This window comes from Amphritea japonica ATCC BAA-1530, assembly GCF_016592435.1.
Taxonomy (GTDB): Bacteria; Pseudomonadota; Gammaproteobacteria; order Pseudomonadales; family Balneatricaceae; genus Amphritea; species Amphritea japonica.
Genome location: NZ_AP014545.1, coordinates 1555683 through 1613353, shown reverse-complemented (window position 1 = coordinate 1613353; position 57671 = coordinate 1555683). Strand labels below are relative to the sequence as shown.

Here is a 57671-nt window from a genome sequence, read left to right as displayed (position 1 = left end):
GCCTGCGCATCAATTCTCTCTTTTCAGTTAAACAGCCATCATCAACAAGATGTAGGGCTGATGCTGGATCAGCAAGGCATCGCAGTTCGCACCGGCCATCACTGTGCGATGCCACTGATGGAGCGACTCGAGCTCCCGGGCACAGTGCGGGCCTCATTCTGCTTCTATAACACCTTCGATGATGTTGAGCGCTTTGCCAAAGCACTGCAACAGATCGCTGCGGGAGGGACATTCAGCCGGGCAGAAACCGTTTCTGATCAGGCCGTGTTTGATAATTCACCCTTTGGCCGGGATATTGACGATCAGGAAATTCTTAAACGCCTTACCACCATGGGCAGCTGGAATGATCGATATCGGGAAATCATGTTATTAGGCAAGAAACTGCCGACTTTTACCGCGGCGATGAAGACAGAACAAAGTCGTATTAGCGGTTGCGAAAGTGATGCCTGGCTTCAAGTCACTCGGGATAAACAAGGCGCACTATGGTTTGCGGCTGACTCCGACGCTCGAATCATTCGCGGTTTGATCGCTCTGGTATTGGCTGCCTTCAATGGCCAGCAACCAGCGAACATACTGAGTTATGATGTTGAACGCTATTTTACTCAGCTACAGCTCACCCGACACTTAAGCCCCTCGCGAGGTAACGGCTTAAAAGCGATCATTAATGCCATTAAAGAGATCGCCAGAAAGCAGGCAGGTAACGAAATCTAGGAACCAGAACCATTCTGTTTACTCAACGTTACGATTATCTTCACTGATCAAGATGAGGTTACGGCCTGATTCTTTGGCACGGTACAACGCATCATCAGCACACTTAATCAGCCCATCAAATGTCTGAGAGTGACCCGGATAGCCTGCCAGACCGGCACTGAAGGTATAGCTCAGTTCCCCACCTTCTAATGTAACCGGGTTTTCCTTAATTTCATCTTTAAGCTTGTTGATCCGCTTGATTGCACTTTCAGAATCGGTATTCGGCAATAACAGTAAGAACTCTTCCCCGCCCCAGCGCATAAGCGAATCTGACTTGCGCAGAGTATGGCGCATGAGGCCAACGAAATGCGCTAACACCGCATCACCGACAAGGTGCCCATAGTTATCGTTAACCGATTTGAAATGATCCAGATCGATAAGACAAACCGTCAGTTGCTGCTGATAACGCTGCGCATAACTGAGTTGTTGCTTAAAATGGATATAGCCGGCTCGCCGATTCAGCAAACCGGTCAGATCATCGTGACTGGCCTGTTCACGCAACTGCTCTTCAAGGCCTTTACTGTGAGTTATGTCGTGACACATACCGACAACGCGTACCGCCTCACCCGCTTCATTTCGCTGACACACCCGGCCACGGTCCCGCACCCAGATGTAGTCTCCTGAGCGACTCCGAATCTGATATTCTGCTTTGTAACTATCAGCATGACCATTCAAGTGGCTATCTAGACTGTCCAGTACACGCGTCTTATCTGACTCATGAATGGAATCCGCCCAGGTTTCCAGAGTAGGCGTCATCTCATGGGGCAGATATCCCAGCATCCGTTTAAGCTGAGGTGAGAAAAAAACCTCTCCGGTTGTCACATTCCAGTCCCAAAGACCATCTGCCGCCTCATTCAACGCATAGGTTAATCGGGCATCTTTTGTACGGAACTCCTCTCTCTGAGAGGTGGTCAGATCAAGATTACGTGCAATAGAGATAAAGAGCTGTCGACCTTCAAATTCGACCACACTGGTATAGACTTCAACCGGGAAAAACGTACCGTCCTGATGACAGTGACGCCCAATAAAAGTAAAAGGATCAGCTTTTATAATCTCAGCTGCGATCATTTCCCAGTGTTCTTCATTTTCAACATCATTCTGCAGGGTAACAACGCTATGCTCCAGCAGTTGCTCACGACTCATCCCCAGATCGAGCCACGCCCTGGTATTCGCATCTACAATCTTCGAGCTTTGCGGCTCTATCACGTAGATAGCATCACTGCAGGCGTCAAAAACAGCCTTATAGAATCCATTTGAAAATATAGAAGACATAGAAATTGCAAACTATCCATTTGCGTTGAGATTACAACACAGAATAAACAGCTGCCTGTAAAGATCAACACCTCCGGCAGGATACCCTCCCAGAATAGGTAATCAGTCCTTCTTAGCGGCCTTCTTCTCGCGGGCGGCCCGTTCCAGCATCTTTTGTAGTACTCGAGACACTGCAACAAAGCCAAACGTAGCGGTTACGCAGGTAGAAGCACCAAAGCCACCACTGCAATCAAGACGGGTATTGCCATCCTCTGTCGATTTTAACTGACAGACACTGCCATCTGGCTGGGGATATACCAACTGCTCGGTGGAATAGACGCAGTCCACCGCAAAGCGGCGACCACTTTTACTGAAATTATAGAAGCGACGTAGCAAGGAGCGGGTTTTAGCGGCCAGGGGGTCATGATTCGTTTTACTCAAATCGACGATAGAGATCTGCGTAGGATCTGATTGCCCACCCGCACCACCTACGGTAATCACAGGAATTTTACTGCGCTTACAGTGAGCTATCAGTGCTGCCTTCTCGTTGACACTATCGATACAATCAACAACATAACTGAACTGCTTGCCGATCAGTTCGGGAATATTATCCAGCGTAATAAAATCATCAATCACATTGACCTGACACTCTGGATTTATCTGTCGAATTCGCTCGGCCATCACCTCAACTTTCGGCTCACCCACCGTACCTTCCAGCGCATGAATCTGACGGTTGGTATTAGTGATACAGATGTCGTCAAGATCGATCAATGTAATCTGCCCTATAGCCGACCTCGTCAGAGCTTCCGCTGCCCAGGAACCAACGCCCCCGATGCCGATCACACAGATATTAGACTGACGGAACAGCTCTACAGCTTCCACACCATAAAGCCGTTGAGTGCCCCCAAATCGTTGTTGAAAAGAGTCAGACATACGTAATAACCGATCCTAAAAGTCGTCTTCAGTCAGTTCTGTAAGCACAACATGCCCACAGCGATTACACTCACCCTCAATAAAGATGATGCCTTTAAACAGATATTCATTGGGGTTCGTCATACCCAGATTAACTTCCTGACACTGGTCACACCAGGTCTGCTCCAGAAAAGCCTGTTGTTCCTCTTCACTCCGGGCACTAAAGTCTCGTTCGATTCGTTCGTCCTGCATTACACCACTCATATTAAGGTTTTGGCCAGGGCTGCTCACCTGGCGGTTGCCAGCATAATAGCTGCTGCTTAACTGATGCACGCTGATATAGCTCACCGACATCCGGGTCACAAAGATACTCACAACGCTCACCCTGCCACTCAAAGGCCAGCGACCAGGCATGCAGATAGCCGCGATCCATAGGCTCCGCTGAAACCCCATGGTAGCGGTCATCACCAATAATAGCCGCGCCGATACTTTTTAAAGCAACCCGCAGCTGGTGTGTTTTACCCGTCAGCGGCTTAAGCAGGAAAAGCCTCAACCCTGGCTCTACAGAACAACTAAAAAAACGGGTAATCGCGGGATTATGAGTGGTCGTACTTAACTTCCAACTGCCCCGACGGGTGCGCTCCATATCCCCTTTAATTAGTCCTTGTTTCTTGCGCGGCTTCTGATCGGACAGAGCGAGATAGTATTTATTCACCTGTCGTTCCTGAAACTGCCGGGACAGATAGGAAGCCGCTTCAGCATTACAGGCCAGCAGCAGTATCCCAGACGTCATTTTGTCCAGACGGTGGACCAGATACAGTGGAGCACAACCGAGATCCGCACGGATCTGCTCTAACAGGCCTGTCTCGGACTGATCACGGTGCACAGACACACCCGGAGCTTTGTTAATAATCAAATAATCGTCTTTGCGTACTAACAACTTGTATGCTGACATAGCGGGGCCTCTAAAATAATCCGACGTATGCCCGCAAAGTATGGCCGCGCCAGTATAACCCGGTTAAACGTCGACTCACCCAATGCGCTTCCGCATTGGTTGCATCAATGGTTAACACGGCAACTGTTTGCTCTGGTAAATCGCCCGCTATCAATTCAAGTGTTTCTAATTTCACATAGCGCGATAACAGATTTCTCAGATCATCAGCCGTTGCCTCGGAGGGAAATCCTGCCAGAAAGATATTCATGATGGGGAGCTCATCCGATTACAGATCCAGAACCTGTTTCACAAAAGGAATTGTTACTTTGCGCTTAGCACTTAAAGAGGCTGAATCCAGTTTATCTAACAGATCAAACAGGTCAGCCATACTGCGACTAGAGCGGTGCATTAGAAAACGGGCCACCTCATCACTGATGGCAAAACCCCGCGCCTGTGCACGTATCTGTAGCACCCGCACTTTACCTTCATCATCCAGATTGTGAACCTGAAACACCATACCCCAGCTTAGCCGGGAAGCAAGGTCTGCGAGATTAAGCCCCAGTTGACGTGGCGCCCGATCTGCCGCCACCAAGAGTCGATTATTTTCTGCCCGTATCCGGTTAAAGAAATGGAATACACCCTCTTCCCAGAGCTTGTTGCCGACAATGGTTTGAATGTTGTCCAGGCAGACCAGATCAAGGTGTTCCATACCATCCAGAACACCCGGCCCCATATCAATCAATTCATCCAACGGCAGGTACACCGCTGTGCGGCCCGCAGGGTCGGAGGCATGACAGACCGCCTGTAACAGATGAGAGCAACCACTGTCGTGATTACCCCATATATAGAGGAACTGCTCACCCTCTCCATGGGCCGCCTGGTCCAGAGTATTACACAGTAATTCATTCCCCTGGCTGAGGAAGTTTTCAAAACGGGCATCATCCCGCAGAGTGATACCCAGGGGAATCTGAAAGGGTTTTGGACTACTCATTCAATATCAGTACTTGTTGTGGCCTGAGACGTTAATCTCAGGCTTTTTTAACTCAAATATTTATATAAAAATCTGCATAACTGTCTGCAGCCTGCTCAGCAATCATACAACTTACTGCTTTTATATCCCTGATGCAGGTGACGAAGGAGCACCATAATAACCGCCGCTACGGGAAGTGCAATCAAAATCCCCACAAAACCAAACAGTTGCCCTCCTGCCATTATTGCAAAAATTACAGCAACCGGATGAAGTCCGATACGATCCCCTACCAACAAGGGTGTCAGTACCATCCCTTCCAACGCCTGCCCCACTGCAAATACAGCTCCAACCCAGGCCAGCATTGTCAGATCATTAAACTGCAGCATAGCAGCAACAGCCGCCGCAACAATACCGACAATAAAGCCCATATAAGGCACGATGCTTGCCAACCCTGCCAGCATACCAACCAGCAGCGCCAGATCCAGCCCGACTGACCACAACCCAAGTGAATAAATAATACCCAGCGCTAGCATGACTAAGAGCTGCCCTTTTATAAAGGCACCCAACACCTCATCACACTCTTGCGCCCAAAGCTTAACCTTTTGTTCGATGTTACGGGGAAGCAGGTGGCCGATCCGCTCCATCATCAGGTCCCAGTCTCTCAACAGGTAAAACATAACGACGGGGATCAACACTATATTAGCAACCCAGGCCGCCAGCGCCATGCCTGACTGAGACACGCTGCTAAAAAGATCTTTCACCAGGCCTCCTGTCTGTTGCCAATGACCCGTCATTAATAACTTAATGCTTTCCAGATCAAAGCCTGTCAGCGAAACACCTGTATTAGTTTCAAGCCAGGGAATCCAGACCGTTTGAGCCATAGTGAAAACTGCCGGCACCAGTTTAATCATCACCTGAATCTGATGCCCAAGCTTCGGCAATAACCAAACCACTAATAACAGCATCACTGTGGTCATCACCAAAAAAACAACAACTACAGCCAGGGTGCGGCTTAACCCTTTCAATTCCAGCTTATCCGCCATAGGGTCCGCCAGATAGGCAAGCAAAGCAGCAATCAAAAATGGCGATAGAATCGGTTGTAGCAGGTAGATTAAAAAACCTGAAACCAGTACAAATATTAGAAAAAACCAGCGCTGTGAATCACTCATAAAAACTCCCTGTTCATCCTCAGGATTAAGACCTTCTATTCCTGCCAGCGATAAGCAAGTATCGGATCAGCAGTGCTACCGCCGATACGAGGCATCGGTGACATCCTGGGGTTCAGTCGAACAGCCTGCTCCATCGCCTGCACGCCCCCCTGCAGTTCTACCCGGAAAAGCACCCGGTCCGCATCTACAACACTCACTCTGATCGCTTCAACTGGTGGTAACTGATTCAGGTAATCCAGCAACTGAAGATAGTCATCGACGCCATCAATATTAGTAACCTCAAGTTGCAACCCTGTTTCAACATAGTTAAACCGGGATGAACCTAATGAAGATAAAACAAAATCAGCCGATTCATTGATCACCTGCTGGAACTGATTTGACAAAGCGCCCGTCGGCGAGAATGAGCGGGCCTGACCATCCTTGAGTAACAACCATTCCGTTTGCCAGCCGCCACTCTTACCTTGAATCAGGCGACCTGCCAGAATCGCTTCCGGCTTATATCTGTCCGATGCTTCTTCTATCGGCTCCCTGAAGAACCCCCACAAATCACTGACATTCAACGCGGTCTGGTCATTAAGATCCAACAGTGGTGCATCCAATGGTAAACCGCGCGCCTTAGCCAGCTGGGCCAGTTCGGTATAGAGCTTGCTTTCTGGGGCAACAAAATCCCTTGCAGCATTATCTCGCTGAGCTGCCAGCCAGACCATCATTACTGGGCGGGCATGACCGATAGCTTGCATCCCTGCACTTTGCAGTAGTTGATCAATGAGCACCGGATCGAATTCGAGTAACAACAACTGGCCTAAAACTTCACGACCGTCGCCAGCGGCTACAGGGGTTTGAGTTGATTGATAACGGAACTGACTTAATAGCACTGCCGGACGACGTAGCGCTTCAACAACTGCAGGTTTATTAATCACCTGGCTACGTCCAGACACCTTGACCAGCACTCTTTTTAAGCCCTGTTGCAACTGTGTATCGGCTGGTTGAGCCTGCTGTTCCGGCACCAATAGCTCTGCAATATACAACCCACTCACAGTAGCCGCCTGTGTCAGACTGCATAAGCCTGTTAGAATCAGCACTAACATGCCGTTACAAAGTGTACGCATCATGATTGGTTTATCGTCCTGTTTTGCCGTCGGCATTGTAATCCAGACGGTCTAAAAAAAAGTATCCTTTAAAAACGGCATAAACTTTAACACACAATAGCCGCCTCACCAGCAACCTGATAGAATACGCCTCAAATTTTTCTATCTGTAAATCACCACGAACAGGTCTACACATATTATGTCTGCTACTGACAATAACTCATCTATCAGCTACAAAGACGCCGGCGTCGATATTGACGCAGGAAACGCACTGATTGACCGCATTAAAGGTGTTGCGAAACGCACTGCCCGTCCTGAAGTAATGGGCGGTCTGGGTGGATTTGGAGCCCTGTGCGAGATTCCAGAAGGCTATAAGAAGCCGGTATTGGTTTCGGGCACTGACGGTGTTGGTACTAAACTGCGTCTGGCGATGGACCTGAACAAACATGACACTATAGGCATCGATTTAGTGGCTATGTGCGTAAACGATTTAATTGTAGCAGGCGCAGAGCCGCTCTTTTTCCTCGATTATTATGCAACAGGAAAGCTAAACATCGACGTAGCTGCCGACGTTGTAACCGGTATAGGCACAGGCTGTGAACTGTCTGGCGCCGCATTAGTTGGTGGCGAAACAGCTGAAATGCCTGGCATGTACGAAGGTGAAGATTACGATCTGGCCGGCTTCTGTGTCGGCGTGGTAGAAAAAGACGCTATCATTGACGGCTCAAAAGTAAGCGTCGGCGACAAGCTTATCGGCTTGCCATCGTCCGGCCCTCATTCGAACGGTTACTCTCTGATCCGCAAAATTATAGAAGTACGTGATGCCGACCTCAGTGGTACTGTTGACGGAAAGCCTCTGACCGAAGCGCTCATGGAACCAACCCGCATCTATGTTAAACCGGTTCTGGAGCTGATCAAAAACAGCCAGGTAAATGCACTGTCCCACATCACCGGTGGCGGCCTGTTGGAAAACATTCCTCGTGTACTGCCTCAAAGTGCTAAGGCAGTCGTCGATATTAACAGCTGGAAAATGCCAGAGGTGTTTAGCTGGATTCAAAAGCTGGGCAATGTCGATTCTCGCGAAATGTACCGCACCCTCAACTGTGGCGTTGGCATGATCATCTGCGTACCCGCTGACACCGCTGATCAAGCTTTACAGATCCTCAAAGAGGCGGGTGAAGAACCATTCATCGCGGGCGTAATCGCCGCCGCAGCTGAAGGCGAAGAACAGGTTGAATTAGTAGGCCTGGAGGCCTGAGAATGGCAGAAAAAAGCATTGTAGTCCTGATTTCCGGCAGCGGTTCAAATCTGCAGGCGATCATCGATGCTATCGCGAGCGGCCAGATCAATGGTCGCATCGCTGCGGTACTCAGCAATAAAGAAGGCGTATTTGGTCTGGAACGAGCGCAAAAAGCGGGCATTCCTCAAATAGTCATCAGCCACAAAGACTTTGACGACCGGGAAAGCTTCGATGCAGCGATGATGCAATCAATCGACGCCCACAATCCCGATCTAATTGTTCTTGCCGGGTTTATGCGGATACTGACACCTGAATTCGTGCGCCATTATCAGGGCAGGATGTTTAACATCCATCCCTCCCTGTTACCCAAGTACAAAGGGTTACATACGCATCAGCGCGCACTGGAAGCCGGCGACAAACAGCATGGCTGTACAGTCCACTTTGTTACCGAAGAACTGGATGGCGGACCATTGGCAATACAAGCGCCGATCGATATTCTGGCAACAGATTGCGCCGATAGTTTGCAACAGCGCATCCATCGTTCTGAGCATCAAATTTACCCACTTGCGGTAGAATGGTTTTGTGCTGACCGCTTAACGCTTCCTGTTTCAGGAACGGTTCAGCTCGATGGCGATAATCTGCCCCCTGAAGGATATCAATTTACTCAGGAGTAACCGATGCGATTACCCAGCCTAATTATCTCAACGCTACTGTTTACTCTGGCCCTGCCAGGTCAGGCAGCCGACCTGCTGAAACCTTACAAAGCAGTCTACAAAGCCCAATGGGATATGGGTATATCCTTCGGCGGAAACGCTGTTCGTGAACTCAAACGAAATGGCGATCAGTGGACGCTATCACTGACCGCTGAAGCTTTGATCGCCAAAGTTAACGAGTTCACTGAGTTCTCCATTCAGGATCAAAGCATCCAGCCTAACCATTATGAATATCACCGAAAGCTAATAGGCAGCAATAAGGACGCGGTACTGCAATTTAACTGGAGCACACAGACAGTTCTTAATGATATTGCTAATAAGCCCTGGACTATGGATGTTCCATTAGGGACTCAGGATAGTCTCAGCTATCACATGCAATTAAGACTGGATCTGGCTGCTGGCAAAGAGACTCTGGCCTATAAGGTAGCCGACGGCGGCAAACTGAAAACCTATCCTTTTATCCGCCTTGGCACTGAAACTGTCACTACACCGGTCGGAACATTTGAAGCGATAAAGGTTCAGCGAGACCGCGGTACCAACAGCAAGCGCAACACCTATATCTGGTGCGCACCCGAGCTGGGCTACATGGTGGTCAAACTACAACAAGTTGAGAAAAGCGGCAAAGAGTACAGCCTGCTCCTCGACAAACTCGAATTTACGGATCACTGATGAACCCATATCAGCAACAGGCAGACAGCCTGTATAACCACCTGATCACAATGGAATCAGGCGCCGAACCTGAGCAACTGTTTCTTTGTAGCTATTTACTGGGGCATATCAGCCTGGCCAGCGCCGAACAAGGTGATACAGCAGAACAGTTTGATCAACAGGTGGAACACAGCCTTAACGATGCATTTAAAGTCGACAAACTAAGTGAACAGGATATCAGTGATATCCGCTCGCTATGGCACACGCTGACCGAGACCCACACATGAATTTTGAAAAAGAAGGTATCGTTTCTGTCTGGTACTCTACTGCCGACTACGCAAGCATTCCCGATAGCTACTTCGAAGAAGACGAACAAGGTCTTGACCAGTGGGCCAAAAACTATCAGATTATAAGTTACGATCCTGAAAACATGGAGACCAACGGTTGCGAAACTGGCTGCGCTCCCACCAAAGACATTATCGGGCCCTGCTCATGGTCCGGCTCCTACGGCGAAGCCGTTATCAAAAAAATTGAAAAGATTGGCGATAAAAAAATCAGCTGGTTAATCTTATTATTTGATTTTGAATACAGAGCAAAGAAGACTCATATATTTCAGGATGAATATGTCAATTTTGTTGGCTGCTTCCCCTTTGATATAGACGCCAATCAACTCGACTAACCGGTTTTAAAAAAAGAAGACAATGGTTAAGCGATATATTTACTCTACCGATGAATACAATGTCAGAAATTATGGCACTGTATTTCTCGGCTTTCTGGCTTTCATCCTGCTTTACAGCCTTATTGCCATCCTATCAGTACCACTACTCTGGTTTGAACAACTCCATCCTGGAGCCAACATTCTGACTTACAGCGATGCATTCTGGGCATTGCAGATGAGCGCCAGCACCATTGGCTTCGGTGACTTCTACCCGGTCAGTCAGGGTGGGCGATTAATCGTTGCTTTGATGTTTTACATCGGCGTCGGCATCGTCGGCTTTATCGGCGCACAGATTGCCAGCAAAATGATTGGCTTTGCCGATACCAACGTAAGAAACAGAGAACTGCGCCGACAAAATGAAGAGATACTGCAGCATAATAAACAGCTGGAACACAAACTTGACCTGCTTATTGCACAGATAGAAGACAAAAACCGGCCATAAAATCTAAATCCAATCCCGGTAAGCAGCACTCTTAATTACAGCGCACATCTACCACCTGAATTTTGCCAGACTAATCCGGCCATTCAACACTACAACACCCTCCTCTTGCAGTAATGCACGCTGCTTTTGGTAACCTTCACTATCAACCGGCAACGAGATCTTACCACTGGCATTAATCACCCTGAACCAGGGCAACTGACTGTCACCGGGAAGCTGACTCAGACAACGCCCCACCATTCTTGCCGCCCCCGGAATACCCGCTAACTCAGCAACCTGACCGTAGGTAGCTACCTTCCCGGACGGGATAGCCCCAACCACCTGCCATATCATTTCATACGCCGGATTCTGCGCCATGAGAACACATCTCTTAATTACCCAAAAAGCCTGCTTACAAACGGCAAGAGGCCTGGATAACCAGGCCTCTTAGCGAGTGAAGAACATAACGATAATAAGCTGCCAAGGCAAGGGGAACGCACCAGCAGCCCTTTCACTCGCAGTTATAGACCAGTATTACCTGTCACCTGTAAGCAGATTACCGGGAAGCAACTTACTCACTATGACAGCAGACCAAAACAGAGTTTTGCCAGAAGGGAAAATAGGCGCTAAAACTCTGATACACTGATCCTAAACGTAACATCAGTATAGTTGATTTTTTAGTCTGTAAAGCTTTATATAATATTCAGAGCATCCTTTATGACAACTTTACATCTCGCGACATTCTCGATTCTACTGACATTTTTAACTACAACCCTGCCAGCACAAGCTGTAGCAACCGATATCCCCAAATTTGATCCATCAGGCATTAATCAGTGGCAGAGTGAAAGTTTTTCCGGAAACAGCCAATACGCCATCATCACCGAAGGCGATAACGAAATCCTGGAAGCCAGGTCCGATGGCAGCGCATCCGGACTTTTCTTTAAGAAAAAAATTCCAATTAATGACAATACAACCCTGAACTGGCGTTGGAAAATAAGCAAAGTCTGGCCTACAGCTACAGAAACGACGAAAGCCGGGGACGACTTTCCTGCCCGGGTCTACATCGTGGTTTCGGACGGGCCTTTCTTTTGGCAAAAACGCACACTTGTATACGTATGGTCGAATAATCAACCCGTCAACACCACCTGGCTCAATGCTTACACTGACAGAGCCTACATGTGGGCACTCGATAGTGGCACCACAGATCTTGGCCAGTGGGTGGATCATAATCGTAACATCCAAAACGATCTTAAAGCCGCATTTGGCGAAATCTACACTGAGCTTGAAGCGATCGCCATCATGACCGACAGCGACAATGGCGGTCAAAGCTATCTTAGCTGGTATGACGACATTCAACTGTTCGAATAAAATATCGACTATTAGCAAACGAACGCTATAAAAGACGGGCTTTTATCCCGTAACAGGCGTATAATTTCGCGTTTTACAATTCCATCCTTCCGGTACCTTCAAACATGTCAGACACACCAGTCGCGTTTAGCGATCTTGAACTCCCCTCTACCGTTCTTAAATCCATTACAGAGCTTGGTTACGAAACACCTTCTCCAATCCAGGCTGAATGTATCCCATTGCTGCTGAACGGGCAGGATGTTCTGGGGATGGCACAAACAGGTACCGGTAAGACAGCTGCATTTGCACTGCCCCTGCTAAGCCGTATCGATCTGAAGAACAACAAACCTCAGGTACTGGTACTGGCTCCAACACGCGAGCTTGCGGTTCAGGTAGCAGAAGCCTTTCAAGCATATGCACGTCACATTCCCGGCTTCCATGTTCTACCAATCTACGGCGGCCAGAGCTACACGCTACAGTTAAAACAATTGCGCCGTGGCCCACACGTTGTTGTTGGTACACCAGGCCGTGTCATGGACCACCTGGACCGCGGCACTCTGAAGCTGGACGAGCTTCAGGCAATGGTACTGGACGAAGCCGACGAAATGCTGCGCATGGGCTTTATTGATGATGTCGAAACCATCATGGCTAAAACCCCGGCTACGCGCCAAACAGCGCTATTCTCAGCAACTATGCCTGAGCAGATTCGTCGTATCACAAAACGTTACATGCGCGAGCCTCAGGAAGTTAAAATCGCTTCCAAAACCACCACGATGGAAAATATCGAGCAGAAGTGCTGGATCGTTTCTGGCACTAACAAGCTTGATGCGCTGGTGCGCATCCTGGAAACAGATGAATTTGGCGGTATCATTATCTTCGCCCGCACCAAAACAGCCACCACTGAGCTGGCTGAAAAGCTTGAAGCCCGTGGCTATGCTGCTGCTGCATTGAATGGCGATATGAACCAGCAACTTCGGGAGCGCACCGTACAGCGCCTGAAAGACGCCAAGCTGGACATTCTGGTAGCAACTGACGTTGCTGCCCGAGGCCTCGACGTAGAACGTGTTGGTCTGGTTGTAAACTACGACATTCCTTATGATACCGAAGCTTATGTCCACCGTATTGGTCGTACCGGCCGCGCCGGACGCGATGGCAAAGCAATTCTATTTGTTGCTCCGCGTGAGCGCCGCCTGCTGAAGCAGATTGAGCGCGCTACACGCCAACCGATCAAGCAGATGGATCTTCCATCACGCGATCTGGTTCAAAACAAGCGTCTCGAATCTTTCCGCGAACAAGTAAGCAATATCGTCAGCAAAGAAGATATCGCTCCTTACCGTGAACTGGTTGATCAGCTAGCGGTTGATACTGAACTGGAAACGCTGGATCTGGCCTCAGCCCTGTTATACATGGCACAAAAAGAGAAACCTTTAATTCTGCCGCCTGAGCCGGAACCTCGTCCACGCCGTGAACGTGATGATCGCGATAACGATCGCGGTGAAAAACGTGAACGCATCAACTATGCTGACCTGGATGTTTATCGCCTGGAAGTAGGTCGCAGTGATGGCGTACAGGTTAAGAACATCGTTGGCGCTATCGCCAACGAGGCTGATATCAACAGCCGCCATATTGGTGATATTCGTTTACACGATAGCTACAGCACCGTTCAACTGCCAAAAGGCATGCCGCCTGAGGTTCTGCAGCAGCTTAAAGGTGTATTCATCTGTCGCAAGAAGATCGATATTAGCTTGATGGAAGGCGAAATCGCTCGCCCGGCTCCACGCAAGCCACGTGGCGAGTATAAAGGCAAAGGCCGTGGCGGCAACGACCGTGGCGCACCACGTAAGCCTCGCCCACGTCGTGACGCTTAACAAAGCACTAACCCGCGACGTCGTCGCTTGTTAGACAAAAAAGAGAGCCTTATGGCTCTCTTTTTTTCTCTTCAAAAGCAACGCCTTAACAACGTGACCACACCCTGATTCGCTGAACTTCGTCCACCTCAATTTGTAGCGATTCCAGAAATTCCTGATGAGCTCCTGGCTCCAGCTTTTCAAACTGAATATGCCAGTTATGCATATCATTTTCACTTAAACCCGCTGCGCTCATTATCTCTGTCCAACGCTCTTTAGTCACCATCCTGTCCTCCGCAATATCTGGCTGTTGAATAAATTGAAGAATCGCCACTTGCTGCTGATGCAGCCGTTCTACTTCCTGCTGTAGACGATGGAGTTGACCCTGGAGAATTCGCTTTTGCTCCCCCTCGCCACTACCCTCTAGCAGAATAGCAATATCCGACACAGGCACGCCCATCGCCCGATAATCAACAATTAGCGCCAGCCTTTCCAATTCCTTCTGACCATATAGCCGATAGCCATTACCGTCTCTTACTGCAGGCTTCAATAACCCTTCCCGCTCATAATAGAGAACAGCAGTACGAGACAAATTAGCCTTTTTAGCCAACGCAGAAATAGTCAGCACATCAACACCTCCGTAACAATTCAGAGACAGTGTCAGGGCATCACCCGTAGACAGGTCAAGAGACAGCACTCATCTAATACTGAAAAATAACATATTGTCATCTTCGAACACCTATTCTGAATAAACATCACTTTTGTTCAATACCTGATTAAAGCATCACTACATACTCACCTCTTCCATGAAGGAGCATGTAATGAGTCTATCTATAATTTTATCTATGTCAGCCTTTGCGCTTGCCGCATCCATTTCACCCGGGCCAGTCAACCTGGTCTGCCTGAGCAGCGGCACCCAACACCCGGTTTACAAAGGAATGATATTTGTCACAGGCGCTACTCTCGGCTTTGTAGCCCTGCTTATCGCTATCGGACTCGGCCTTTATACCGCTCTTGAAATGATACCCGCATTACATAGCTTTCTACGCTGGGGAGGGGTTATTTTTTTGTTTTATCTGAGTTTCAAACTGGCTGCCTTTGACGGTCAATTACCAGAAAGACAATCAGAGAAGGCCCCTGGCTTTATGGTCGGCGTGATGATGCAGTGGCTAAACCCCAAAGCCTGGTTAGCTTCAGCATCCGGCATAGCGGCTTACACCAGCGGTAACGAAATTCAGCAGGTGCTTATTTTTGCAGCAATTTACCTGCCTATTTGCTGGCTATCTTTAGGAAGCTGGGTTTATGCAGGCGCATTCTTACGTAGATATATCACCCAGCCATCGATACTTAAAACAGTCAATCGAACGCTTGCGGTATTACTTGTGATCAGCGGCTTTTACCTCATTACTGAGTAACGATTGTCTGTACTGGTTTGGAGTAGCTGCCACAAGCTTTTTAAAAACACGCTGAAAATGCGGCTGATCCGTGAAGCCTTCTGCCAATGCAACATCGGCAATCGGTCTTCCCCTCTTTAATTCCCGCTGTCCACGCTGAATCCGTCGATTTATTTGGTATGCATGGGGCGTTAAGTTGAAATGCTGTTTAAATGTCCGGATAAGATGTCCGGCGCTGTAGCCCGAACGAAGGCACATATCTTCCAGCAAAACCTCTTCTGCAGCGTTCTCATCGAGATAAGCAGCAAGATTTAGCAACACACTGGGTATTTGCTGAGCTGGCTGAATACATCTGCCAGCAAGAGCCTCCATCAGGCTTGATATAAAATCAATGACAGCAGCTTGCTTTTCTTTCAAGTCAATCTGTGAACTCAGCAGGCAGGACGCCATCTGACAATACCCAAGATAAAACTGATGCTCTGAAATGATAGCGGTACCAATATCCTCCCACACAGGCTCATCAAGCACACCCAATTGATACCGCAGCACTGCTAACCACTCAGTATCGATATAAAGCATATAGTAAGACCAGGGCTGATCATCAATAGGGTTGCAAGCATGAACCCAGTCAGGATTAAGCAACACAAGATCACCGGCACCCACCTGACACCGATCATCCCGGTAACAAAACGTGCTTATGCCCCCGGTAATTGCACCGATTGACCACTGAGCATGACTATGAGGTGCATAGCACACCTCTCGCCCATCACTAACCAGGCGCAATTCAACATAGGGCATTCGTGCATCGCGCCAGAATATTGGCTTAGCTTTGCTCATACGACCTTTACTCGCTTTAATTAACAAGTGAACTTCAGCTAAGCAGTAACACTCAACTCTGCACTGGCGTCAATTGATCCCCAACCACCACACACCCAGACTGAATGACACGGGCACAGAGGCCTCCATACCCCAACATTGCAGCCGTACCACCCTGCCCCAGCGCCTGATCCATACGCACACAGGGATGACATAAGGCTGTAGCTTCAAATACAGCAGCGCCAATTTTAAACCGCTGATGCCTCAACGCATTAAGGTTAATACCACTGACCACTAAATTACGACGCAACAGCGCCGGATCTATATGCTCAAGACCTGTATAACTTTCTATTATCTTGATAAATTCTGAGGATATTATCGTAACCTGACGAGCAGAGCCCGGCGTCTTGCTGCAACGATGATCTCCTTCAAGCCCGAGGCTCTGCAACGCCTGGACAGAATCCACAACCTGCACGGCCTGCTTACGGCCTGGTCGCAGCCCAATCCACTCCAAACGGCCCGGTTTGAGGTCTTTTAAGTAGCGGGAGAATAGCTGTTTTTGTGTCATAACAACTAAAAGATTCCATCACCCTGCTGATCAATCATCTGCTTCGCCTTTCTGACCATTTCCACGCCACAACTGTCACTGGAAGGAAGCATATCAGCGCGAATAAAGTCATGCTGCCGATCACCCTTTGTGATCAGTCCATTTACACGATACCCCCCATCTTCCTGAATAGGCGCGGGCGTTATAGTAAAGCCCTGATACTCCTCAGATGGTAATATTTCTGGCTCTTTAGGGCTGCTTGGCGCAGATGAAAATATCGATTTAATCGAAGAAAACAGACTCATAAAAAACTCTCAATAGATATTTAATCTTAAATTTACCTGATTCTATCCGGAACTCAGAAAAAAACTCTCCTTTTTTATGACAAAAAAAAGCCACCGATAAGAGGCGGCCTTAGTATCGGTCAAATTTACACAATTATTTAATTGCTTCTTGCTTCCTAATTGCAGACGCGAACTTGTTACCCAAGTCGGTAGATGCTCGCCGGGCAGACAATCCAAAGTCATTTTTGAATTCAGAAAACTCAGCAGCGCCTTCACCAGAAACCGTTACATTAGCAACATTTTGTCCCTTTTCATCATTCACCGAACAAGACAAGTTCACTGTAAACTTTGTGGGAGGCCAGGTAAACATAGATTCTGAGCTAGATGAAGTTGAAATCACCGGAACATAGATCAGCTGAATATTATTCGACTCAATGGCCTTAAAGTCAGTAGTACTGTTAATAGCATAAACATCATCATAAACAGAACCCAATACGCTGCGAATAGTTTTTTCTAAATCCCTATATGGGTAATAACTTACTTTATCACCACCACCACCAGCAGAAATAACCTCTTCCTGCTTTTGAGCATCTGTAATGACATATGCAACCGTCTTAGAAACCTTATCGCCAGCATAATCAGCTTGATCATCCAATTGGGTGATATTAATCGGATGAGCACATCCTACTACCAACGCAGCCAGAGCAGCCATCAAGATCACTTTGATTTTAGGGAGAAAACACTTAACACAGGTGCTCATAACGATAATTCCTTAATAAATGCAGAATCAGAATAAACTTGTTTTAATACAGCGCGAACTAAGAACGGATACTCAGTCTGTGCCTTTGGTATAGCAACAGCTCCAGCGAATGATGACTCAAACCCTGTCTTGGCAACATACTCTTTTTGAAATGTAGACTTTCCTAATTTTACAACCTCAAGATTAATTACCATCTTGCCTGCCCCAGTTGAGAAACTAGATATATCAATATTATTTTCAACAAGCACTACGCTTATCTGGATATCTGAATCTGCTTGATATATCCCCATCTGCGAGAGGTCCTCAATCAAAGCAGATTCTAGATAAGCTGAAAATGAGCCTTGCTCAGCAACCAGAGACATCGCTCTCAGGGCTATTTTATTCACCTCATGCTTAGGATCACGCGGCTCAACTTGGGCAACAGAGACATTCACTAACTTATTATTCTTCAAACTATCTAACGTCTGGTAGTCCGGTGAGTAAGCCGGAGCTTTTAATGTACCGCAACCTGTCATAAGCAAAACCAATGCTGAGATCAGCAACAGTCTAAAACTATTCATTCCCTTGTAACTCCTTGTAAAAGACCACTGAAGTAAGATTCATATATTGAATCGACAAGTGATATTAAGTCAGTGATTAGCACCAAGACAATACGCTATAACCAAAAGAGATTAAAAAGATACTCATTATGAAAACAAAAAAACCGCCCTAAGGCGGTTTTTTTATAGCTTCTGGCGACCAGCAAGTGACACTGTCACGTCTAATCACCAGAAAATCGCATAGCGATTATTTCCAGCCAGTAATCTCACGCAGGCCGTCAGCAATCTGAGCCAGAGAGCGAACAGTCTTAACGCCAGCAGCTTCAAGAGCAGCAAACTTCTCGTCTGCAGTTCCCTTACCACCGGAGATGATCGCACCAGCGTGACCCATACGCTTACCAGCAGGTGCAGTTACACCAGCAATGTAAGAAACAACAGGCTTAGTTACGTTAGCTTTGATGTAATCTGCAGCTTCTTCTTCAGCTGAACCACCGATCTCACCGATCATTACAATCGCTTCAGTCTGAGGATCATTCTGGAACATTTCCAGAATATCGATGAAGTTAGAGCCTGGGATTGGGTCACCACCAATACCTACACAAGTAGACTGACCAAAGCCAGCATCAGTTGTCTGCTTAACCGCTTCATACGTCAATGTACCTGAACGGGATACGATACCCACTTTACCAGGCAGATGGATGTGACCAGGCATGATACCGATCTTACACTCACCCGGGGTGATAACACCTGGGCAGTTTGGTCCAACCAGGCGTACACCCAGGTCGTCACATACAACTTTACACTCAAGCATATCCATTACTGGAATATGTTCAGTAATACATACGATCAGCTTGATACCACCGTTTGCAGCTTCAAGGATTGAATCCTTACAAAAAGCAGCAGGTACGTAGATAACAGATGCTTCAGCGCCAGTTTCTGCAACCGCTTCGGCAACAGTGTTGAACACTGGCAAACCCAGGTGCTCAGAACCGCCTTTACCAGGAGTTACACCACCAACCATCTTAGTGCCGTAAGCAATTGCTTGTTCAGAGTGGAAGGTACCCTGACCACCAGTGAAACCCTGACAGATAACCTTGGTGTCTTTATTAATCAGAACGGACATTGTTATTTACCCTCCGCTGCTTTAACTGCTTGCTCAGCAGCATCAGTCAGGCTGGTAGCGGCAATGATAGCCAGACCAGACTCAGACAATAGCTTAGAACCCAGCTCTGCATTGTTACCTTCCAGACGTACAACTACAGGTACTTCTACGCCTACTTCTTTAACCGCACCGATAATACCTTCTGCAATCAGATCGCAACGTACGATACCGCCGAAGATGTTAACCAGAACAGCTTTTACCTTAGAGTCTTCAAGGATAATCTTGAAAGCCTCGGTTACACGCTCTTTAGTCGCACCGCCGCCAACGTCCAGGAAGTTAGCCGGGAAGCCACCGTGCAGAGAGACGATATCCATCGTACCCATTGCCAGGCCTGCACCGTTAACCATACAGCCAATGCTGCCATCCAGAGCAACGTAGTTCAGATCCCACTGCGCCGCACGAGCTTCACGCTCGTCTTCCTGTGATGCATCATGCATCGCCTGAAGATCTTTGTGGCGGTATACTGAGTTACCGTCGATCGCTACTTTAGCGTCCAGACAGTGAAGGTTGCCTTCGTCAGTAATAACCAGCGGGTTGATTTCAAGCAGCGCCAGATCTTTTTCTTTAAACATCTTAGCCAGACCCAGGAAGATCTGAGTAAACTGCTTAATCTGAACACCTTCCAGACCCAGTTTGAATGCCAGGTCACGTGCCTGATAAGGCTGCGCACCGGTAACCGGATCAATAGTCGCTTTCAGAATTTTTTCTGGCGTTTCTTCCGCAACTTTCTCGATCTCAACACCACCTTCAGTGGATGCCATAAAGACGATACGACGTGAAGAGCGGTCAACAACCGCACCCAGATACAGCTCATTCGCAATATCTGTGCAGTCTTCTACCAAAATTTTAGATACAGGCTGACCGTTTGCGTCAGTCTGAAAAGTAACAAGGTTCTTACCCAGCCAGTTAGCTGCGAAAGCTTGCGCTTCAGCAGGGGAATCAACCAGCTTAACACCGCCAGCTTTACCACGACCACCTGCGTGAACCTGAGTTTTAACAACCCACTTGTCACCACCAATTTTCAGAGCCGCTTCAGCAGCAGCTTCCGGAGTATCTACCGCGATTCCATTAGAAACCGGCAGACCATATTCAGCAAACAGCTGTTTGCCCTGGTACTCATGAAGATTCATGCTCTAATCCGTCGTTTTTTCACACTTTTTTGAGAACCCTGCAAAACGATATGGAGAGAGTATCTTTTCACAGCCCAAATGCGCACACAAACTACTGTATACACAATAATCGACCGGGGATGGCCCGGTCGAAATTTAAGACATTTTAACGATTACTTACGCTTCTTGCGATTAGCCATATGGATAGCATGCCCATCTACTGCAAGTGCAGCTTCATGAACAGCTTCCGATACAGTTGGATGCGCAAATACAGTTAGCTGCAAGTCTTCAGCGGTTGAGCCGAATTCCATTGCGATCGCTGCCTGAGCAATAAGCTCAGATGCGATACCGCCAACCATATGAACACCCAGAATGCGGTCAGTCGCTTCGTCGGCAATCATTTTGACGAAACCATCAGTATCATCTGCTGCCATCGCACGGCCAGACGCTGCAAATGGGAACTTACCCACTTTAACCGCTACGCCTTCTGCTTTAAGTTCCTGCTCAGTCTTACCAACCCACGCCAGCTCAGGGTGAGTGTAGATGATGTTAGGAATCACATCGTAATTCATCTGCGCATGGTGACCGGCAATAATATCCGCAACCATGATGCCCTCTTCAGAGGCTTTGTGCGCCAGCATCGGGCCACGAACTGAATCACCGATAGCATATACGCCCGGCGCTTCTGTACGACACTGGCCATCAACGAAGATGAATCCACGCTCATCCAGCTTAACGCCGGAATCATCAGCCAGCAGACCTTGCGTTGAAGGACGACGGCCAACAGCAACAATAAGCTTGTCAACAACCAGCTCTTTATCGCCTTCAGAATCAGTATACTTAACCGTCACTTCCTGACCGTTAATCTCAGTACCGGTACAACGCGCACCCAGCTTAATGTCCAGCTTCTGCTTCTTAAAGATCTTAGCCGCTTCTTTAGCAACATCTTTATCCGCCAGCGCCAGGAAATCATCCATCGCTTCAAGTACGGTAACTTCAGTACCCAGACGCGCCCATACAGAGCCCATCTCAAGTCCGATAACACCCGCTCCGATAACACCCAGACGCTTAGGCGTCTCATTGATATTCAAAGCGCCTTCGTTGTCCAGAATCAGACCATCAGTCAGCGGTGCAGGCGGAATATTTACAGGGACAGAACCCGATGCCAGAATAATATTTTCAGCATCATAAACTGTTGCAGCACCGTCAGCGGCAGTCACTTGAACCTGCTTGTTGGCCAGCAACTTGCCCATGCCTTGCAGCAAAGTAACACCATTGGCTTTAAATAAACCCGCAACACCCATCGTCAGGTTGCCAACAATCTTATCTTTACGGGCAACCATCTGCTTAACATCCATACTGACTTCGCCAGTCTGGATACCGTGCACATCGGCGTGCTGTGTTTTATGGAACTGGTGAGTAGACTCCAGCAGCGCTTTAGATGGGATACAACCCACGTTCAAACAAGTACCACCGAGAACGGCACCACCTTTCGCATCAACCCACTTCTCTACGCACGCAGTTTTAAGACCCAGCTGAGCGGCGCGGATAGCAGCTACGTAACCACCAGGGCCCGCACCTACTACGATTACATCAAATTTATCTGACATTATTTCCTACCTATCAATTCGTTCAAGTAATGGACTAAATCAGACTTCCAGCAGCATACGTGCAGGATCTTCCAGAAGATCTTTAATAGTCACGAGGAATTGTACCGCTTCCTTACCATCAATCATACGATGGTCGTAGGAAAGCGCCAGATACATCATCGGCAAGATTTCTACCTGACCATTAACAGCCATCGGACGCTCCTGGATTTTGTGCATTCCCAGAATGGCAGTCTGCGGCGGATTAAGGATCGGAGTAGACATCAGAGAGCCGAATACGCCACCGTTAGTGATAGTAAAGGTTCCGCCCTGCATATCATCCAAGCCAAGCTTTCCGTCACGGCCGCGTGCACCGAAATCAGCAATAGTAGACTCGACATCTGCCAGCGTCATAGCATCGCAATCACGCAACACAGGCACCATCAGACCGCGCGAAGTAGAAACTGCTACACCGATATCCTGGTAACCGTGGTATACCATATCATTACCATCGATAGAGGCATTTACAGCTGGGAAACGCTTCAGCGCTTCAGTAGTCGCTTTAACAAAGAAAGACATAAAGCCAAGTCGAGTACCGTTATGGGTCTTCTCGAACAGGTCTTTGTACTGCTTACGCAGCTCCATAACCGGCTTCATGTTAACTTCGTTGTAGGTTGTCAGCATGGCAGCTGTCTGCTGTGCTTCAACCAGACGCTTAGCAATCGTGGCACGCAGGCGAGTCATTGGAACACGCTTTTCTACACGCTCACCGGAAACGATGTTAAGTGCAGCAGCATTATCAACCTGAACAGGCGCTGCAGGTGCTGCAGCTGGCTTATTCTTAAGGAAGTTAACAACATCTTCTTTGGTGATACCGCCATTCTTACCCGTACCTGGAATCTCGCTTGCAACCAGACCGTTCTCTTCGATCAGTTTACGTGCAGCCGGGCCTACTTTATCAGCATCTGTCGCCGCTTCAGCCGGCGCTGCAGTTGCAGCCGCCGCTGGGGCAGCAGACGCCGCAGCACCCGCTTCAAAGATAGCCAGTATCTCTTCACTTAATACAGTGTCGCCTTCGCCTTTAATGATCTCTTTAATCACACCATCAGACGGCGCTACAACTTCTAATACAACTTTATCTGTTTCAATATCAACGATCAGCTCATCGGTTGAACAAGCCTCACCCGGCTGCTTGTGCCAGGTCGCTACAGTACCGTCGGCTACGGATTCAGGGAAGGTCGGCGTTTTGATTTCGATTGACATGTCTTTTCCTTTCTCAGTGCTACTAACAGGCGCTTTTATCCGGCCTGTTAGCCATTGATTGCTTCATTAACCAGTTTTTCCTGCTGCTCAAGGTGTACAGAGATGTAACCTACGGCAGGAGCTGCGGCGTGTGGACGACCCACACCTTCCATATGAATCTTGTCGTTATGACGAGCCAGCGCGTGGCGCATATGATGCTGCGAACAGTACCATGCACCCTGGTTCATCGGCTCTTCCTGACACCAGACAACCGATTCCAGGTTGGTGTATTGCTTAATCGCATCAAACATTTGATGTTCCGGGAACGGATACAACTGCTCAATTCGGACGATAGCAACATCATCTTTTTCAAGTTCCGCACGGCGGTTGTATAGATCGTAATAGACCTTACCGCTACACAGCACCAGACGCTTAACCTTCTTAGGATCCAACTGATCAGTCTCAGCGATTACCGGCAGGAAGCCGCCATCGGATAACTCATCCAGCGTGGAAACCGCTTGTTTGTGACGTAACAGACTCTTAGGTGACATAACAACCAGAGGCTTACGCAGCGGGCGTACAACCTGACGACGCAACAGATGGTAGATCTGCGCAGGCGTTGTTGGTACACATACCTGGATATTATGTTCTGCACAAAGCTGCAAGTAACGTTCAAGACGGGCTGAAGAATGCTCAGGCCCCTGCCCTTCAAAACCATGCGGCAACAGCATAGTCAGACCACAGACACGGGCCCACTTATGCTCACCACTGGTGATGAACTGATCAATTACGACTTGAGCGCCGTTGGCAAAATCACCAAACTGAGCTTCCCAGATCACCAACGCATTTGGCATGGTGGTCGAGTAACCGTATTCAAATGCAAGCACCGCTTCCTCAGAAAGGAAAGAGTCATGCAGCGTCAACGGTGGCTGATCAGCAGCAATATTCTTCAGAGGCTCGTAGACCTCTCCGTTACGCTGATCATGCAATACCGCATGGCGATGAGAGAACGTACCCCGGCCAACATCCTGGCCTGTGATACGAACAGGGAAACCTTCAGCCAAAATAGAAGCGTAGGCCAGTGATTCAGCCATCCCCCAGTTAAGCTCCATCGCACCGACAGCCATACGCTTACGGTCATCATAGATTTTTTGAACCTGACGCTGAACCTGGAAGCCTTCGGGCACTTCGCAGATTTTAGTGCCAAGCTCTTGAAGCAGTTTATTGTCAACACGAGTATCGCAATCAAAAGACCATTCCAGTCCCAGGTATGGCGCCCAGTCAACGAATAACTCCTGTTGAGGCTCCATCACCAGTGAGTGCGTTACGTGCTTACCGTCTTCAAGATCTTTACGATAGTTTTGCTCAAGCTGCTTACACTGCTCGGCAGTAACTACACCTTCAGAAATCAATTGTTGCGCATAAAGCTCGCGAGTCGATTTCTGAACTTTGATCTGTTTGTACATTAGCGGCTGTGTGCCAGACGGCTCATCCGCTTCGTTGTGACCACGGCGGCGATAGCACACCAGGTCGATGACAACATCTTTCTTAAATTCAGTACGGTAATCAACTGCCAGCTGCGTAACGAAACGCACCGCTTCAGGATCATCGCCATTGACATGGAAAATTGGCGCCTGAACCATCTTAGCAACATCAGTACAGTATTCAGAGGAGCGAGAGTCTTCCAGTTTGTTGGTGGTAAAACCAACCTGATTATTAACCACCAGATGGATAGTACCGCCGGTTTTATAGGCACGGGTCTGTGACATCTGGAAAGTTTCCATTACCACACCCTGACCTGCAAACGCCTGGTCACCATGGATGTTAACCGGTAAAACCGTTGTACCAACCGGATCATTACGGCGATCCTGACGGGCACGTACAGAGCCTTCAACTACCGGGGCAGATATCTCAAGGTGAGACGGGTTAAACGCCATCGCCAGATGAACTTCGCCACCGCCTGTCATCACGTTAGATGAAAAGCCCTGGTGATACTTTACGTCACCTGACGTTTCCAGAGTTTTCTTACCTTCAAACTCACCGAACAGTTCAGCTGGATTTTTACCGAAAATATTAACCAGGGTGTTCAAACGCCCCCGGTGAGCCATACCGATAACAACCTCGCGTGCACCCTGCTTTCCTGCTCGCTGAACTAACGTGTTCAGAGAAACAATCATCGATTCGCCGCCTTCAAGGCCGAAGCGCTTTGCGCCGGCAAAGCGGGAACCCAGATATTTCTCTAGTCCTTCCGCCGCTGTCAGACGCTCAAGCACCATCATCTTGCGCTCAAGATCAACAACCGGGTGGGAACGAACAGGCTCAAGACGCGACTGAATCCAGCGTTTTTCCTGAGTATCAACAATATGCATATACTCAGCACCTACTGTCGTACAGTAGGTCTTCTTCAGATCGTCAATAATCTCTCTAAGCGTTGCTTCTTCAGCTCCGAAGAACAAAGAACCCAACTGGAAAGTGGTATCAAAGTCAGCTTCCGACAATTCGTGGAAGCGAGGATCCAGATCGGGAATAGCTTCGCGCTGCATAAGGTTCAGCGGGTCAATATTAGCCGCTTGATGCCCACGCACACGATAAGCATTGATCATCCGCAAGACGCGGATCTGTTTTTTCTCATGCTCAGAACTAACACTACTGCCTGCAGCAGGCGCTGCACGACGCTGGTTCTTAGCCAGATAAAGGAAATGTTCCTGTACCGTAGAATGTGGAACATCCTGGGTCAGGTTATCGCCGACTTTGGGGAGTCGATCAAATTCTTCACGCCACTCCTGAGGAATCGCGTTGGGGTCCATCAGATAGGTTTCATATAGCTGCTCGATGTAAGACAAGTTGCCACCGTTAAGATGGGCATTCTTCCACATCAGCTCCATTATGCCTTCTTGCATTCTTGATCACCCTGGCTCAGGGGTACTTTACGAAGTCCAGGATGCACTACGTCCTGTCCAACTGGCCTGTCGGCCGTCCCCTGTTTAGTTACCGTTATTATTTCTCACGTGCATACCCTGATAGAGGTACAGGACATACGGGACGTGATTCTACGCCTTTTCATACGCCGTTCATATATCAATGCAGAGGGAATTCTAAAAAGTTTTAGTCCAATGCGATATAAGCCTTTTGACTAGTACAAAAAAGCCAAAAAAAAACGGCTCCTAATTAGGAGCCGCTTTTTGTGCGAATCAGGTTGCCTGAGAGAGCAACATGTTTCGGATTTTACCGATTGCCTTTGTTGGGTTAAGACCCTTAGGGCAAACGTTGACGCAGTTCATGATCCCATGACAGCGGAATACGCTGAATGGGTCATCTAGATCAGCCAATCGTTCTTCCTGAGCAGTATCACGAGTATCTGCCAGGAACCGGTATGCTTGCAGCAAACCAGAAGGACCGATGAACTTGTCTGGATTCCACCAGAAGGATGGACAAGCCGTAGAACAGCATGCACATAGAATACACTCGTACAAACCATCCAGCTCTGCACGCTCCTCTGGCGATTGCAGACGCTCAATAGCCGGCGCCGGCGTATCGTTGATCAGGAACGGCTTGATCTTCTCATATTGCGCGTAGAACTGGCTCATATCAACAACCAGGTCACGAATAACCGGCAGACCCGGCAAAGGACGCAATACCAACTTGTCACTTACAACCACTTCAGAAAGCGGTGTAACACAAGCCAGACCATTCAGACCGTTCATGTTCATACCATCAGAACCACACACACCTTCACGGCATGAACGACGGTAGCCCATAGTCGGATCTTTATCTTTCAAAAGCTGCAGCAGGTCCAGCACCATGATGTCCTTACCGCCCGGGATATCAATATGGATATCCTGCATATAAGGTGCATCATCAGTCTCAGGATTATAGCGATATACACTTACCAGCATCGTAACAACCCCTTAGTAAGTTCGTATTTTTGGTGGGAACGCTTCAACCGTCTTCGGAGCAAAATTGACCGCACGCTTAGTGATCTCTTTTGTTTCCGGGTGGAACAGTGAGTGGCATAACCAGTTTTCATCGTCACGTTCGGTATAGTCATTACGGGCATGAGCACCGCGACTTTCCGTACGAATCAGAGCGGCGATAGCAGTCGCTTCAGCAACTTCCATCAAGTTCTCTAATTCTAACGCTTCGATTCGAGCAGTATTGAACGCTGAAGACTTGTCTTCAAGATGCAGATTCTCTACACGCTTGCGCAGGTCTTTCAGCATATCCAGACCTTTCTCCATGCTATCGCCTTCGCGGAATACACCGAAGTACAATTGCATAGTTTTCTGCAGATCTCCACGAACCTCAGCAACACTCTCACCGCCGGTGGAGTTATTCAGACGATTCAAACGCGCCATTGCTCGTTCGATATCAGCTTCAGTCGCATCTTCCGCTGCGTAACCTTCAGCCATCTGCTTCTCAATCTGGATACCGGCCGCACGACCAAATACAACCAGGTCAAGCAGAGAGTTACCACCCAGACGGTTAGCACCATGTACAGATACACAAGCGACTTCACCGCAAGCAAACAGACCTTCTATAATCTGATCGTTACCGTCAGCATCACAGCCAATCGCCTGACCACCAACATTGGTAGTAACACCACCCATCTGATAGTGACAAGTCGGAACAACTGGAACAGGCTCTTTAACCGGATCAGCATGCGCAAAGGTTTTGGATAGTTCACAGATACCCGGCAGACGGGACTGCAATACTTCTTCGCCCAGATGATCAAGCTTCAGGAATACATGATCGCCATCTTCACCACAACCACGGCCAGCCAGAATCTCCAGCACCATAGAGCGGGCTACAACGTCACGACCAGCAAGGTCTTTCGCGTTTGGCGCATAACGCTCCATGAAACGCTCGCCATCCTTATTGACCAGATAACCGCCTTCACCACGACAACCTTCAGTAACAAGCACACCCGCACCCGCTATACCGGTTGGGTGGAACTGCCACATCTCCATATCCTGAGCAGGAACACCTGCACGCAGAGACATACCCATACCGTCACCGGTATTGATCAGAGCGTTAGTAGTCGACTGGAATATGCGACCCGCACCGCCGGTCGCTAGAACTGTTGCCTTAGCCTTAACGTAAACAGTCTCGCCAGTTTCGATGCAGATTGCGATAACACCAACAACAGCGCCATCATCATTCTTTACCAGGTCAACGGCATACCATTCATTCATGAACGTAGTACCGGCTTTCATATTCGCCTGGTACAAAGTATGTAATAGAGCGTGACCGGTACGGTCAGCTGCAGCACAAGTACGCGCAGCCTGACCACCTTCACCGAAGTTCTTTGACTGACCGCCAAATGGACGCTGATAAATACGTCCTTCTTCAGTACGGGAAAACGGCATACCCATATGGTCTAGCTCGTATACCGCCTGAGGGCCTACTGTACACATGTACTCGATAGCGTCCTGGTCACCGATATAATCGGAACCCTTAACGGTATCGTACATGTGCCAACGCCAGTCATCATTTGGATCCGCACTCGCTATCGCACAGGTGATACCACCTTGCGCTGACACAGTGTGCGAACGGGTTGGAAATACTTTAGTAATACACGCGGTATTCAGACCACCCTGGGCCAATTGCAGTGCCGCACGCATTCCTGCGCCGCCACCACCAATAACAATACCGTCAAAAGTCAGCGTACGTAGCTTGCTGCTCATCTTACACTCCCCACAGAATCTGAATGCCCCAAACGACGTAAATAAACGTCAGGAGACCACAAGCTGATTGGAACAAGAAGCGAATACCGGTTGGCTTAATATAGTCAGTAGAGATAGACCACATGCCGATCCAGGCGTGTGCCGCCATAGACAGCAAAGCCAGCAGCGTAAAGATACGCATCGCAGTGCATTCGAACAGTTCTTTCCATTGCTGATAGTCCAGTTCTGAACCAAACAGCATATAACCAATCATAAAGACGGTATAAGCAAGCAGCACAACAGCGGAAACACGCTGGATCATCCAGTCGTACAGACCACTTCGGCCAAAACTTGTAATTGAAGTTACCATATCCATACTCCTGCCAGCAGAATAGAAACAGCAGAGACGCCCAGGGTTACCTTGGCTGCCAACTGCGCACATTCCAACTCTTCACAATGACCAAAATCCATCACCAGATGTTTGATACCGGCAAAGAAGTGATACAGCAACGCTGAAACCAATCCCCAGGCAATCAACTTCGCAAAGAAGCTCTCCGTCAGCATCTGAGAAGCAGCATCGAAGCCCTGCTCAGACTCTAGAGACATCCCAAGTGCATATAGCATAAAGAAAGCGCCAAAGAATAACGCCAGTCCTGTTACACGATGCAGAATGGAAGTGATAGCCGAAATCGGCTGTTTGATAGTTCGTAGATCTAAATTTACGGGTCTTTTCTTGTTCACGGCTCTTGTTCACACTTATGTTAAGCCCGGTTGCAGAGCTAAGTTGTTTAAAAGGTAGTGTTCAAAGACAAAGATAAGCACCTCGGTCCAACGCCAACACCCGTCCCGAATGAGGGTGTAAGCTGGAACGAGAGTATACCAGCAAATTGTCGCAATACAATTAATCAACACCCTTTATAAGCCTATTGTCTAGTGCTTTTATTAAACAAAACCCAACTTACAACTAAATGATTATTCAGCTATTTTGGCTTTCCTGATAAATCTAATAATAGAATTGTTGCATTGCGGTATAAGCAGCTTCGATTGAATTGACAAATAATCCTAACTCTCTATAGTGTCTGGGTCCTATTGCGAGCTTAGACTCTTAGATTGTGACTAGAAATTAAGGGCTGCGAGTGCTGCATATATTGGTGAAAACCCTGCAGTAACAAGAGATGACCCGCTATAATTTATAAAGTCATTCAGATAAACAGAAATGATAGGAGCCTATAATGGCTGACAAGAAAGCACGCTTAACAATCGACGGTATTGATGAGGTTTTTGAGCTACCCGTCTACTCCGGCACAATGGGCCCCGATGTTGTTGATGTTAGAGCGCTGACCGGAAAAGGTCTGTTCACTTACGATCCAGGTTTTGTTTCTACTGCAGCCTGCGATTCCTCCATCACTTATATAGATGGCGGCAAAGGTGTATTACTGCACGGCGGCTACCCGATTGAGCAGCTTGCAGAAAATTCGGACTATCTCGAAACTTGCTACCTGTTGTTGAATGGTGAACTACCTACAGCTGAACAGAAGCAAACCTTCGTCAATACCGTTAAGAAGCACACCATGGTTCACGAGCAAATGAACCACTTCTTTAATGGCTTCCGTCGTGATGCTCACCCAATGTCTATCATGGTCGGTGTTGTAGGCGCGCTATCTGCGTTCTATCACGACTCTCTGGACATCGATGATGCTCACCACCGGGAAGTATGTGCATACCGTCTGATCGCTAAGATGCCGACTATCGCAGCCATGTGCTACAAATACAGCATTGGTCAGCCATTCCAGTACCCGCGTAACGATCTGGACTATGCCGATAACTTCCTGCAGATGATGTACGGCAATCCGTGCGAAGATTATGTAACTAATCCAGTACTGGCTAAAGCCATGGATAAGATCTTCCTGCTGCACGCAGACCACGAGCAGAATGCATCGACCTCTACAGTACGTCTCGCCGGCTCATCTGGTGCCAACCCATTCGCTTGTATCGCTTCTGGCATTGCTGCTCTTTGGGGCCCTGCTCACGGTGGCGCAAACGAAGCCGTACTGACTATGCTTAACGAGATTGGCGATGAAGCTAATATCGAAGAGTTCATCGTCCGTGCAAAAGACCCTGATGACTCTTTCCGCCTGATGGGCTTTGGTCACCGGGTTTACCGTAACTTTGACCCACGGGCTAAGGTTATGAAACAAACCTGTGACGAAGTACTGGCAGAGCTGGGGATCGAAAATGATCCACTGCTTAAAATCGCCAAACGTCTTGAGCAGATCGCCCTGGAAGACGAGTATTTCGTCGAGCGTAAGCTGTATCCAAACGTAGACTTCTATTCCGGCATCATCCTGAAGGCAATCGGTATCCCAACCAATATGTTTACCGTTATCTTTGCACTGTCCCGGACTATTGGCTGGATCTCGCATTGGAGTGAGTTCCACAGCAGCCCGAACAAAATTGGTCGTCCACGTCAGTTGTACACTGGACCTACCCAGCGTGATTACCCTACTAAGTAATTACAATTCAAAAAAAGGCCGCTTATAGCGGCCTTTTTTTTACCTGAACTAATTTACCAGCAAAGAACAAATCAGCCTCACCACCCCTCCCTATTAAACACCCCACCCCCCACTTTTACGCGCATATAAATTCAAGTATGAATACTTTTCATGTGTAAAATATCCCATTTTTCCCTGCTACAGCTAATCTAATAAACGGGTGGGGATTAAATCAAACATGACAAGAGGCGCACTAGCATGAAGCTTCCAGCCCCCCTGTACGAGAGTCTGCCCTACTTTTATATTGGCGTCTGCGCCATCTTACTTTTGCTTTCCAACAGCAGTAGCCCTGCCCTTATTACGGCCCTGGCCCTGTATATATTTGGCAGCGCTATCTGGATTAAACGCTCTAACTACCGGCGCATAGACAGACGTGAGCAACGCCTGCTCTTGTCACAAATATCCCGCGGCAGACTTGATGGCTACACCCCCCAATGGCTCTACGAAGAACAACCCTTTATCTACTTGGCAGGCGGCATTGCCTGTATCACACTACTGAACAGCCCTTTAGCCCTGATTAGCGGAATATTACTTTTACTCGCAAGCCTGGTAGTACTCAGAGCAAGAATTAAAAACAGGCATTCTTTTATACACAGGGTATCTAATATATAGCCCGCCTACACACCCTTGCTGATAATTTCCAGCTACAAAAAAGCCGGGCTTAGCCCGGCTTTTTTAATAAGAACAGATAATCAGTCTTCAGAGCTTGATTCAATCTTGTGAATCGACAAATCAGCACCATTAAACTCCTCTTCCTCATCCAGACGAAGACCCATGATCACTTTAATCGCACCATAGATGATTACCCCTCCGATCACGGCTACAGCAATACCCATCAGAGTACCAACAACCTGAGACATCAGGCTAACCCCGCCCAAGCCCCCCAGAGAGCCTGCACCAAAGATACCCGCAGCAATACCACCCCATGCCCCGCACAGACCATGTAATGGCCACACACCCAATACATCATCAATCTTCCAACGATTCTGGACCACTGTAAACATCCAGACAAACAACGCACCGGCAACACCACCAATCATCAGCGCACCAATTGGATGCACAATATCAGAGCCCGCGCAGATCGCTACCAGCCCCGCTAATGGGCCGTTATGAATAAAGCCTGGGTCATTCCTACCCATCAACAAAGAAACAATAATTCCACCAACCATCGCCATCAGGCTATTAACGGCCACCAGACCTGAAATCCCATCCAGAGTCTGTGCAGACATGACGTTAAAACCAAACCAACCGATGCAAAGAATCCATGCGCCTAACGCCAGAAATGGGATATTCGAAGGCGGAAAAGCCACCAGCCTGCCATTTCTGTAGCGCCCTTTTCGGATACCCAACATAATCACAGCAACCAGTCCTAACCAGCCACCGACTCCATGCACCACTACCGAGCCGGCAAAATCATGGAACTGCGCACCAAAAGATGCCTCCAGCCAATCCTGAACACCATAGTTACCATTCCAGATAATACCTTCAAAAAAGGGATACACGAACGCCACGATGAGCGCAGATGCCAATAAAAACGGCCAGAACTGAGCCCGCTCGGCAATACCACCCGATACAATTGCTGGAATGGCCGCTGCGAATGTCATCAGAAAGAAAAACTTAACCAGCTCATACCCATTACCCTGCGCCAGCGTTTCTGCATCCTGAAAGAAAGTTACATCGTAGGCAACCCAGTAACCGATAAAGAAGTAAGCCACCGCTGAGAAGCCGAAATCCGTCATAATCTTAACCAGAGCGTTAACCTGGTTTTTCTGACGTACCGTACCCACCTCAAGAAAGGCAAAACCGGCATGCATTGCGAATACCATAATGGCACCCATCAGAATAAACAGTGTATTTGAACTCTGAACCAGTGTCTCAACGGCGCTATTGACGCTTTCCACGGCGATCTCCTAATTATTCATGCACTCTTTTGATACCGATAAACATAATAAAAGGCTTAAAGGCACACTTATGGTGCAATTTTTATTCGTCATCACAATCAGATATATCTCAGCCTTGTCTTATCACCGGCTATTAAGCTGCGGAGAGAAGTAAGTCCTGATTGCTCTTTAAATGTGCATTATTGTTTAGCAGGTTTTATGCCAATAAGATCTCGCACCAAGCCCATGCACATTTACCGCACCAAAAAAAACCACCTTACGGTGGTTTTAGTCAAACTAAAGCAGTCAGGAAAAGTAACAGCCAAATATCCTAAAGAAGATTGACAGGCGTCATTATTCTTCCGCACTCTGCATTAACGCAGAAATTTCAAAGCACTGATGAATCCTGGCATGACGCTTAAAATCAAGATCGATTGTCTTACGGGTAATATCCACTACCTTAAAGACTTCGGACAACTGCGGATCAATTTTGAAGCGTCGGTAGTTATTAGAGAAAATCAATTTCCCCTCTGGACGTAACAGCCCCATTGCCAACTTAATTAAATCAACATGGTCCCGCTGAATATCCAGAACATCATGCATACGTTTAGAATTTGAAAAGGTCGGCGGATCCATAAAGATTAGATCGTAACTTTGTCCTTTTTGCCCTTTCAGCCATTTAATACAATCTTCCTGAATAAACTGATGCTGCGTCTCAGAGAAGCCATTCAGGGCAAAGTTTTTACGCGCCCAGTTCAGATAGGTCGCTGACATATCGACACTGGTCGTTGAACGGGCACCGCCTTTGGCGGCATGAAGCGATACTGTTGATGTATAACTGAACAGATTAAGAAAGTCTTTCCCCTTAGCCTGCTGCTGTACCTGCAAACGAACAGGCCGGTGATCGAGAAATAAGCCTGTATCGAGATAATCTTCCAAATTCACCAGAATCCGGCAACCGCCTTCATTCACATCGAAATAGTGCTCTGTCTGATCTCGTTTCTCATATTGATTGGTGCCTTGTTGCCGCTTACGCTGCTTCAATACAATTTTTTCTGCAGGAATACCCAACACAGAAGGCAGCACTGCAACGATCTCCTGCAAACGGGCAAACGCTTTTACCACATCGATACTCTTTGGTGCCTGATATTCCTGCACATGAACCCAGTCGTTATAAAGATCGATTGCCGCCGAGTACTCCGGCAGGTCAGCATCGTATAAGCGGTAACAACTTATATTCTCACGCTTTGCCCACTTACCCAGCTGTTTCAGGTTTTTCTTAAGACGGTTAGCCAGCATCTGGGCACCATCACTTAACTCAACTGGCGCAGCGTCAACTTCGTCTGTGGCTTCAACGGCAGGCTGCACTGACTCAGACGGAGTCTCAACTAATAATTCCGAGGCCTTACGCGCTCTTATGTTAAAGATCTGCAGTTGACTCGGTATGGCTCCGTTATACAGTTTATAGGTCTTATCAGACGCTAACTTCATCATCCGGCACAGCTCAGGGTTTCCGGTAAACACCGCTGCCTGCCAGCCTGCAAAGTCTGCTTTTAACCGTTCTCCAAGGTGCTGATAGAGAAAGAACAGTGTCGGTTCATCTCCCAGACGCTCACCATAAGGCGGGTTGGTAATGACCAGCCCCTGCTCATCTGAGGTGGGACGAGACAGCCTGGAAAGATCCCGGCGCTCAAGATGTATAAGCGATTCAATTCCGGCACGTCGGGCATTCTCACGGGCGTGATTTAATACTTTAATATCCGCATCGAAGCCTTCAAAACGACTTTTAGCCTGCTTTAGGCCGGTCTCTCTACGCTCTTTGGCCTCGTCTAATAACGTCTGCCAGATCGTATTATTGTGTTGCGTCCAGTAGGTAAAGCCATAATCCCGGCGAAGCAAACCTGGCGCGATATCCGCAGCCATTAACGCCCCCTCGACCAACAACGTGCCAGAGCCACACATAGGGTCAAGCAATGCCTGACCTTCAGCGGCTTTAGCCGGCCAGCCGCAACGATATAACAGCGCTGCAGCCAGATTTTCTTTCATCGGCGCCTTACCCGCCTCTAACCGGTATCCACGACGGTGCAGGCTATCACCTGACATATCGATAGCGATCGTTGCTTCGCCTCGCTGCAGGTGAACATTGACCCGCAGGTCCGGCTTCTGACGCTCTACCGATGGACGACGACCAGTTTCATCCCGAATCTGATCGACAATCGCATCTTTAACCTTCTGCGCACCAAACCGGCTATGATTGATTCCCTCAGACTGGCCTGTAAAGTCGATCAGCAGAGTTCCTTCCGGACGCATATGCTCCAGCCAGCTAACCTCTCTCACGCCACGATAGAGCTCATCAGCCGTTTCTGCCGGGCAACGCTTTAGCTCCAACAAAATCCGGTTCGCCACCCGCGACCATAAACAAGCTCGATACGCCGCCTCAAGCCCACCGGAGAAATAAACACCGGCCAACGTTTGCTTTGGCGTTTCAACATTCAGGGCCTGTAGCTCATCAAATAGAACAGGCTCTAGCCCTTTAGGGCAGGTAGCAAAGAATTTCATATGCAGGGAATACCTCAATTAAGAACGCGCATCTTAACGGCAAACGCTTTTAAGACCAATGACTAAGATTCGAATTCAAAATAATAGTCTTTAAAGTGAATTTTTTTCACTCCGGTTCGACTGTTTAAAAGATGGATCGCAACCTATTGAAGTCATAACAATTTTTGCAGTTGCGTTAAATATAATTCTATTAAAATTATATCTTCAATATATTTTTTTAATTACACACCCGATTATATTTCCGCCATTGTGAAATTCTGTGAAGTTCATAGTCCAACTGAAAAACTATGAGATATAGCCAATATATCAAATCCAATAAAGCAACATAAACAACAGGAGCAAATGAGTCACAGAAACCAGGTTCGCTGAGAGGCAGGGATGTACTGAAATTACCTAACACTATTTCACTGTTAAACTCGTCACATGCAGCAACCTATCGAAAAATATAAGAACCAGAGAGGCTGTCTTATGAAGAGACAAAAACGTGATCGTTCTTCAGTACTTTTCAACCGCGGTTTTCAAGCCGGGCTCGTCGGAAAATCAAGAGACGAGTGCCCAGTTAATGTTCAAGATCTACGTAGTCACTGGATGAGTGGCTGGCGAGAAGGTCGGGAAGCTCACTGGAATGGTCAATCGGGTGTCTCAGCTATAAATAGTAACCCATCTCTCCATTAATTACGGATCCACTACAGAGTAACGTGTGGATAGAACAAAAAGAAGGCTCCTGAGGGAGCCTTTCTTATGCCTGTAAGTCGTTACTGCCTTACTCAGAAAGCGACGCTTCAACCCTTGTGCTTAAGATCCGCAATGGCTTTAACCGACTCTGTTATCAATTCAGGGCCACGGTAGATAAACCCGGAATAAACCTGAACCAATGAAGCACCTGCTTCTATTTTTTCTGCCGCATCAAAACCATTAGTAATACCGCCTACACCGATAATAGGCAGCGCACCATCTAATTCCCGCGCCAGAATCCGAATAGCCTTAGTAGCAGCGTTACGTACAGGCACTCCACTTAGCCCCCCCGCTTCAGCTGATATAGGCGAGTTTTCAACCCCCTCACGTGACAGCGTGGTATTCGTTGCAATCACACCATCCATTTCATAGGACTTAAGGGCGGATGCAACCAGCCCAAACTCATCTTCATTCATGTCTGGTGCGATTTTTACTGCGACAGGAACATACTTACCATGCAGTTGAGCAAGTTTTGCCTGTTCAGTCTTCAGAGCTGCCAGCAACTCATTGAGAGAATCACCAAACTGCAAGGTGCGGAGTCCCGGTGTATTCGGCGATGAAACATTCACCGTGATATAGGATGCCTTTTCATACACTTTGCGCATGCTGATCAGGTAGTCATCCGTCGCCTGCTCAACCGGAGTATCAAAGTTCTTACCAATGTTGATACCCAGCACGCCATCAAAGCGACTCTTTTCAATATTCGCCAACAGTGTATCCACACCCTGGTTATTAAATCCCATCCGATTGATAATCGCCTGATGCTCAGGGATACGGAACAATCTTGGCTTAGGATTACCGGGCTGGGGACGAGGTGTCACAGTGCCGACTTCAACAAAACCGAATCCAAGTGCCGCCATCCCATCGATTGCGATTCCGTTCTTATCCAGCCCCGCAGCCAGACCGACCGGATTTGGGAACTGAATCCCCATCACTTCAACCGGTGAACTTAACGATTTAGTCGCACAAAGAGAACTCAAACCCAGATTAGCCATCAGGTTGAGACCATTCAGAGACAGGTCGTGAGCCTTTTCTGGATCGAGCTTAAACATCAAAGATCGGGCAGCTTGATAGAGCATGGGATTCCGTTAGTCGAATTAATGTGCGGGCATTATATGCAAAGCAGTCAGCGCTGTAAAAAAATCAGAGCCGCTCTATAGCGTTGAACTTGCCAGAATCGGTGAAACTTATCCGAAAACAGCCATGAATGCCATTATGTAAAAGGTAAGGTTGCAATAAGGATGTAGGAAACTTAATTCGCCGCCCATCCCGGCTAACCGCAATAACTTCATTGACCCGTTGTTGATAATGGGCCAGATACTCTTCTGAAGATAAATTAATATCGACAATAACCTGCTGCATATATATATCTGGACTAAGTTAATAGAAGGAGACAATCCCCGGTGTATGGTCGGCTATCTTACTGACAGCTTCGCCCCAATTCCACCAGTTCTGCGATTGTCACAGTATACATGGCATAATCCGGTCTCTCTGCCACTTTCAGCTCACTAACAAGTTGTTGCCAGCGTAGCAGGGGTTGCTCATGCTGTGTCATCCAGGTCTCCAGGGCATCACCCTCTGATGTATACCGAAGGACTGTCGCAACGATGACTCGCTGTTGATTATCAATATCATCACGAAACGACTCCCGTGCCAGTGATTGCCACTGACTTCCCCGTTCCAGCTTATTCAGCCGAGCGCTTAGCCAGTGAAGTTGTAACACTTCCCCGACCCGAAACATCACTTCAGCAACCCGCTCAACCGGTTGATCATTCGAACCGGCCACATCGATGATACTCAACACCGTATATAAGCACCGGGTACCGGCAATCATCGCCGCTAACTCATCAGGCACTCTGGCATCGACAAAAAGCTCGTAGGCTTCATGCCAGTCCTGTTTTGGCTGTCCACAGAGGTATCCGCCAAACTGACCCGCTATTTCACTGATTGTCGCACGATAAAGTTCAACCTCTTGTAGACAGACCGTGTCATTTTCACTGCGATTCACGACAAACCAACGGGTAGCCCTGCGGACTAGATACTGGAGTTCATTCATCATTGTCAGCTGTATGTTCGCATCTACCTGGTAATCAAGCGCCTCTATTTTCTGCCAAATACTTTGCAGATCAAACACCTCTCGCGCTAACACATATGCACGTGCGATACGGTCAATCTCTGACCGGGTGGATGACCGTAAGCGGTCAACAAATTTAAATCCCATATAATTAACCATATTATTGGCTAACTGAGTGGCTATAATCTCCCTTTTCAATGGATGTTGTTGTAAGAATAATGGATAAGCGTCAACCAGGCGCTGAGGAAAAGCGGTCATCAGTTCCCCTGCAAGAAAAGGAACATCAGGCGCCGGTGAGTTCAATAACAACTGCTTAAGTTCGCCCTTACTATATGAAACAAGTACCGCTATCTCAGGCCGGGTAAGTCCTGCACCAACCGCCTGCCGCTCTGACAAAACCTCATCATCAGGCAGAAACTCCAGCTGACGATTTAGCTGCCCTCGCTGTTCGAGATCCTGAATGTACCGCCGGTTCTCCCCCATTCCGTTAACCGCATGGACCAGCTCCAGGCTGATAGCCTGAACCTGACGATAATTATTCGTCAACACCCTGACACTAATATCATCCGTCATTTCATGGAGCAGCAGGTTGCGTTGCTTCTGTGTAAGATCGCCGTTATCTAATACATCATTAAGCAATATTTTGATATTGACCTCATGATCAGAGCAATCAACCCCCGCCGCATTATCAATAAAATCGGTATTCACGCGGCCGAAATTACTGGCATACTCCATTCTCGCCTGTTGAGTAACACCCAGATTTCCCCCCTCTCCAATCACCCGGCAAAGCAGATCACGGGCATCGACACGCAATCCATCGTTAGCCTTATCACCTACCTCCTCATGGGTTTCGTAACTGGCTTTGATATACGTACCGATACCCCCATTCCACAACAGATCAACCGGAGCACATAACAAGCGCGATATCAGCTCATTGGGGGGTAAACGTTCCTCTTTAATATCAAATGCACGTTTCATTTCAGCGCTAATCAGGACTGATTTAGCACTGCGATTAAACACGCCTCCCCCTGTAGATATCAACTCCTTATCATAATCATTCCAGCCCGATCGGGGGAGTTTGAAAAGCCGCTCACGCTCATGCCAGCTTCGCGCCGTATCTGGAGAGGGGTCGATGAAGATATGCTGGTGATTAAAGGCCGCCTGCAATCGGATATGCTTTGAAAGCAACATCCCATTACCGAACACATCGCCAGACATATCCCCCACACCGATGACATTAAAATCGGTTTCAGCCACATTGACACCCAGCTCCCGGAAATGGCGCTCAACAGAAACCCATGCGCCCTTCGCGGTAATACCCATTTTTTTATGGTCATACCCCTGACTGCCTCCGGAGGCAAACGCATCATCCAGCCAGAAGTGATACTCCGCGGCAATTTCATTAGCAATATCAGAAAAGGTTGCTGTCCCTTTGTCCGCAGCAACAACCAGATAAGGGTCCTCCACATCGTAACGAATCATATTATCTGGCGAAATAACCACGCCATCGGCCAGGTTATCAGTCAGATCAAGCAGCGCACTGATAAATTGCCGGTAACACTCTACTCCCTCACGCTGCGTTTCATCCCGGGTCATCTCCACCTGCAGACGCTTTGCGACAAAGCCACCCTTAGCCCCGACAGGCACAATGACTGAATTTTTCACCTGTTGCGCTTTTACCAGCCCCAGCACCTCTGTACGATAATCTTCATAGCGATCTGACCAGCGTAAACCACCCCTGGCAACCTTTCCTCCCCGCAAATGAACACCTTCAAATCGCGCCGAGAAGACAAATACTTCATACACAGGACAAGGTTGTGGGATATTGGGTATATCTGCCGGATTTAATTTAAGGGCCAGATAAGGTTTGTTCCCTGACGACGCCTTAAACTGATAAAAATTTGTACGCAGAGTGGCTTTAATCACAGCAATAAACTGGCGGATAATTTTATCATCATTCAGCCCCTCAACCTGATCAAGGCTAGCTAAAAGAGGCTGTTCAAGCTCAGCGGTCTCTGCTCCCCCCTCCCGATCAGGATTGAAACGTGCGTCAAAAAAAGCAACCAGTTGTTCAGCGATTTTACTGTGCGCTGTGAGCGTATTATTTATCGCGCTACCCGTCAGCGGAAAGCGTATCTGTTTCAAATAGGCTCCATAGGCGCGTAAAAGATCAACCTGACGCCAGGTCAGGCCTGCCATCAGTACTAATCTATTCAATTTATCATTCGTTACATGACCGCCCCAGATCTGCATAAAGGCGTCCTGAAAAGCCTCTTTCATATCCTGCGGGGCATGCCGTATAGCCATACTGCTCTGCAAACTGAAATCATGAACCCAAACCGTATTCTGATCGCTATTGATGGCATAAGGATGCTCATCAATAACCCGCAAACCCAGATTCTCGAGTATAGGTAATACATCAGACAGAGGTAGCGGCGCTCCCAGGTTGAAAAGTTTGCAATTGAAACTGGCGTCCGGTGTTTCCAACGCACGGTAGAAACTTAATGAGAGTTGATTATCATTGTTCAGCTTCTCCATATGCTGAATATCAACTACCGCAGTACGTGCTGGAAAATCCTCTTTATAGCTAGATGGAAATCCTCGGCCAAAGCGATTGAAGACGACAATTCCCATCTCTTCACCTAACGCCTCGATCAATGAACCATAAAGTTCATCCGACCAGCTTCGGGCAGCCTGACGAACCTTTTGCTGCAACCCTTCCACATCAATCTCGTGTGGAATCGTCTGATTACTGCGTAGAATAAAGTGTGTCCGGGCCAGAATGGACTCTGAAAAATAGGTATTAAACTCCGCGCGATTACAGTTCAACTCAGTAAGCAGGGTCTGCTCAGCCCGTAACCGGAATTCAGTGCTATAGACATCACGAGGCGCATATAACAGGCAGGAAACATACTGCCCAAATGGATCACGTCGTAAGAAAAGGCGAATCTGGCGGCGTTCATGAATATGTAAGATAGCGATTGTTGTTTCATAAAGTTCATCAATACTCGCCTGAAACAGATCATCTCTGGGATGTACTTCAAGAATCTGTTGCAACTCTTTCCAGTCATGCCCATTTTCATGGCGCTCAGACCGGGCCAGAACAGCAGCCACTTTCTCTCTGACAACCGGAATCTGACGAGAGTTACCGATGTACACCTCGGATGTATACAAACCCAGAAAGCGACTTTCGCCCGTCACACGCCCCATCTTATCGAAGCGTTTCAGGATGATGTAATCAGGATAAGCAGGTCGGTGAACGCGGGATTTACTGGGTGACTTAGTAAATGAAAGCAGATCAGGAATCAATGTAAAGGGCGCATTCTCGCGGAGAGAATCATCGACCAATTCAGCCCGGCAATACTCATCACAGTACTTAAGCTGCCCTTTCTGACTACCCATAACCAGCGCTAACGCTTCATCGCCTTTGTTAACCAGTTGATATTCATCGTAACCAAGAAAGGTAAAATGCAACTTCAACCAGCGCACAAACTCCCGTGTTTCAGCCAGCCCCGCAGGCCGCTTGTCTGCTTTAATCTGATCATACATTGATAGCAGTTCATCAATGTTACCGAGCATCGGCTCAAAATCGTTTACGACAACGGCGACCTGATATAAAACATCATCTAAATCCGCTTGCAGATCAATCAGCAGCTCCGGATCCGTATGTCGATCAATCTCCAGTGTAATCAGGGTTTCATGGCGTACGTTCTTCGAGCGACTGGTACTGCTAAGGAAATCAGAGAACAACTTATTGCCGTCTCTTTTCAAACTCAAGACTGAGTTATGAACACCATGAATACCCAGATGACGGCGACTAAGCTCGACACGAATAGAATCCATCGTAAACGGCAGATCATCACTCAATACTTGCACTATCGTATGTGCAGACTGCCATCCATGTTGTTCAAAATCAGGATTAAATACCCTGACCTTTGGCTGTTCAGAGTTATGTTCCTGAAGAAACTCCCAGGCATACAGAGTTGCTCCATAAAGGTCCTCGCTTCGCCAGTGAGCTATATCTTCATCAGTACAAGTAGCATAGAAACAGTCAGCGAAGGCCTGAACCTGCCTCGCTCGTTTACCCGTTAACCGGGTTTTAATCTGATGGGTAAGCGATGCCAGTAATGCCATTCGCGTTTCACGGAGCCCAAGAGCCATATATCCCCCTTACTAAAGGCAGGCAAACGCCTGAATGACGTCCTATCTGAGTATAGTAAAAACAACAGGTTATGATGGCCGAAATATATCTTTTAAGCATATTATTCAGTTATGCTAAGGTTGCTGAAATAAGTAACTGTCACTCATTCAGCCTATTAAGCTAACTATCGGCTGGTGTTATTACTACATAACGTTTTAGCCTTTGCATATTGAGACCGGAAAACCGGAGATAAACCCGCTTATGTCGTTTCTGTTTCATCCAGCCCGTAGCACCCTTGCCGGATTTATTGCACTTATCGCTCTACCGGTTCTAGCTCAGGTCAGTGTCTTTTCAGATCGTTACTCAGTCGCAGAGGGTGAAACACTTCGCCTCACCGTTGAAGTAGATCAAAGAGCATCTGGCCGCCCGGACTTTTCTCCCCTGACCCGTGACTTCCATTTTCTCGGAAGTAAGCAGATGACAGTTTCCAGCTTTGCGAACGGAGAAAATCAATACACGACGCGCTGGCAAATTCTGCTCAGACCAAGACACTCAGGCGAATTGCAGATACCGCCTCTTCAGTTTAATAATGAATTCAGTCAACCTTTATTGATCACTGTCGCCGGGGAAACCGGAGCGGCGGCGATAATCAGTAATGACGCCTATTTAGAGAGTGCCGTTGATGGCTACGAGGTCTATCAGGGCAGCCAGGTTCTCTATAGTCAGCGCCTGTTCCATCTCGACGACCTGCCACCGATGGCTTCTCTCTCGGAACCTTTAATACCCGACACTGAGATTGTGCCGTTAGGTGAGAAACAGCAATACACCCGTGAAATTAACGGTCAGACCTATAAGGTTGTCGAACAAAACTACGCTCTCTTTCCCCAACAAGCAGGACAACTCTCAATACCCGCCGCTCATTTTAGCGCCGGACCAGGCACCCCGGAATTAAACTCAGAGCCTATTTTTATTGATGTACTGCCTCAGCCTAGCCAAAAGATTCGCGGTTACTGGCTTCCATCCAGCAAGCTCTCACTGGAAGATCTGACACAGTCTCCCAACCACCTGACGGTAGGAGAGAGTCAGACTCGCACGTTGAAAATCACAGCGGAGGGCCTATTGGCAGAGCAACTACCGTCTTTGATCTCTCTACGCAATGAACTGGCCACTATCGAGGTGGAAGATGTCCAGCTGGAACAAAAAAACACCGTAAAAGGTATCATCAGCAGTCGGACGGAAACCGTGCGCATCACCCCTGTTGAACGAGGAGAAGTCACTCTTCCGGCGATCACAATTCCCTGGTGGAATCTGACGCTGGATAAAAGTGAAAAGGCCAGTCTGCCCCAGATAGTACTGAGAGTAGAACCGGCCTCTCCAAGAAATGAACCTCTGGCTGATGCTCCTGCACCAGCGGCTGAAACAGATCAGGCGGACAAAGAACGGTCAGTCGATACCACCGCAAACACTGAAACTAACGGCAGCGTACGTCTGCTTGTATGGCTATTAGCATCAGTAGCAATCATAACGTCCCTGGGCTGGCTCTATAGCTTTTCATCTCAACGACGTAAACAACCCGCTCAGAAAAATCAGCAAAGCGAACCGTCACCTCCCACGCAAACCCCTCCGATAAATGACAGTGACAAGCTGAATCAAATATTAAAAGCAGAACAACTGGCTTTCAGTCAGGCTCTGGATGCTTGTAATAATGATACGCCGCTGGAAGCGCGGCTATTGATGCTGGAATGGGCGCGTTTATTCTGGCCACACATCCAGTTTAACAACAGCCTTGACCTGAGTGAGTTAAACAACAGTAAAACACTCGAGCTGCTATTGATCGATATGGAAAGCTACATCAGTGGCTCCGAAGCCGGCCCCTGGTCTGGCGATCTGTTAGCCTCAGCACTGATGCATATCAGGGAAAATCAACTGAAGCCCCAGGCGTAAGTTTTCGCCAGGGTTAGTCTGAGGGTTCAAGTACCTGATGCAGGGCCGATGCCAGATCGGGGAATGCAAACTTATAATTAGCCTCTAATAATCTCTCCGGATAGACCCTCTGACCCCGGATCAGTAGTTCACTGCCATCTCCCAGCAATAACTCCAGCATGGCAGCGGGAACACGAAACCAGGCGGGGCGGTTAATGGCTGAAGCCAATTCCCGGGTAAACTCCTCATTCGTCACCGCACCCGGCGCGGTCAGATTATAGGCCCCGGCAAACTGTAGCTGGGACAACATCATATTGATAATCTCTACCTGATCATCAATATGAATCCAGGACATCCACTGAGTCCCCCGCGCAATAGGCCCTCCAAGACCTAAGCGGAAAGCCGGCAACATCTTTGATAACGCACCACCCTCACCCAATACAATCCCCGTTCTGATTAAACAAACACGCACACCAAACGCCTGCGCTTTAAGTGCCGTCGTTTCCCACTGTTTACACAGCTGATGGGTATAATCATCAACGACTTCGCCCCGTTCATTCAATTCCAGATCATCACTACGACAACCATAATAACCAATAGCAGATCCACTGATCAGCACATCCGGATTACACTCCAAACGTTTAACCAGATCAACCAATGCTGCGGTGGTCTCGATACGGCTTTCAAGTAGCAACTGCTTACGCTCATCGCTCCAGCGTTTGTCTGCAATACCTTCTCCCGCCAGATTGATAATGCCTTCAATATGATCACCGCTATCAATCTGTGACAGATCGGTAATAACCTTTATTGAATCGCCAAATAGCCCTCTCGCTTTGCTCTCAGAACGACTCCAGACCACCAGTTCGTGACTATGCTCCAGTAATCTTGGTACAAGATGACGACCGATAAAGCCAGTCGCGCCACTGATAAGAACTTTCATATCCATCCCCCTAAGCATTGCAATCAAGGCAGTCTGCCTCTATAAACATAGTCCAGTCAGGTATTAACAGGAAAAATTATGTTCACCGGTATTGTTCAAGGCACTGCAAGCGTTATTACGACAGTAATTAAAAATCAGTTCATGCAGTTAACACTAGAGCTGCCTCAAAAGCATTGTGACAATCTTCAAACCGGTGCCAGTATCGCAGTTAATGGTACCTGCCTGACCATAACAGCTTTTACCGCTAATCAGGTCAAGTTTGATTTGATTATGGAGACGCTTAAAGTCACGAATCTGGGCGAATTAAAACCGGGTGATAGTGTCAATTTTGAACGTGCGGCCCGCATTGGTGATGAGATCGGCGGACATATGCTCTCCGGACATATTCACGGTCAGGCCTCTATCATAAACATTGAGCAGCCCGAAGATAACCGTATTATCTGGTTCGAAGCTGAGCCCGACCTGATGAAGTACATTTTACCTAAAGGCTTTGTCGCTCTGAACGGCTGCAGCCTCACTATCGGCGACGTAAAAGAGAACCGGTTTAATGTTTATCTGATACCGGAAACCTTAACTGTCACCACTTTTGGCGCGTCATCTGCTGGCGATAAAATCAACCTGGAAATTGATAGTCAAACACAAGCGGTGGTTGATACCGTAGAACGGTATATGCAGCAACACAGCAGCTGATTCGGGGCTCGGGGCTCGGGGCTCGGGGCTCGGAATTATCAGCCCCAGCACAAACAACAGAATAATTTTCTTACAAATAAATTAACTCTCTGATTACCTCTCTCAAAATAAAAGAAAGCTTTTATCGGGCAACGAACACGTCACGCCTTTTGTGACGTTCGAGCGACGAACAACGGCCCTTATGGCTCTAAACCCTTTATTCTTCTCCCCAACACCCCTAGAGATATAACTTTTGCCGTTATCGCCCGGGGTTATTCTCTCTACTTGACACAGATCAGTCTGTAGCCCGTCTTATCTCTTTAGAATAACCTCCTTATGATTCACTTTCATATTAAAAATAAATATAAGTGTATCGCTTTTAACTAAGTAAGGAGTTTGCCCTTGAGCGCAACACAACCGGCCCAACAGGATCAACGTCAGTTTATTTCCGGTAATGAAGCGGTGGCCCAGGCCGCACGTGATGCCGGGTGTTCAGTTGCATCAGCCTATCCAGGCACTCCTTCGACTGAAATTCTTGAGTTTATTGCCGCATATCCGCAGGTATATACCGAGTGGTCCATTAATGAGAAGGTATCGCTGGAAGTAGCGATCGGGGCCTCTCTGGCTGGCTCTCGCGCGCTATGTGCGATGAAGCATGTAGGTGTCAATGTCGCCTCTGATGCGCTGATGACCCAAACACTGATCGGTGCGGTTGGCGGCTTAGTTCTGGTCGTTGCTGACGACGTTGGGCTCTCCTCTTCTCAGAATGAGCAAGATTCCCGTTACTGGGGCCGGTTTGCCCATTTACCTATCCTTGAACCCTCAGACGCGCAGGAAACTTACGCAATGACAAGACTTGCGTTTGCTCTCTCAGAGCAGTACGAAGTCCCTGTCATTGTCCGGCTTACTACCCGTATCTGTCATGTTAAAGGAGTAGTCACCAGTAGCCCGGCAGAAACCTATGAACCCAAAGGGTTTACCAAGGACCCAGCCCGCTTAGTCATGGTGCCTGGCAATGCGAAAAAACGTATTCCACTGATGATGGCACGGGATCAGGTACTTCGACAGGTTAGTGAAGACCACCCGCTAAACTACACTGAAAATGGCAGTGACCAGTCTGTCGGATTTGTCACCTCAGGAGCTGCATACTTCCACGTCAAAGAGGCCTATCCCGAAGCTCCGGTCTTAAAGCTCGGATTCAGCCACCCCGCTCCCATTGAAAAGATAAGAGCGTTTTCCACCAGCGTCGATAAACTGGTCGTCGTGGAAGAGGTAGAGCCGTTGCTTGAAACCGAATTAAGGGCAGCCGACGTTAACGTTTATGGTAAGGATATTCTGCCCCGCATCGGTGAACTCTCTCCGAGTGTACTGGCCCCCTGCATCAGCAAGCTGATGGGCACACCCTGTAAGGACGAACTGATTCCCGTTGAAGAGCTGTTTCCTCGTCCACCCACGCTATGTGTGGCCTGTCCTCATCTGGGCATCTACTACTGCCTTTCCCATATCAAGAATACAATTATCTCCGGTGATATCGGCTGTTATACGCTGGGCGCAGGCCACCCATGGAACGCCCTTGATACAACTATCAGTATGGGCGCATCCCTCAGCGTTGCTATGGGTATCGACAAAGGCCGCAGTGAAGCTGATAAAAATAAAAATGTACTCGCGGTCATTGGCGATTCAACCTTTATGCATATGGGCATGCAGGGGTTACTGGATATAACTTACAACAAGGGTAATGTGACCGTTCTGCTGCTGGATAACAGGGCTGTGGGTATGACAGGAGGTCAGAACGCTCCCTCTTCAGGCCTGGATATTCATGGCGAAGCAACCATGCAGGTCGATTTCCGAAAGCTCTGTGAAGCGCTGGGCGTTAAGTCAGAACGAATACATGAAGTGAACCCCTATGAGCTGCCAACCCTGTTTAAAGCACTGCGCAGTGAAACCAAAGTGAAAGAGCCGTCGGTCATTATTACGAATCAGCCTTGCGTACTGACTGAACGCTACAGCCAGTTACCCCCTCTGAAAGTGGATGATGATAAATGCACCGGGTGCAGTAACTGTCTCGATGTTGGCTGCCCCGCCATTCTGGTGACCCGTCGAGAGACCGTCATCAAACCCAACGGTAAAGAGAAAGAACTCGCCTTTGTAAACATCGATACTGCCGCCTGTACGGGCTGTGATCTATGTACCAATACCTGTGCCCCTGATGCGATTGTTCCGGCATTCAATGTCGACAAGATCAATGCAATCGAGGTGAAGTAATGAATATTCAACATAATACTGCTGACCTAAACACCGACACTGTAACTAATATTCTGGTGGTGGGTGTCGGCGGCCAGGGCGTAATGACGGCTGCCGATGTATTGTCACAGGCGGCACTGGCACTGGGCTACGATGTTAAAAAGACGGAAGTCGCGGGCATGGCACAACGGGGAGGGGTAGTCACTTCCCATGTACGGTTCGGAAAAAAAGTTCTGTCGCCTTCAATCAAGCCTGGTGAAGCCGATATGATGATCGGCTTTGAACCGGCTGAGGCATTACGCTGGCACAGCCATCTTAAACCGGGCTCTGTCGTAATGGTTAATGACTACCCGCTGATCCCCCCTGTGGTCTCTATCGGTCTGTTTGACTACCCTGAAGACCCCCTTGGCCAGCTATCAGACTGCGCTGTTGAATTGCATCGTTTTAATGCCGGAGAAGCCGCGATAGAGCTGGGTGATAGACGACTGGTTAACTCAATCATGCTTGGCGCCATCGCCGACCACCTGCCCTTCCCTCCTGAAACCTTAGAAAGTGCGCTGCTTAAGCGCTTTCAACACAAAGGGGCTGCATTGGTTGAACTTAATCGCCAGGCATTTGCGCTGGGGCGCCAGGCGTTCAATACCACTAAAACTATGGCAACAGCCTGAACTAACCGGCTTCAACCCTGCATCAAGCCTGCCCGTTTTACGCTAAATGGGCAGGGCTTGCCTCACTCCTATTGCTTAATAAAAACTGCGGCCTACAATGGCCTCTCTTTTTCCTGTCTCATGAGGTTCCATTGATGGAAACCCGAAATATCCGTGCAGATCTGACGCTCCTTCTGGTCGCTGCAATATGGGGATTTGCCTTCGTTGCCCAGCGCCTGGGGATGGATCATCTGGGACCATTCGGCTTCAACGGTAGCCGTTTTTTGCTGGGAGCCCTTTCACTGCTCCCCCTGCTGTTAATCTTTCGCCCTAAACCGGGAGCAACCGAGCCTAAAGCGATGCTCCGGGGAAGTCTGACTGCCGGTATCTTTCTCTTTATGGGCGCCTCTCTGCAACAGGCAGGGTTACTTTGGACCTCGGCAGGAAACGCCGGTTTCATTACCGGACTCTACATCATTATCGTGCCTCTGCTAGGCCTTCTGCTGGGCCATGTAACCCGCCTCAATACCTGGCTGGGTGGTCTTCTGGCGGTGGTCGGCCTATATTTCCTGACCGTGAATCAGACCAATGGCGAACGTTTTAACGTGAACACAGGCGACCTGCTGGTATTAGGTAGCGCATTCTTCTGGGCCGCCCACGTGATAGTGATCGGCAAGCTGGCCAGCCAGCTGGATAACTTGCGTCTGGCGATCATCCAGTTTTTTATCTGCGCCCTGCTCAGCTTTATCGTCGCTCTTCTGTTTGAGCAAGATACGCTTTCACTGGCAAATATAGCACTTGCCTGGCAGCCAATTGCCTATGCGGGTCTGCTCTCTGTCGGTGTTGCTTATACGCTGCAAGTAGTAGCTCAGCGTGATGCGCCGGCATCCCACGCAGCGATCATTATGAGTCTGGAAGCGGTATTTGCGGCAATCGGCGGATGGTGGTTACTGAGTGAAGACTTCAGCGACCGGGCGTTAATAGGTTGTGCCCTTATGCTGGCAGGTATGATTCTGTCTCAGTTGAATCTTTTCCGGAGGAAAAAGCCATCAACAGACTCTGTTCAGACCCCTTCTTAAACAATCGTCAGCAAAATATAGCCGCCCAACAGTAACAGGGCGGTAAAGAACAGCCTCCTAAACAGCTGTTCTGATAACCGGCGTCGAATACGCTGCCCGATTAGCATCCCGGCAATCGCTGGAATTAAGCCCAACGCGGACAGTATCATCTGCTGCTCTGATAACAGGGCATTGTCACCTAAACTAATACCCAGCGCTAGTGTCGACAAAGTAAACAGCATCCCCATTGCCTGAATTAACTGAGTACGATTCAAGCCTATCCCTTGCAGATAGATAACCCCGGGGACAACAAAAGAACCAGTCATACCGGTCAGAATGCCATTGACAGCTCCGCAGAGAGGTCCCGCCCAGCGCTGCTTATCGTCACCAATAACAAGCGTCAGCCCAAACAGACTTATAACGGCATAGCTGATCAGAACGACACCCAACAAGAGGGATAGATATGAGGTATCGATGAACGAGAGCGACACGCCACCTAAAGGAATAAGAAGCGTTGCGGGTAATAGAAACGCCCAACACCGTCTGACAATATTACCCATTTCACCGCCTCTGCAGGCTTGCCAGAGATTGGTACAAAATGAAGGGATGAGCAAAAGAACCATCGCCGTAGGCAGGTCTGAAACAACCGTAAGAATAGCCAGGGTCACCGTTGGCAACCCCATGCCGGTAACCCCCTTAACCATTCCAGCCAGCATAAAGGTCAGGCTAATGATTAAGAGCATCAGCGGGTCTGTTACTGGCATCAACCAGTCCCTACAGCAAGATCTGTCATCGATTCAGTATAAAGCCAAAAGCATTTTATTAAAGGCGTCCTGATGCCTTCACTGTAAAGTATTGATTTATGAGTGCCACCGGGAGCTGCTTTGCCAACAGATCCAGCGTCAGTGCACCCTGATGACGCAACTGCTCATGGTTCTTGTTACGACTTTCCAGATAGTCCTGTACGCCGTGAAAGCGCAAAGCTGAATCCAGATCAGAGACCCTCGCAGCCTGGGTCTGATCGAGGATCTGCTCACGCAGATCAGCAACCACTACAAGATGACGGCGTGACAGTAATCTCACTGCGGTCACCAGATCATCGCTGTCTTCATCCCGGGTATTTGTCACCAGCACAACCAGTGCCCGACGCCGTTGCAGGGGCATCAGCTCACGGGCCGCTTCAAGGTAATCTGCCGCTTCCAGTGTTGCCTCAATATCATAAGTACCAGCAATCATCTGTCGTACCACCGTGCCTCCTTTCACCGGAGGGAACCAACGTTGCACCCCGCCGAAAGTCTGAAAGCCCACCGAATCGCCCTGCTCTGCAGCCACATAGGCGAGCAATAACATCGCATTCAGCGCCTGATCAAGGTGGCCTGTATCCTCTTCCAGATGACGCATCCGCCGACCACAGTCGAGCATAAATAAAATCTGCTGATCCCGCTCATCCTGATACTCACGCGAAATCAACTTGTGATAGCGGGAAGTCGCTTTCCAGTCGATCTGACGCAGCGCATCACCGGCACGGTATTCCCGCAGCTGATGAAAGTCATTACCTTCTCCCCTGCGTAAACGCTGTTTAATACCCAGCTGGCTCAACTGATGATCCGTTGCCAACAAGGTGTACTGACTTACCGCTCTGAAATTAGGATAAACCTTGACCGTCTCAGGCAGCGATACATACTGTTTTCGCTGCCACATACCAAGCGGTGAAACACTAACCAGATCCACCCCGCTGAAATCACCATCACCCCGTCGGTTCGGGCGCAATCGATAAGTAACCCGGGCACTACGATCAGCAGGAACCGTTACCTGAGCAGATAAGCCTTCAACGGCGTAATCCGACGGGTGGTGATCATGCAGGGTCAGCCACTGAGGCCGGCTGCTGGTATTAGTCACCTGCAGCTTCACCTCACTCCAAACCCCCACAGGGATACTGCCCCGCAGTTCCCGTTTGATACCGGGTACTGGCTCACGGCGTTGCAGCAACAGATCCAGTATGGCAGCGCCCAACACGATCGCCGCACTCAGGTCGCGTAACAGCGCCAATGAGGCCCAGAACTGCGTCAGTAAAGCCAGCAATAGAATCATTGTGGCTAATAACACCGTTCGGCGCGACGGGGTCATACCCGGGGTGCCTCCACATTGCTGAGAATATCTTTCAGCACATCATCCGGTTGATAACCTTCGATCTCAAGATCAGCACTCAGCTTAATCCGATGACGCAGCACCGCCGGTGCCACCGCCTTAACATCATCCGGAGTCACAAAACGACGCCCCGATAAAACAGCATTCGCCCGCCCCGCTCTTAACAGAGAGATACTTCCCCGCGGTCCACTACCTGATTCGATACCACTCCAGTCACGGGTCGCTCTGACGATTTTTACCGCGTAGGCAACAATCTGCTCGTCAACTTCTAATTTAGAGGTATACCTTTGCAAGCTAAGAATCTCTTCTGGTTGCAATACCTCTTTAACGGATGAGACATCCAGTTTATCGGCCACCGCATCACAAGTGATCTGTTTCACCATCTGCAGCTCTTCCTCTATGTCTGGATAATCAATAAATACTTTCAGCAGAAAACGATCCAGCTGCGCCTGTGGCAAGGGGTAGGTTCCTTCCTGCTCGATAGGGTTTTGGGTCGCCAGCACTAAAAAGGGCAGATCCAGCTCAAATGACTGTCCCTCAATAGTGACCTGCTGTTCCTGCATGACTTCTAACAATGCAGACTGCGTTTTAGCCGGTGCCCGGTTAATCTCATCCGCCAGTAAAAAGTTACAAAACACCGGACCTTTGCGTACCCTGAAAGAATCAGACTTTCGGTCGAACATGATGTGCCCACTGATATCACTGGGCATCAGATCCGGGGTGAACTGAACCCGGTTAAACACACCACCGACGGCAGCGGCCAGGCTTCGCACCAACAAGGTTTTCCCTAAGCCCGGTACACCTTCAACCAATACATGACCACCCGCCAACAGAGCGATGGTCGCATCCCGGACCACTTGTCGCTGACCGATAACGGCACGACCAATCTCCTGCTCCAGCTGCCCAAGTTTACGCAGCACCTTCTCTGATAGCTGATCCTGTCCCTGCGAATCGTTCATCTTAACTCCCGCTGTTTTAAGCCACTGGCCAGCTGCTGCAGTACCAGAGATGCTTTAATAAAATCCTGATCTTTATCGATCGCATGATAAAGGCTACGCGCAACTGCCTGCCCAGCCATGCCGGTTTTTTCACCAATCCATTCAGCCCGCTGACTATTGTCCATCGAATTCAGACCTGGATGACGTTTACGCCAGGCCAGCTCAAGAGCCCGACGGTTACTCTCAAATAAACTGTAACCTTTATCGATTCGCCAGGCGTACTGGGCTGTCGCATCGATATGCTCCAACAGATTACGCCGCTGTTGGTGCATCAAAAAAAGACGAGGCCCCGTGTAGAAAAACAATCGCCATCCCATCAGTAATAAGACGACAACCAGCGCTGAAACCAAAAACGGCATTCGTTGCCATAACAGCTGCGGCAGCGGCAGCATATCAATACTGTACTGAAGCCAGACTTTGCGACTGTCTCCCACGATCCGGCTTAGAAGGTACGCGTGATCCAACTTACCGATTCGATCATTAGTCAGCAGATCCAGGTCACTTAGTACCACCACGGAACCCAGACCTGAATTAAATTTCAGATAGTGATCGCCAATTTCAGAACCGATCCGTTCTGTTGCCCAGTTATCCGTATCGACCAGGTAACGATCACTGCGAACAGTCGCCATTATCAAGTCAGTTTCACCTGCAACCTGCAACGAGATTTGTAGATAACCTGAGTCATCAGATTCTTCTGCAGCAGAGTTATCAGCCACATCACCCGACGCGGAATCCTCTACAGCCGATTTTTCTAATGCTGAAGTGTCTACTTCTGTGTTTTCAATATCAGACGCATACATCTGAACGCCCAGATCAGCCAGGAAGCGCTCCCGGCTATCCTGGCGGCCATTCTTTTCATCGCTTTCATCAGAACGGCTAAAGTACTGAGGTGCGACTATCACCACGCCACCCGCTTCAACCCAGTCATTCAGAGTATAAAGCTGTTCATCGGTAAGGTTAGGTTGTATCTGACGCAGCAGCAGTGCATCACCGGTGGGTGGCAGATTGGAAACAAGATCGCGCGCCTGAAAGCTCTCCGCCTGATATCCCAAAGCCTTCAAATAGTATTCAGCGGCCAGAAAACGATTCCGTTTTGCTTGCGGTGAAACCTCAACCCGCTCTTCGCGTACCTGCCGCTCATAGTTGTTAAAAAACCATACCGTATACCAGGACACACCCGCTATCAGTAACGCCGCCAATACCCAGAGTAAAATACGATTAGCCATCGACATTACTGTATACCTCCGGCCATCGTTCACATAGCGAAAGTACTGGCTCTGCTGCGGGTGTTATATGCCCATACGCCATCTTTAACCAGTGCCCGGTCAGCGAATCAAAATACTCCGCCTCTGCCACAGTACGACTGGCTTTCACCATCTCGAGGCACTCCCCCTCCGTAGCACTATCGGGTATATCCAGTTGCGCCTGCATCACCAGATAAACCAATGCGCCCCGGTAGAGCAAGCTCAGCGCTTCACGAAAAGCACCGTCAGAGGCCAAACGATGGGCTTCAGCAGCGAGATCATCCGGTAACTGCTCGGGACGCAGATCCAGACCAAATAACTCTACCGGCTGCTGTCTGCTAACACGCACCGGCCTGCGCTGAAAACGACTGAACCACTGCGTATTACCAGCCACGCGATAAACCAGATACACCACTAGCAGAATGCCGACAATCCAGATCAGAATCTTGCCAACTTCTGCGGTGCCCTCAAAGAAGCCACCCAGTATTTTGAATAGCCCCTCTAACAGATCGAAAAACCAGCTATTATCAGTCTTTTCATCCGTGTCGGGTTGACCAATATATTGCCAGTAATGGGTCTGCTCCGTCCGGCCAAAAGCGTCATCTTCAAGAACCTGTTCAATGACGGGCTTTGCCTCCTGGCTGCTCACAGGCGCACCCGCTTCAGCTGGCGACCCTGGCAACAGAAAACTCACCAGGCAGATGAGTATCAGACTGGCAGAGCCTTTACGGGCCGTTTTTCTGGCGTATTTACCGACCCCTTTATCAGCCAGCTGGGTACGGCTCATCTTTAAGCGTTCACGGGTTCGACGGAAATTAATCTCGATATCCCAGCCTTCCAGCTCACTACGTCGATTGAGATACAGAGCAAAGCCCGCCGCCACATAAAAGGGTGCGATCAGCGACATGCACAACAAACCACCGGCTAACTGAAGCCACTCACCAATCCGTCCGGGGGCAAAAATAAGATCGTTAAGACTGGTCCAGCGCAGATCTTCCGGGATCAGCATGAACACCACCGCCACAAAGGCCGTCTCAAGAATTGTTTCAAGGTGAATACCGATAACCGTAAGCCAGGTAGCCGCATGCTGATTTTTTCCCAGCACCCGTAAGCGGTCTCGCCGGGGCTTGCCCCGAAGCTGTTCAAGAATAGCCACCGGCAAGGTAAACGACCGGGATGGATTAAACCGACGAAAGGTCAGGTTCAGCAGTAACTGAGGACGAACCACCGTCCACCACTGCCGAAGCACAGATTTAACCGGCAGTTGTTCGCCAAATACCGCCCGGCTCATCCAGAACATCAACGGTGGCTCATAGAGAGGTTTGAACCACCAGACCAGCAGGATCAATAACCAAAGTTGCTCATGCAACAATAGGAATAGCATCACTCCCAGAGGGGCTGCACTCGCCAGCCATAACAACCAGAGAGGCATAAACCAGCGGCGTGCCAGCGCAAAACCAAGATCAATCGCTTCCCAGGAGGTTCGGCGCCGCAGGTTAATTTCGAGTTTATCGAGTTCCACCAGCCCCCCTGCCCGCATAGATAAAATAGAGAATCATCAGAGTCCAAAGGATGGCGGCAGCCACGTACTTAATCAGATTGGGCAGATCACTGGCAGACCAGAACGCCTCGATAAACGCAGCCGCCAACAACATGAGTCCCGCCCCCATCACCAACGGAACGGCTCTGCCCGCCTGCAATCGGATAGCATCCAACCGACCATAACGCCCCGGAGCGATAACGCCCCGACCCAGCATCAGTCCGGACGCACCGCTAATCACAATAGCGGTCAGTTCCAAAGAGGAGTGACCGGAAACAAAAGGCCAGAATGTATCATAGTAACCCAGACTCGAGAGATAGCCTGCCACACCACCGATCACAAGCCCATTATAAAAGAGCGTAAAAACAGTCCCGACACCCGCCAGAATACCCATCGCAAAGGTACGAAAGCCGATACCAATATTGTTAAAGATGTAAAAGCCAAACATCGCAAAATCAGATTCCGCGGTACGTTCAAGCGTACGCCCAGGACGGGCATTATCCGGCTCATACATCTCAGCCATCTTGCTGACTTCGGCATCACTCATCAGGCTGTAAATCAGACTGCTATCAATCAGGCAGAAGCCACCGACTAACAGCGCAGGTAGCAGAAACAGCGCTAATGCGATCCAGAAGTAACCAATATTCAGTCTCAGGCTGACAGGAAAATCTACAGCAACAAACGCAAAAAAACGCCACAGCCAGGCACCACGACGGGTATAAAGCTGCTGGTGACCGCGTAAGACCAGTCGGTGTAGCAACTCAACCAGTTGCGGACTATAACGTCTGGCTCGCGCCAATGCGTAGTGATTACAGGCTTGTCGATAAAGCCCCGGCAAATCTGCTGGCAGTTCATCTGATGAACGTCTAAAACGAAATTTTTCTAATCCGCTCAGATGACTTTCTAAACGGTCCCAGACAGACTGATAGCGTTGTTCAAACTGATCCTGCCTCATCGATGGCCTCGCGTCAGCCAGGTGGCATAGCACAATATTTCATGCACCCCGGCTTCACCCCGTTTTCCGGTAACAGGGTATAACTGTGCGGCCAGTTCAATCTGACGATCAAGCGACAACTGTGCACTACGTTCCGCAAAACTGATCAGATCACGCTGTTCTTCTACACTCAGCTCTAGCGGCGGGCGCCGGCCCTCCACATCTGGAAGCTTAACTCTTTGCAGTTCCTTATCCCGGTATACCACCAGGGTGCCAGC

54 protein-coding genes (2 of these 54 cut by a window edge) are annotated in these 57671 nt (G+C 48.7%); 17 read left to right on the top strand and 37 right to left on the bottom strand.

The features are described from left to right. A protein-coding gene (locus AMJAP_RS07365) for a SufS family cysteine desulfurase (protein WP_019621613.1) crosses the window boundary here: on the top strand, positions 1–711 show its end. Its footprint begins 984 nt before the window's first position; only the last 711 of its 1695 coding nucleotides appear in the window; its start codon lies beyond the left edge, outside the window; its stop codon occupies positions 709–711. Positions 712–729: 18 nt separating this feature from the next. Here the strand turns inward: AMJAP_RS07365 and AMJAP_RS07360 are convergent, their stop codons facing one another. The 8 genes from AMJAP_RS07360 to AMJAP_RS07325 form a co-directional block, all read right to left on the bottom strand. Then, entirely contained in the window at positions 730–2022 is a 1293-nt protein-coding gene (locus AMJAP_RS07360) for a sensor domain-containing diguanylate cyclase (protein ID WP_019621612.1), read from the bottom strand. A gap of 102 nt (positions 2023–2124) precedes the next feature. Continuing rightward, positions 2125–2934 (bottom strand): tRNA cyclic N6-threonylcarbamoyladenosine(37) synthase TcdA, encoded by an 810-nt coding sequence (gene tcdA / locus AMJAP_RS07355; RefSeq protein WP_019621611.1) that lies wholly within the window; start codon positions 2932–2934, stop codon positions 2125–2127. A gap of 15 nt (positions 2935–2949) precedes the next feature. Beyond that, positions 2950–3177 carry a hypothetical protein gene (locus AMJAP_RS07350; protein WP_169336952.1) on the bottom strand — a complete coding sequence of 76 codons (228 nt, stop codon included), beginning with the start codon at positions 3175–3177 and terminating at the stop codon, positions 2950–2952. 1 nt (position 3178) lies between these two features. Further along, positions 3179–3868, bottom strand: coding sequence for a TIGR01621 family pseudouridine synthase (locus AMJAP_RS07345; protein ID WP_019621609.1), 690 nt, complete (start codon positions 3866–3868; stop codon positions 3179–3181). 10 nt (positions 3869–3878) lie between these two features. Then, positions 3879–4115 carry an RNA-binding protein gene (locus AMJAP_RS07340; RefSeq protein WP_019621608.1) on the bottom strand — a complete coding sequence of 79 codons (237 nt, stop codon included), beginning with the start codon at positions 4113–4115 and terminating at the stop codon, positions 3879–3881. An 18-nt stretch (positions 4116–4133) separates the two neighbouring features. After that, the gene (gene hda, locus AMJAP_RS07335; RefSeq protein ID WP_019621607.1) at positions 4134–4838 is read right to left on the bottom strand and encodes a DnaA regulatory inactivator Hda; all 705 of its coding nucleotides are present in this window, start codon (positions 4836–4838) and stop codon (positions 4134–4136) included. A gap of 95 nt (positions 4839–4933) precedes the next feature. Continuing rightward, entirely contained in the window at positions 4934–5986 is a 1053-nt protein-coding gene (locus AMJAP_RS07330) for an AI-2E family transporter (RefSeq protein WP_019621606.1), read from the bottom strand. Between the two features lie 35 nt (positions 5987–6021). After that, positions 6022–7131: a DUF2066 domain-containing protein gene (locus tag AMJAP_RS07325; protein WP_019621605.1), complete on the bottom strand. Its 1110-nt coding sequence runs from the start codon at positions 7129–7131 to the stop codon at positions 6022–6024. A 142-nt stretch (positions 7132–7273) separates the two neighbouring features. Here AMJAP_RS07325 and purM point away from each other — a divergent pair, with 142 nt between their 5' ends. From purM to AMJAP_RS07295, 6 genes are read left to right on the top strand one after another with little or no spacing between them, the layout of a single operon-like run. After that, on the top strand, positions 7274–8332 hold the full coding sequence (purM, locus tag AMJAP_RS07320) for a phosphoribosylformylglycinamidine cyclo-ligase (protein WP_019621604.1): 1059 nt from the start codon (positions 7274–7276) through the stop codon (positions 8330–8332). A gap of 2 nt (positions 8333–8334) precedes the next feature. After that, the gene (purN, locus tag AMJAP_RS07315; protein ID WP_019621603.1) at positions 8335–8988 is read left to right on the top strand and encodes a phosphoribosylglycinamide formyltransferase; all 654 of its coding nucleotides are present in this window, start codon (positions 8335–8337) and stop codon (positions 8986–8988) included. 3 nt (positions 8989–8991) lie between these two features. After that, positions 8992–9696: a DUF3108 domain-containing protein gene (locus tag AMJAP_RS07310; RefSeq protein WP_019621602.1), complete on the top strand. Its 705-nt coding sequence runs from the start codon at positions 8992–8994 to the stop codon at positions 9694–9696. After that, positions 9696–9962, top strand: coding sequence for a YfcL family protein (locus AMJAP_RS07305; protein ID WP_019621601.1), 267 nt, complete (start codon positions 9696–9698; stop codon positions 9960–9962). The genes AMJAP_RS07310 and AMJAP_RS07305 overlap by 1 nt, the downstream gene beginning before the upstream one ends. Further along, the gene (locus AMJAP_RS07300; protein ID WP_019621600.1) at positions 9959–10354 is read left to right on the top strand and encodes an immunity 22 family protein; all 396 of its coding nucleotides are present in this window, start codon (positions 9959–9961) and stop codon (positions 10352–10354) included. Before AMJAP_RS07305 ends, AMJAP_RS07300 begins: the two co-directional genes overlap by 4 nt. A gap of 22 nt (positions 10355–10376) precedes the next feature. After that, positions 10377–10835, top strand: a complete 459-nt coding sequence (locus tag AMJAP_RS07295; RefSeq protein ID WP_019621599.1) for a potassium channel family protein — start codon at positions 10377–10379, stop codon at positions 10833–10835. A 48-nt stretch (positions 10836–10883) separates the two neighbouring features. Here AMJAP_RS07295 and AMJAP_RS07290 read toward each other — a convergent pair whose 3' ends face one another. Beyond that, positions 10884–11189, bottom strand: a complete 306-nt coding sequence (locus tag AMJAP_RS07290) for an MGMT family protein (RefSeq protein ID WP_019621598.1) — start codon at positions 11187–11189, stop codon at positions 10884–10886. Positions 11190–11528: 339 nt separating this feature from the next. Between AMJAP_RS07290 and AMJAP_RS07285 the strand changes: the two genes are divergently transcribed. Both AMJAP_RS07285 and AMJAP_RS07280 read left to right on the top strand, forming a co-directional pair. Further along, entirely contained in the window at positions 11529–12179 is a 651-nt protein-coding gene (locus AMJAP_RS07285; protein WP_019621597.1) for a DUF3047 domain-containing protein, read from the top strand. 104 nt (positions 12180–12283) lie between these two features. Then, on the top strand, positions 12284–14026 hold the full coding sequence (locus AMJAP_RS07280) for a DEAD/DEAH box helicase (RefSeq protein ID WP_019621596.1): 1743 nt from the start codon (positions 12284–12286) through the stop codon (positions 14024–14026). Positions 14027–14111: 85 nt separating this feature from the next. Here the strand turns inward: AMJAP_RS07280 and AMJAP_RS07275 are convergent, their stop codons facing one another. Beyond that, positions 14112–14702, bottom strand: coding sequence for a MerR family transcriptional regulator (locus AMJAP_RS07275; RefSeq protein WP_019621595.1), 591 nt, complete (start codon positions 14700–14702; stop codon positions 14112–14114). 124 nt (positions 14703–14826) lie between these two features. Between AMJAP_RS07275 and AMJAP_RS07270 the strand changes: the two genes are divergently transcribed. Beyond that, the gene (locus AMJAP_RS07270; protein WP_019621594.1) at positions 14827–15420 is read left to right on the top strand and encodes a LysE family translocator; all 594 of its coding nucleotides are present in this window, start codon (positions 14827–14829) and stop codon (positions 15418–15420) included. On the opposite strand, the gene AMJAP_RS07265 is transcribed toward AMJAP_RS07270, so the two are convergent. The 14 genes from AMJAP_RS07265 to sdhC form a co-directional block, all read right to left on the bottom strand. Beyond that, complete coding sequence (locus tag AMJAP_RS07265) at positions 15382–16236, bottom strand: AraC family transcriptional regulator (RefSeq protein WP_019621593.1); 855 nt, start codon at positions 16234–16236, stop codon at positions 15382–15384. The genes AMJAP_RS07270 and AMJAP_RS07265 overlap by 39 nt on opposite strands. Before the next feature lie 52 nt (positions 16237–16288). After that, positions 16289–16783 (bottom strand): MOSC domain-containing protein, encoded by a 495-nt coding sequence (locus AMJAP_RS07260; RefSeq protein WP_019621592.1) that lies wholly within the window; start codon positions 16781–16783, stop codon positions 16289–16291. Between the two features lie 5 nt (positions 16784–16788). Further along, positions 16789–17067 carry an HlyU family transcriptional regulator gene (locus tag AMJAP_RS07255; RefSeq protein ID WP_019621591.1) on the bottom strand — a complete coding sequence of 93 codons (279 nt, stop codon included), beginning with the start codon at positions 17065–17067 and terminating at the stop codon, positions 16789–16791. 133 nt (positions 17068–17200) lie between these two features. After that, positions 17201–17806: a hypothetical protein gene (locus AMJAP_RS07250; protein WP_019621590.1), complete on the bottom strand. Its 606-nt coding sequence runs from the start codon at positions 17804–17806 to the stop codon at positions 17201–17203. After that, positions 17803–18366 carry a hypothetical protein gene (locus AMJAP_RS07245; protein WP_019621589.1) on the bottom strand — a complete coding sequence of 188 codons (564 nt, stop codon included), beginning with the start codon at positions 18364–18366 and terminating at the stop codon, positions 17803–17805. Before AMJAP_RS07245 ends, AMJAP_RS07250 begins: the two co-directional genes overlap by 4 nt. A gap of 226 nt (positions 18367–18592) precedes the next feature. Continuing rightward, the gene (gene sucD / locus AMJAP_RS07240) at positions 18593–19468 is read right to left on the bottom strand and encodes a succinate--CoA ligase subunit alpha (RefSeq protein ID WP_019621588.1); all 876 of its coding nucleotides are present in this window, start codon (positions 19466–19468) and stop codon (positions 18593–18595) included. A gap of 2 nt (positions 19469–19470) precedes the next feature. Then, positions 19471–20637 (bottom strand): ADP-forming succinate--CoA ligase subunit beta, encoded by a 1167-nt coding sequence (gene sucC / locus AMJAP_RS07235; RefSeq protein WP_019621587.1) that lies wholly within the window; start codon positions 20635–20637, stop codon positions 19471–19473. Between the two features lie 152 nt (positions 20638–20789). Next, positions 20790–22226: a dihydrolipoyl dehydrogenase gene (gene lpdA / locus AMJAP_RS07230; RefSeq protein ID WP_019621586.1), complete on the bottom strand. Its 1437-nt coding sequence runs from the start codon at positions 22224–22226 to the stop codon at positions 20790–20792. 39 nt (positions 22227–22265) lie between these two features. After that, the gene (gene odhB / locus AMJAP_RS07225; RefSeq protein ID WP_019621585.1) at positions 22266–23465 is read right to left on the bottom strand and encodes a 2-oxoglutarate dehydrogenase complex dihydrolipoyllysine-residue succinyltransferase; all 1200 of its coding nucleotides are present in this window, start codon (positions 23463–23465) and stop codon (positions 22266–22268) included. 47 nt (positions 23466–23512) lie between these two features. Next, a complete protein-coding gene (locus tag AMJAP_RS07220; protein ID WP_019621584.1) occupies positions 23513–26344 on the bottom strand; it encodes a 2-oxoglutarate dehydrogenase E1 component in 2832 nt (943 codons plus the stop codon). 291 nt (positions 26345–26635) lie between these two features. Continuing rightward, complete coding sequence (locus tag AMJAP_RS07215; protein WP_019621583.1) at positions 26636–27340, bottom strand: succinate dehydrogenase iron-sulfur subunit; 705 nt, start codon at positions 27338–27340, stop codon at positions 26636–26638. A 12-nt stretch (positions 27341–27352) separates the two neighbouring features. After that, positions 27353–29128, bottom strand: coding sequence for a succinate dehydrogenase flavoprotein subunit (sdhA, locus tag AMJAP_RS07210; protein ID WP_019621582.1), 1776 nt, complete (start codon positions 29126–29128; stop codon positions 27353–27355). Position 29129: 1 nt separating this feature from the next. Next, on the bottom strand, positions 29130–29477 hold the full coding sequence (gene sdhD / locus AMJAP_RS07205) for a succinate dehydrogenase, hydrophobic membrane anchor protein (protein WP_019621581.1): 348 nt from the start codon (positions 29475–29477) through the stop codon (positions 29130–29132). Continuing rightward, positions 29471–29848 (bottom strand): succinate dehydrogenase, cytochrome b556 subunit, encoded by a 378-nt coding sequence (gene sdhC, locus AMJAP_RS07200; protein WP_026340104.1) that lies wholly within the window; start codon positions 29846–29848, stop codon positions 29471–29473. Before sdhC ends, sdhD begins: the two co-directional genes overlap by 7 nt. A 491-nt stretch (positions 29849–30339) precedes the next feature. On the opposite strand from sdhC, the gene gltA reads away from it, so the two are divergent. Then, positions 30340–31620, top strand: a complete 1281-nt coding sequence (gltA, locus tag AMJAP_RS07195; protein ID WP_019621579.1) for a citrate synthase — start codon at positions 30340–30342, stop codon at positions 31618–31620. Positions 31621–32351: 731 nt separating this feature from the next. On the opposite strand, the gene AMJAP_RS07190 is transcribed toward gltA, so the two are convergent. Both AMJAP_RS07190 and rlmKL read right to left on the bottom strand, forming a co-directional pair. Continuing rightward, positions 32352–33560, bottom strand: coding sequence for an ammonium transporter (locus AMJAP_RS07190; RefSeq protein ID WP_019621577.1), 1209 nt, complete (start codon positions 33558–33560; stop codon positions 32352–32354). A gap of 333 nt (positions 33561–33893) precedes the next feature. Then, the gene (gene rlmKL, locus AMJAP_RS07185) at positions 33894–36098 is read right to left on the bottom strand and encodes a bifunctional 23S rRNA (guanine(2069)-N(7))-methyltransferase RlmK/23S rRNA (guanine(2445)-N(2))-methyltransferase RlmL (protein WP_019621576.1); all 2205 of its coding nucleotides are present in this window, start codon (positions 36096–36098) and stop codon (positions 33894–33896) included. Between the two features lie 468 nt (positions 36099–36566). Here rlmKL and rmf point away from each other — a divergent pair, with 468 nt between their 5' ends. Next, positions 36567–36773, top strand: coding sequence for a ribosome modulation factor (rmf, locus tag AMJAP_RS07180; RefSeq protein ID WP_083935313.1), 207 nt, complete (start codon positions 36567–36569; stop codon positions 36771–36773). Between the two features lie 107 nt (positions 36774–36880). Here the strand turns inward: rmf and AMJAP_RS07175 are convergent, their stop codons facing one another. The 3 genes from AMJAP_RS07175 to AMJAP_RS07165 form a co-directional block, all read right to left on the bottom strand. Then, a complete protein-coding gene (locus AMJAP_RS07175) occupies positions 36881–37912 on the bottom strand; it encodes a quinone-dependent dihydroorotate dehydrogenase (RefSeq protein WP_019621575.1) in 1032 nt (343 codons plus the stop codon). Between the two features lie 64 nt (positions 37913–37976). Beyond that, on the bottom strand, positions 37977–38195 hold the full coding sequence (locus tag AMJAP_RS07170; protein WP_019621574.1) for a DUF2835 domain-containing protein: 219 nt from the start codon (positions 38193–38195) through the stop codon (positions 37977–37979). Positions 38196–38253: 58 nt separating this feature from the next. Then, positions 38254–43068 carry an NAD-glutamate dehydrogenase gene (locus AMJAP_RS07165; protein WP_019621573.1) on the bottom strand — a complete coding sequence of 1605 codons (4815 nt, stop codon included), beginning with the start codon at positions 43066–43068 and terminating at the stop codon, positions 38254–38256. A gap of 241 nt (positions 43069–43309) precedes the next feature. Between AMJAP_RS07165 and AMJAP_RS07160 the strand changes: the two genes are divergently transcribed. Continuing rightward, positions 43310–44992 carry a BatD family protein gene (locus AMJAP_RS07160; RefSeq protein WP_019621572.1) on the top strand — a complete coding sequence of 561 codons (1683 nt, stop codon included), beginning with the start codon at positions 43310–43312 and terminating at the stop codon, positions 44990–44992. 13 nt (positions 44993–45005) lie between these two features. Here AMJAP_RS07160 and AMJAP_RS07155 read toward each other — a convergent pair whose 3' ends face one another. Beyond that, positions 45006–45911, bottom strand: coding sequence for a TIGR01777 family oxidoreductase (locus AMJAP_RS07155; protein ID WP_019621571.1), 906 nt, complete (start codon positions 45909–45911; stop codon positions 45006–45008). A gap of 78 nt (positions 45912–45989) precedes the next feature. On the opposite strand from AMJAP_RS07155, the gene AMJAP_RS07150 reads away from it, so the two are divergent. The 4 genes from AMJAP_RS07150 to AMJAP_RS07135 all read left to right on the top strand — a co-directional run bounded on the left by AMJAP_RS07150 (position 45990) and on the right by AMJAP_RS07135 (position 50550). After that, a complete protein-coding gene (locus tag AMJAP_RS07150; protein WP_019621570.1) occupies positions 45990–46601 on the top strand; it encodes a riboflavin synthase in 612 nt (203 codons plus the stop codon). A 381-nt stretch (positions 46602–46982) separates the two neighbouring features. Then, positions 46983–48845, top strand: a complete 1863-nt coding sequence (locus tag AMJAP_RS07145; protein ID WP_019621569.1) for a thiamine pyrophosphate-dependent enzyme — start codon at positions 46983–46985, stop codon at positions 48843–48845. Continuing rightward, positions 48845–49492 carry an indolepyruvate oxidoreductase subunit beta gene (locus tag AMJAP_RS07140; RefSeq protein ID WP_019621568.1) on the top strand — a complete coding sequence of 216 codons (648 nt, stop codon included), beginning with the start codon at positions 48845–48847 and terminating at the stop codon, positions 49490–49492. The genes AMJAP_RS07145 and AMJAP_RS07140 overlap by 1 nt, the downstream gene beginning before the upstream one ends. Positions 49493–49626: 134 nt before the next feature. Beyond that, the gene (locus AMJAP_RS07135; RefSeq protein WP_019621567.1) at positions 49627–50550 is read left to right on the top strand and encodes a DMT family transporter; all 924 of its coding nucleotides are present in this window, start codon (positions 49627–49629) and stop codon (positions 50548–50550) included. Here AMJAP_RS07135 and AMJAP_RS07130 read toward each other — a convergent pair. The 7 genes in view from AMJAP_RS07130 to AMJAP_RS07100 are tightly spaced (at most 58 nt apart) and all read right to left on the bottom strand, a layout consistent with a single transcriptional unit that may run on beyond the window. Beyond that, the gene (locus AMJAP_RS07130) at positions 50547–51293 is read right to left on the bottom strand and encodes a sulfite exporter TauE/SafE family protein (protein ID WP_019621566.1); all 747 of its coding nucleotides are present in this window, start codon (positions 51291–51293) and stop codon (positions 50547–50549) included. The two genes, AMJAP_RS07135 and AMJAP_RS07130, sit on opposite strands and share 4 nt — an antisense overlap. Before the next feature lie 58 nt (positions 51294–51351). Further along, positions 51352–52656, bottom strand: coding sequence for a DUF58 domain-containing protein (locus AMJAP_RS07125; RefSeq protein WP_019621565.1), 1305 nt, complete (start codon positions 52654–52656; stop codon positions 51352–51354). Beyond that, complete coding sequence (locus tag AMJAP_RS07120; RefSeq protein WP_019621564.1) at positions 52653–53636, bottom strand: AAA family ATPase; 984 nt, start codon at positions 53634–53636, stop codon at positions 52653–52655. Before AMJAP_RS07120 ends, AMJAP_RS07125 begins: the two co-directional genes overlap by 4 nt. Further along, positions 53633–54907, bottom strand: coding sequence for a DUF4350 domain-containing protein (locus AMJAP_RS07115; RefSeq protein ID WP_019621563.1), 1275 nt, complete (start codon positions 54905–54907; stop codon positions 53633–53635). Before AMJAP_RS07115 ends, AMJAP_RS07120 begins: the two co-directional genes overlap by 4 nt. Continuing rightward, positions 54894–56441, bottom strand: coding sequence for a hypothetical protein (locus tag AMJAP_RS07110; protein WP_019621562.1), 1548 nt, complete (start codon positions 56439–56441; stop codon positions 54894–54896). Before AMJAP_RS07110 ends, AMJAP_RS07115 begins: the two co-directional genes overlap by 14 nt. After that, positions 56428–57414 (bottom strand): stage II sporulation protein M, encoded by a 987-nt coding sequence (locus AMJAP_RS07105; protein WP_019621561.1) that lies wholly within the window; start codon positions 57412–57414, stop codon positions 56428–56430. The genes AMJAP_RS07110 and AMJAP_RS07105 overlap by 14 nt, the downstream gene beginning before the upstream one ends. Further along, positions 57411–57671, bottom strand: the 3' portion of a protein-coding gene (locus tag AMJAP_RS07100) for an RDD family protein (RefSeq protein WP_201356423.1). It continues 441 nt past the right edge of the window; 261 of the gene's 702 nt are visible here — the last part of the coding sequence; its start codon lies beyond the right edge, outside the window; the stop codon is at positions 57411–57413. Before AMJAP_RS07100 ends, AMJAP_RS07105 begins: the two co-directional genes overlap by 4 nt.

Bases quoted from the DNA above. Each gene is read 5' to 3' on its own strand.
- AMJAP_RS07285 (WP_019621597.1), top strand. From the start codon at position 11,529: ATGACAACTTTACATCTCGCGACATTCTCGATTCTACTGACATTTTTA.
- AMJAP_RS07245 (WP_019621589.1), bottom strand. From the start codon at position 18,366: ATGAATAGTTTTAGACTGTTGCTGATCTCAGCATTGGTTTTGCTTATG.
- AMJAP_RS07360 (WP_019621612.1), bottom strand. From the start codon at position 2,022: ATGTCTTCTATATTTTCAAATGGATTCTATAAGGCTGTTTTTGACGCC.
- AMJAP_RS07330 (WP_019621606.1), bottom strand. From the start codon at position 5,986: ATGAGTGATTCACAGCGCTGGTTTTTTCTAATATTTGTACTGGTTTCA.
- AMJAP_RS07310 (WP_019621602.1), top strand. From the start codon at position 8,992: ATGCGATTACCCAGCCTAATTATCTCAACGCTACTGTTTACTCTGGCC.
- AMJAP_RS07130 (WP_019621566.1), bottom strand. From the start codon at position 51,293: ATGCCAGTAACAGACCCGCTGATGCTCTTAATCATTAGCCTGACCTTT.
- lpdA (WP_019621586.1), bottom strand. From the start codon at position 22,226: ATGTCAGATAAATTTGATGTAATCGTAGTAGGTGCGGGCCCTGGTGGT.
- AMJAP_RS07325 (WP_019621605.1), bottom strand. From the start codon at position 7,131: ATGCCGACGGCAAAACAGGACGATAAACCAATCATGATGCGTACACTT.
- AMJAP_RS07220 (WP_019621584.1), bottom strand. From the start codon at position 26,344: ATGCAAGAAGGCATAATGGAGCTGATGTGGAAGAATGCCCATCTTAAC.
- sucD (WP_019621588.1), bottom strand. From the start codon at position 19,468: ATGTCCGTTCTGATTAATAAAGACACCAAGGTTATCTGTCAGGGTTTC.
- odhB (WP_019621585.1), bottom strand. From the start codon at position 23,465: ATGTCAATCGAAATCAAAACGCCGACCTTCCCTGAATCCGTAGCCGAC.
- AMJAP_RS07255 (WP_019621591.1), bottom strand. From the start codon at position 17,067: ATGAGTCTGTTTTCTTCGATTAAATCGATATTTTCATCTGCGCCAAGC.
- tcdA (WP_019621611.1), bottom strand. From the start codon at position 2,934: ATGTCTGACTCTTTTCAACAACGATTTGGGGGCACTCAACGGCTTTAT.
- AMJAP_RS07105 (WP_019621561.1), bottom strand. From the start codon at position 57,414: ATGAGGCAGGATCAGTTTGAACAACGCTATCAGTCTGTCTGGGACCGT.
- rlmKL (WP_019621576.1), bottom strand. From the start codon at position 36,098: ATGAAATTCTTTGCTACCTGCCCTAAAGGGCTAGAGCCTGTTCTATTT.
- AMJAP_RS07270 (WP_019621594.1), top strand. From the start codon at position 14,827: ATGAGTCTATCTATAATTTTATCTATGTCAGCCTTTGCGCTTGCCGCA.
- AMJAP_RS07125 (WP_019621565.1), bottom strand. From the start codon at position 52,656: ATGACCCCGTCGCGCCGAACGGTGTTATTAGCCACAATGATTCTATTG.
- AMJAP_RS07155 (WP_019621571.1), bottom strand. From the start codon at position 45,911: ATGAAAGTTCTTATCAGTGGCGCGACTGGCTTTATCGGTCGTCATCTT.
- sucC (WP_019621587.1), bottom strand. From the start codon at position 20,637: ATGAATCTTCATGAGTACCAGGGCAAACAGCTGTTTGCTGAATATGGT.
- AMJAP_RS07265 (WP_019621593.1), bottom strand. From the start codon at position 16,236: ATGAGCAAAGCTAAGCCAATATTCTGGCGCGATGCACGAATGCCCTAT.
- AMJAP_RS07280 (WP_019621596.1), top strand. From the start codon at position 12,284: ATGTCAGACACACCAGTCGCGTTTAGCGATCTTGAACTCCCCTCTACC.
- AMJAP_RS07140 (WP_019621568.1), top strand. From the start codon at position 48,845: ATGAATATTCAACATAATACTGCTGACCTAAACACCGACACTGTAACT.
- AMJAP_RS07150 (WP_019621570.1), top strand. From the start codon at position 45,990: ATGTTCACCGGTATTGTTCAAGGCACTGCAAGCGTTATTACGACAGTA.
- AMJAP_RS07345 (WP_019621609.1), bottom strand. From the start codon at position 3,868: ATGTCAGCATACAAGTTGTTAGTACGCAAAGACGATTATTTGATTATT.
- AMJAP_RS07295 (WP_019621599.1), top strand. From the start codon at position 10,377: ATGGTTAAGCGATATATTTACTCTACCGATGAATACAATGTCAGAAAT.
- AMJAP_RS07340 (WP_019621608.1), bottom strand. From the start codon at position 4,115: ATGAATATCTTTCTGGCAGGATTTCCCTCCGAGGCAACGGCTGATGAT.
- AMJAP_RS07175 (WP_019621575.1), bottom strand. From the start codon at position 37,912: ATGCTCTATCAAGCTGCCCGATCTTTGATGTTTAAGCTCGATCCAGAA.
- gltA (WP_019621579.1), top strand. From the start codon at position 30,340: ATGGCTGACAAGAAAGCACGCTTAACAATCGACGGTATTGATGAGGTT.
- AMJAP_RS07165 (WP_019621573.1), bottom strand. From the start codon at position 43,068: ATGGCTCTTGGGCTCCGTGAAACGCGAATGGCATTACTGGCATCGCTT.
- AMJAP_RS07305 (WP_019621601.1), top strand. From the start codon at position 9,696: ATGAACCCATATCAGCAACAGGCAGACAGCCTGTATAACCACCTGATC.
- purN (WP_019621603.1), top strand. From the start codon at position 8,335: ATGGCAGAAAAAAGCATTGTAGTCCTGATTTCCGGCAGCGGTTCAAAT.
- purM (WP_019621604.1), top strand. From the start codon at position 7,274: ATGTCTGCTACTGACAATAACTCATCTATCAGCTACAAAGACGCCGGC.
- rmf (WP_083935313.1), top strand. From the start codon at position 36,567: ATGAAGAGACAAAAACGTGATCGTTCTTCAGTACTTTTCAACCGCGGT.
- AMJAP_RS07260 (WP_019621592.1), bottom strand. From the start codon at position 16,783: ATGACACAAAAACAGCTATTCTCCCGCTACTTAAAAGACCTCAAACCG.
- AMJAP_RS07115 (WP_019621563.1), bottom strand. From the start codon at position 54,907: ATGTCGATGGCTAATCGTATTTTACTCTGGGTATTGGCGGCGTTACTG.
- AMJAP_RS07120 (WP_019621564.1), bottom strand. From the start codon at position 53,636: ATGAACGATTCGCAGGGACAGGATCAGCTATCAGAGAAGGTGCTGCGT.
- sdhA (WP_019621582.1), bottom strand. From the start codon at position 29,128: ATGAGCAGCAAGCTACGTACGCTGACTTTTGACGGTATTGTTATTGGT.
- AMJAP_RS07170 (WP_019621574.1), bottom strand. From the start codon at position 38,195: ATGCAGCAGGTTATTGTCGATATTAATTTATCTTCAGAAGAGTATCTG.
- AMJAP_RS07300 (WP_019621600.1), top strand. From the start codon at position 9,959: ATGAATTTTGAAAAAGAAGGTATCGTTTCTGTCTGGTACTCTACTGCC.
- AMJAP_RS07160 (WP_019621572.1), top strand. From the start codon at position 43,310: ATGTCGTTTCTGTTTCATCCAGCCCGTAGCACCCTTGCCGGATTTATT.
- AMJAP_RS07215 (WP_019621583.1), bottom strand. From the start codon at position 27,340: ATGCTGGTAAGTGTATATCGCTATAATCCTGAGACTGATGATGCACCT.
- hda (WP_019621607.1), bottom strand. From the start codon at position 4,838: ATGAGTAGTCCAAAACCCTTTCAGATTCCCCTGGGTATCACTCTGCGG.
- sdhD (WP_019621581.1), bottom strand. From the start codon at position 29,477: ATGGTAACTTCAATTACAAGTTTTGGCCGAAGTGGTCTGTACGACTGG.
- AMJAP_RS07250 (WP_019621590.1), bottom strand. From the start codon at position 17,806: ATGAGCACCTGTGTTAAGTGTTTTCTCCCTAAAATCAAAGTGATCTTG.
- AMJAP_RS07290 (WP_019621598.1), bottom strand. From the start codon at position 11,189: ATGGCGCAGAATCCGGCGTATGAAATGATATGGCAGGTGGTTGGGGCT.
- AMJAP_RS07135 (WP_019621567.1), top strand. From the start codon at position 49,627: ATGGAAACCCGAAATATCCGTGCAGATCTGACGCTCCTTCTGGTCGCT.
- AMJAP_RS07350 (WP_169336952.1), bottom strand. From the start codon at position 3,177: ATGAGTGGTGTAATGCAGGACGAACGAATCGAACGAGACTTTAGTGCC.